At 69.0% G+C, this 55,005-nt stretch carries 60 protein-coding genes and 1 tRNA gene (2 of these 61 only partly in view); 26 read left to right on the top strand and 35 right to left on the bottom strand.

Going from position 1 to position 55,005, the window contains the following annotated elements; genetic code table 11:
- A protein-coding gene (locus QU603_RS05815; protein ID WP_308493545.1) for a hypothetical protein crosses the window boundary here: on the bottom strand, positions 1-104 show its beginning. The gene continues 214 nt to the left of window position 1, outside the view; 104 of the gene's 318 nt are visible here — the first part of the coding sequence; it begins with the start codon at positions 102-104; the stop codon falls past the left edge of the window.
- A 64-nt stretch (positions 105-168) separates the two neighbouring features.
- Here QU603_RS05815 and QU603_RS05810 point away from each other — a divergent pair, with 64 nt between their 5' ends.
- Positions 169-564 (top strand): DUF4307 domain-containing protein, encoded by a 396-nt coding sequence (locus QU603_RS05810; protein WP_308493544.1) that lies wholly within the window; start codon positions 169-171, stop codon positions 562-564.
- A gap of 85 nt (positions 565-649) precedes the next feature.
- Positions 650-1,141 carry a transcription elongation factor GreA gene (gene greA, locus QU603_RS05805; protein WP_308493543.1) on the top strand — a complete coding sequence of 164 codons (492 nt, stop codon included), beginning with the start codon at positions 650-652 and terminating at the stop codon, positions 1,139-1,141.
- Between the two features lie 35 nt (positions 1,142-1,176).
- On the opposite strand, the gene ilvA is transcribed toward greA, so the two are convergent.
- From ilvA to QU603_RS05770, 7 genes are all read right to left on the bottom strand, one after another.
- Entirely contained in the window at positions 1,177-2,403 is a 1,227-nt protein-coding gene (gene ilvA / locus QU603_RS05800) for a threonine ammonia-lyase (RefSeq protein ID WP_308493542.1), read from the bottom strand.
- On the bottom strand, positions 2,400-3,587 hold the full coding sequence (locus tag QU603_RS05795; RefSeq protein WP_308493541.1) for an AI-2E family transporter: 1,188 nt from the start codon (positions 3,585-3,587) through the stop codon (positions 2,400-2,402). Before QU603_RS05795 ends, ilvA begins: the two co-directional genes overlap by 4 nt.
- Positions 3,588-3,640: 53 nt before the next feature.
- Positions 3,641-4,537 (bottom strand): M48 family metallopeptidase, encoded by an 897-nt coding sequence (locus tag QU603_RS05790; protein ID WP_308493540.1) that lies wholly within the window; start codon positions 4,535-4,537, stop codon positions 3,641-3,643.
- 25 nt (positions 4,538-4,562) lie between these two features.
- Positions 4,563-5,129 carry a LemA family protein gene (locus QU603_RS05785; protein ID WP_308493539.1) on the bottom strand — a complete coding sequence of 189 codons (567 nt, stop codon included), beginning with the start codon at positions 5,127-5,129 and terminating at the stop codon, positions 4,563-4,565.
- Between the two features lie 80 nt (positions 5,130-5,209).
- On the bottom strand, positions 5,210-6,523 hold the full coding sequence (locus tag QU603_RS05780; protein ID WP_308493538.1) for a D-arabinono-1,4-lactone oxidase: 1,314 nt from the start codon (positions 6,521-6,523) through the stop codon (positions 5,210-5,212).
- Entirely contained in the window at positions 6,520-7,758 is a 1,239-nt protein-coding gene (locus tag QU603_RS05775; RefSeq protein WP_308493537.1) for an alanine racemase, read from the bottom strand. Before QU603_RS05775 ends, QU603_RS05780 begins: the two co-directional genes overlap by 4 nt.
- A gap of 78 nt (positions 7,759-7,836) precedes the next feature.
- Positions 7,837-8,433 carry a TetR/AcrR family transcriptional regulator gene (locus tag QU603_RS05770; RefSeq protein WP_308493536.1) on the bottom strand — a complete coding sequence of 199 codons (597 nt, stop codon included), beginning with the start codon at positions 8,431-8,433 and terminating at the stop codon, positions 7,837-7,839.
- Positions 8,434-8,506: 73 nt separating this feature from the next.
- Between QU603_RS05770 and QU603_RS05765 the strand changes: the two genes are divergently transcribed.
- Positions 8,507-9,262, top strand: coding sequence for an MBL fold metallo-hydrolase (locus tag QU603_RS05765; protein ID WP_308493535.1), 756 nt, complete (start codon positions 8,507-8,509; stop codon positions 9,260-9,262).
- A 2-nt stretch (positions 9,263-9,264) separates the two neighbouring features.
- Here QU603_RS05765 and QU603_RS05760 read toward each other — a convergent pair whose 3' ends face one another.
- From QU603_RS05760 to QU603_RS05750, 3 genes are all read right to left on the bottom strand, one after another.
- Positions 9,265-9,873, bottom strand: coding sequence for a mismatch-specific DNA-glycosylase (locus QU603_RS05760; RefSeq protein WP_308493534.1), 609 nt, complete (start codon positions 9,871-9,873; stop codon positions 9,265-9,267).
- A gap of 4 nt (positions 9,874-9,877) precedes the next feature.
- A complete protein-coding gene (locus tag QU603_RS05755) occupies positions 9,878-10,042 on the bottom strand; it encodes a hypothetical protein (protein WP_308493533.1) in 165 nt (54 codons plus the stop codon).
- Between the two features lie 104 nt (positions 10,043-10,146).
- On the bottom strand, positions 10,147-11,058 hold the full coding sequence (locus QU603_RS05750; RefSeq protein WP_308493532.1) for an NAD-dependent epimerase/dehydratase family protein: 912 nt from the start codon (positions 11,056-11,058) through the stop codon (positions 10,147-10,149).
- Positions 11,059-11,266: 208 nt separating this feature from the next.
- On the opposite strand from QU603_RS05750, the gene QU603_RS05745 reads away from it, so the two are divergent.
- Genes QU603_RS05745 through QU603_RS05715 form a run of 7 tightly spaced genes read left to right on the top strand, consistent with a single transcriptional unit; the run spans position 11,267 to position 18,678 of the window.
- Complete coding sequence (locus QU603_RS05745) at positions 11,267-11,734, top strand: hypothetical protein (RefSeq protein ID WP_308493531.1); 468 nt, start codon at positions 11,267-11,269, stop codon at positions 11,732-11,734.
- The gene (locus tag QU603_RS05740; protein ID WP_308493530.1) at positions 11,731-12,387 is read left to right on the top strand and encodes a gluconate 2-dehydrogenase subunit 3 family protein; all 657 of its coding nucleotides are present in this window, start codon (positions 11,731-11,733) and stop codon (positions 12,385-12,387) included. Before QU603_RS05745 ends, QU603_RS05740 begins: the two co-directional genes overlap by 4 nt.
- A complete protein-coding gene (locus QU603_RS05735) occupies positions 12,384-14,024 on the top strand; it encodes a GMC family oxidoreductase (protein WP_308493529.1) in 1,641 nt (546 codons plus the stop codon). The genes QU603_RS05740 and QU603_RS05735 overlap by 4 nt, the downstream gene beginning before the upstream one ends.
- A gap of 13 nt (positions 14,025-14,037) precedes the next feature.
- On the top strand, positions 14,038-15,864 hold the full coding sequence (locus QU603_RS05730) for a thiamine pyrophosphate-requiring protein (protein WP_308493528.1): 1,827 nt from the start codon (positions 14,038-14,040) through the stop codon (positions 15,862-15,864).
- A gap of 25 nt (positions 15,865-15,889) precedes the next feature.
- Positions 15,890-17,326 (top strand): sugar porter family MFS transporter, encoded by a 1,437-nt coding sequence (locus tag QU603_RS05725; RefSeq protein ID WP_308493527.1) that lies wholly within the window; start codon positions 15,890-15,892, stop codon positions 17,324-17,326.
- Positions 17,298-18,401 carry an enolase C-terminal domain-like protein gene (locus tag QU603_RS05720; RefSeq protein ID WP_308493526.1) on the top strand — a complete coding sequence of 368 codons (1,104 nt, stop codon included), beginning with the start codon at positions 17,298-17,300 and terminating at the stop codon, positions 18,399-18,401. Before QU603_RS05725 ends, QU603_RS05720 begins: the two co-directional genes overlap by 29 nt.
- 16 nt (positions 18,402-18,417) lie before the next feature.
- Entirely contained in the window at positions 18,418-18,678 is a 261-nt protein-coding gene (locus QU603_RS05715; RefSeq protein WP_308493525.1) for a hypothetical protein, read from the top strand.
- Here the strand turns inward: QU603_RS05715 and QU603_RS05710 are convergent.
- Positions 18,672-18,941, bottom strand: coding sequence for a DUF7218 family protein (locus tag QU603_RS05710; protein WP_308493524.1), 270 nt, complete (start codon positions 18,939-18,941; stop codon positions 18,672-18,674). The genes QU603_RS05715 and QU603_RS05710 overlap by 7 nt on opposite strands.
- A gap of 125 nt (positions 18,942-19,066) precedes the next feature.
- Positions 19,067-19,387 carry a hypothetical protein gene (locus QU603_RS05705; RefSeq protein ID WP_308493523.1) on the bottom strand — a complete coding sequence of 107 codons (321 nt, stop codon included), beginning with the start codon at positions 19,385-19,387 and terminating at the stop codon, positions 19,067-19,069.
- A gap of 222 nt (positions 19,388-19,609) precedes the next feature.
- Here QU603_RS05705 and QU603_RS05700 point away from each other — a divergent pair, with 222 nt between their 5' ends.
- Both QU603_RS05700 and QU603_RS05695 read left to right on the top strand, forming a co-directional pair.
- A complete protein-coding gene (locus QU603_RS05700; RefSeq protein WP_308493522.1) occupies positions 19,610-19,783 on the top strand; it encodes a CsbD family protein in 174 nt (57 codons plus the stop codon).
- Between the two features lie 54 nt (positions 19,784-19,837).
- The gene (locus QU603_RS05695) at positions 19,838-20,416 is read left to right on the top strand and encodes a Dps family protein (protein ID WP_308493521.1); all 579 of its coding nucleotides are present in this window, start codon (positions 19,838-19,840) and stop codon (positions 20,414-20,416) included.
- Between the two features lie 21 nt (positions 20,417-20,437).
- Here the strand turns inward: QU603_RS05695 and QU603_RS05690 are convergent, their stop codons facing one another.
- Positions 20,438-20,905 (bottom strand): FHA domain-containing protein, encoded by a 468-nt coding sequence (locus QU603_RS05690; protein ID WP_308493520.1) that lies wholly within the window; start codon positions 20,903-20,905, stop codon positions 20,438-20,440.
- Between the two features lie 280 nt (positions 20,906-21,185).
- On the opposite strand from QU603_RS05690, the gene QU603_RS05685 reads away from it, so the two are divergent.
- From QU603_RS05685 to QU603_RS05670, 4 genes are all read left to right on the top strand, one after another.
- Entirely contained in the window at positions 21,186-21,461 is a 276-nt protein-coding gene (locus QU603_RS05685) for a hypothetical protein (protein ID WP_308493519.1), read from the top strand.
- A 6-nt stretch (positions 21,462-21,467) separates the two neighbouring features.
- A complete protein-coding gene (locus QU603_RS05680) occupies positions 21,468-22,436 on the top strand; it encodes a DNA topoisomerase IB (RefSeq protein WP_308493518.1) in 969 nt (322 codons plus the stop codon).
- Between the two features lie 31 nt (positions 22,437-22,467).
- The gene (locus QU603_RS05675) at positions 22,468-23,118 is read left to right on the top strand and encodes a response regulator transcription factor (protein ID WP_308493517.1); all 651 of its coding nucleotides are present in this window, start codon (positions 22,468-22,470) and stop codon (positions 23,116-23,118) included.
- A gap of 132 nt (positions 23,119-23,250) precedes the next feature.
- On the top strand, positions 23,251-23,544 hold the full coding sequence (locus tag QU603_RS05670) for a hypothetical protein (RefSeq protein WP_308493516.1): 294 nt from the start codon (positions 23,251-23,253) through the stop codon (positions 23,542-23,544).
- Positions 23,545-23,559: 15 nt separating this feature from the next.
- On the opposite strand, the gene QU603_RS05665 is transcribed toward QU603_RS05670, so the two are convergent.
- Complete coding sequence (locus QU603_RS05665; protein WP_370655334.1) at positions 23,560-24,450, bottom strand: SDR family oxidoreductase; 891 nt, start codon at positions 24,448-24,450, stop codon at positions 23,560-23,562.
- Positions 24,451-24,810: 360 nt separating this feature from the next.
- Between QU603_RS05665 and QU603_RS05660 the strand changes: the two genes are divergently transcribed.
- The gene (locus tag QU603_RS05660; protein ID WP_308493515.1) at positions 24,811-24,975 is read left to right on the top strand and encodes a hypothetical protein; all 165 of its coding nucleotides are present in this window, start codon (positions 24,811-24,813) and stop codon (positions 24,973-24,975) included.
- A gap of 81 nt (positions 24,976-25,056) precedes the next feature.
- Here the strand turns inward: QU603_RS05660 and QU603_RS05655 are convergent, their stop codons facing one another.
- On the bottom strand, positions 25,057-25,593 hold the full coding sequence (locus tag QU603_RS05655; protein ID WP_308493514.1) for a DUF6328 family protein: 537 nt from the start codon (positions 25,591-25,593) through the stop codon (positions 25,057-25,059).
- Between the two features lie 62 nt (positions 25,594-25,655).
- A complete protein-coding gene (locus tag QU603_RS05650) occupies positions 25,656-26,003 on the bottom strand; it encodes a DUF7882 family protein (protein WP_308493955.1) in 348 nt (115 codons plus the stop codon).
- 203 nt (positions 26,004-26,206) lie between these two features.
- Between QU603_RS05650 and QU603_RS05645 the strand changes: the two genes are divergently transcribed.
- The 3 genes from QU603_RS05645 (at position 26,207) to QU603_RS05635 (ending at position 28,187) form a co-directional block, all read left to right on the top strand.
- Positions 26,207-26,560, top strand: a complete 354-nt coding sequence (locus QU603_RS05645; RefSeq protein WP_308493513.1) for a DUF7882 family protein — start codon at positions 26,207-26,209, stop codon at positions 26,558-26,560.
- Positions 26,561-26,740: 180 nt separating this feature from the next.
- Positions 26,741-27,061, top strand: coding sequence for a DUF7882 family protein (locus QU603_RS05640; RefSeq protein WP_441295472.1), 321 nt, complete (start codon positions 26,741-26,743; stop codon positions 27,059-27,061).
- A 388-nt stretch (positions 27,062-27,449) separates the two neighbouring features.
- Positions 27,450-28,187 (top strand): hypothetical protein, encoded by a 738-nt coding sequence (locus QU603_RS05635; protein WP_308493511.1) that lies wholly within the window; start codon positions 27,450-27,452, stop codon positions 28,185-28,187.
- A gap of 82 nt (positions 28,188-28,269) precedes the next feature.
- On the opposite strand, the gene QU603_RS05630 is transcribed toward QU603_RS05635, so the two are convergent.
- From QU603_RS05630 to QU603_RS05595, 8 genes are all read right to left on the bottom strand, one after another.
- Positions 28,270-28,345: transfer RNA gene (locus tag QU603_RS05630), tRNA-Leu, on the bottom strand.
- A gap of 80 nt (positions 28,346-28,425) precedes the next feature.
- Positions 28,426-29,952 (bottom strand): NAD(P)/FAD-dependent oxidoreductase, encoded by a 1,527-nt coding sequence (locus tag QU603_RS05625; RefSeq protein ID WP_308493954.1) that lies wholly within the window; start codon positions 29,950-29,952, stop codon positions 28,426-28,428.
- 47 nt (positions 29,953-29,999) lie between these two features.
- Complete coding sequence (locus QU603_RS05620) at positions 30,000-31,274, bottom strand: S8 family serine peptidase (protein ID WP_308493510.1); 1,275 nt, start codon at positions 31,272-31,274, stop codon at positions 30,000-30,002.
- Positions 31,271-31,831 (bottom strand): DUF501 domain-containing protein, encoded by a 561-nt coding sequence (locus QU603_RS05615; protein ID WP_308493509.1) that lies wholly within the window; start codon positions 31,829-31,831, stop codon positions 31,271-31,273. Before QU603_RS05615 ends, QU603_RS05620 begins: the two co-directional genes overlap by 4 nt.
- Before the next feature lie 105 nt (positions 31,832-31,936).
- Positions 31,937-32,419: a septum formation initiator family protein gene (locus QU603_RS05610; protein ID WP_308493508.1), complete on the bottom strand. Its 483-nt coding sequence runs from the start codon at positions 32,417-32,419 to the stop codon at positions 31,937-31,939.
- 32 nt (positions 32,420-32,451) lie between these two features.
- A complete protein-coding gene (gene eno / locus QU603_RS05605; protein WP_308493507.1) occupies positions 32,452-33,732 on the bottom strand; it encodes a phosphopyruvate hydratase in 1,281 nt (426 codons plus the stop codon).
- A gap of 150 nt (positions 33,733-33,882) precedes the next feature.
- Positions 33,883-34,935, bottom strand: a complete 1,053-nt coding sequence (locus QU603_RS05600) for a DUF1648 domain-containing protein (RefSeq protein ID WP_308493506.1) — start codon at positions 34,933-34,935, stop codon at positions 33,883-33,885.
- Complete coding sequence (locus QU603_RS05595; protein WP_308493505.1) at positions 34,932-35,282, bottom strand: GntR family transcriptional regulator; 351 nt, start codon at positions 35,280-35,282, stop codon at positions 34,932-34,934. Before QU603_RS05595 ends, QU603_RS05600 begins: the two co-directional genes overlap by 4 nt.
- A 96-nt stretch (positions 35,283-35,378) precedes the next feature.
- On the opposite strand from QU603_RS05595, the gene QU603_RS05590 reads away from it, so the two are divergent.
- Positions 35,379-35,882: a DUF4442 domain-containing protein gene (locus tag QU603_RS05590; RefSeq protein ID WP_308493504.1), complete on the top strand. Its 504-nt coding sequence runs from the start codon at positions 35,379-35,381 to the stop codon at positions 35,880-35,882.
- 9 nt (positions 35,883-35,891) lie between these two features.
- Positions 35,892-36,401, top strand: a complete 510-nt coding sequence (locus QU603_RS05585; RefSeq protein ID WP_308493503.1) for a VOC family protein — start codon at positions 35,892-35,894, stop codon at positions 36,399-36,401.
- A 38-nt stretch (positions 36,402-36,439) separates the two neighbouring features.
- On the opposite strand, the gene QU603_RS05580 is transcribed toward QU603_RS05585, so the two are convergent.
- From QU603_RS05580 to QU603_RS05565, 4 genes are all read right to left on the bottom strand, one after another.
- Complete coding sequence (locus tag QU603_RS05580; RefSeq protein ID WP_308493953.1) at positions 36,440-37,711, bottom strand: histidine--tRNA ligase; 1,272 nt, start codon at positions 37,709-37,711, stop codon at positions 36,440-36,442.
- Between the two features lie 87 nt (positions 37,712-37,798).
- Positions 37,799-38,476, bottom strand: a complete 678-nt coding sequence (locus QU603_RS05575) for a MazG nucleotide pyrophosphohydrolase domain-containing protein (RefSeq protein WP_308493502.1) — start codon at positions 38,474-38,476, stop codon at positions 37,799-37,801.
- The gene (locus QU603_RS05570) at positions 38,473-39,282 is read right to left on the bottom strand and encodes an alpha/beta fold hydrolase (RefSeq protein WP_308493501.1); all 810 of its coding nucleotides are present in this window, start codon (positions 39,280-39,282) and stop codon (positions 38,473-38,475) included. The genes QU603_RS05575 and QU603_RS05570 overlap by 4 nt, the downstream gene beginning before the upstream one ends.
- Positions 39,279-40,478 (bottom strand): Na+/H+ antiporter NhaA, encoded by a 1,200-nt coding sequence (locus QU603_RS05565; protein WP_308493500.1) that lies wholly within the window; start codon positions 40,476-40,478, stop codon positions 39,279-39,281. Before QU603_RS05565 ends, QU603_RS05570 begins: the two co-directional genes overlap by 4 nt.
- 154 nt (positions 40,479-40,632) lie before the next feature.
- Between QU603_RS05565 and QU603_RS05560 the strand changes: the two genes are divergently transcribed.
- Positions 40,633-43,308 (top strand): phosphoenolpyruvate carboxylase, encoded by a 2,676-nt coding sequence (locus tag QU603_RS05560; protein WP_308493499.1) that lies wholly within the window; start codon positions 40,633-40,635, stop codon positions 43,306-43,308.
- 3 nt (positions 43,309-43,311) lie between these two features.
- Here QU603_RS05560 and QU603_RS05555 read toward each other — a convergent pair whose 3' ends face one another.
- Positions 43,312-43,917 carry a gamma carbonic anhydrase family protein gene (locus QU603_RS05555; RefSeq protein ID WP_308493498.1) on the bottom strand — a complete coding sequence of 202 codons (606 nt, stop codon included), beginning with the start codon at positions 43,915-43,917 and terminating at the stop codon, positions 43,312-43,314.
- Positions 43,918-44,096: 179 nt separating this feature from the next.
- Here QU603_RS05555 and gdhA point away from each other — a divergent pair, with 179 nt between their 5' ends.
- Entirely contained in the window at positions 44,097-45,455 is a 1,359-nt protein-coding gene (gdhA, locus tag QU603_RS05550; protein ID WP_308493497.1) for an NADP-specific glutamate dehydrogenase, read from the top strand.
- 31 nt (positions 45,456-45,486) lie between these two features.
- Here the strand turns inward: gdhA and QU603_RS05545 are convergent, their stop codons facing one another.
- The 5 genes from QU603_RS05545 to QU603_RS05525 form a co-directional block, all read right to left on the bottom strand.
- Positions 45,487-47,979: a bifunctional lysylphosphatidylglycerol flippase/synthetase MprF gene (locus QU603_RS05545; protein ID WP_308493496.1), complete on the bottom strand. Its 2,493-nt coding sequence runs from the start codon at positions 47,977-47,979 to the stop codon at positions 45,487-45,489.
- An 8-nt stretch (positions 47,980-47,987) separates the two neighbouring features.
- Positions 47,988-49,304 (bottom strand): alpha/beta hydrolase, encoded by a 1,317-nt coding sequence (locus QU603_RS05540; RefSeq protein WP_308493495.1) that lies wholly within the window; start codon positions 49,302-49,304, stop codon positions 47,988-47,990.
- Between the two features lie 165 nt (positions 49,305-49,469).
- Complete coding sequence (gene mfd, locus QU603_RS05535; protein ID WP_308493494.1) at positions 49,470-53,096, bottom strand: transcription-repair coupling factor; 3,627 nt, start codon at positions 53,094-53,096, stop codon at positions 49,470-49,472.
- Between the two features lie 23 nt (positions 53,097-53,119).
- A complete protein-coding gene (pth, locus tag QU603_RS05530) occupies positions 53,120-53,704 on the bottom strand; it encodes an aminoacyl-tRNA hydrolase (protein ID WP_308493493.1) in 585 nt (194 codons plus the stop codon).
- A gap of 70 nt (positions 53,705-53,774) precedes the next feature.
- Positions 53,775-54,392 (bottom strand): 50S ribosomal protein L25/general stress protein Ctc, encoded by a 618-nt coding sequence (locus QU603_RS05525; RefSeq protein WP_308493492.1) that lies wholly within the window; start codon positions 54,390-54,392, stop codon positions 53,775-53,777.
- A gap of 213 nt (positions 54,393-54,605) precedes the next feature.
- On the opposite strand from QU603_RS05525, the gene QU603_RS05520 reads away from it, so the two are divergent.
- Both QU603_RS05520 and gnd read left to right on the top strand, forming a co-directional pair.
- Complete coding sequence (locus tag QU603_RS05520; RefSeq protein ID WP_308493491.1) at positions 54,606-54,728, top strand: hypothetical protein; 123 nt, start codon at positions 54,606-54,608, stop codon at positions 54,726-54,728.
- A 110-nt stretch (positions 54,729-54,838) separates the two neighbouring features.
- A protein-coding gene (gene gnd, locus QU603_RS05515) for an NADP-dependent phosphogluconate dehydrogenase (RefSeq protein WP_370655333.1) crosses the window boundary here: on the top strand, positions 54,839-55,005 show its 5' end (the start). 1,315 nt of this gene lie beyond the right edge of the window; the window shows 167 of its 1,482 coding nt (coding positions 1-167); its start codon is at positions 54,839-54,841; its stop codon lies beyond the right edge, outside the window.

Here is a 55,005-nt window from a genome sequence, read left to right as displayed (position 1 = left end):
GGATTGACGATGTCGGCAGGCGGTGCGGTCGGGGTGGGGGTGGGTGTCGCCTCGAGGAGCGCTCTCCCGGCCAGCACCGCGCCGGCGGCGATCGCAGCGTGCATTTTTCCTCATTCCGCGCGAAGCGCATAGCCTGGAATCCCAGCCTATTCCCCCGACGGAGTCACGATGACAACGCAGCAGATGCTCGATGAGCGTTACGGTCGCAATCGATCCGTGCGCCGGCGTGCATGGACGTGGGGAGTCATCGGCACGGTGGCCGTCGTCGCCGTGGGCCTGCTGGTGTGGGGAACGATCGCGAACACGATCAACGCGGCCGACGCGACCGCCACCGCCTACCACGTCCAGGATGCGCGCGCGGTGACCATCGACTTCCAGGTGAGCGCACCGGTCGGCTCGAAGGCCGTGTGCGTTCTCGAAGCCGACGACGCCGAACACGGGATCGTCGGCTGGCAGGTCGTCGAGCTGCCCGCATCCACCAGTCACACGCATGGATACAGCAGGACCATCCCGACCGTCGCCGAGGCGACCACTGGTTTGGTGAACACGTGCTGGGTGTCATAGGGTTTCGGCAGAGACAGACGCCCTGGCCAGGTGCCGGGGCGTTTTGCCATATCCCGCGCAGATCCCCAACAGAAGGAGAGACGACGTGTCTGAAGATGCTCCCGTGACGTTCCTCACGCAGGAGGCCTATGACCGTCTCACCGCTGAGCTGGAAGAGCTCTCGACCACCGGTCGAGAGGACATAGCGAAGCGCATCGAGGCGGCTCGCGAAGAGGGCGATCTCAAAGAGAACGGCGGCTACCACGCCGCGAAAGACGAACAGGGCAAGCAGGAGGCGCGCATCCGCACCCTGCAGGGCCTTCTCAAGCACGCCGTGGTCGGCCAGGCGCCCGAGAGCAACGGCATCGTGGAGTCGGGCACCGTCGTCACGGCGATCGTCGCCGGCGGTGAAGAGGTGTTCCTGCTGGGCAGCCGCGAGATCGCCGCAGACAGCGACCTGGACGTCTACAGCGAGGCGTCCCCGCTGGGCACGGCGATCATGGGCCTGAAAGAGGGCGCGAAGACCAGCTACACGGCTCCGAACGGGCGCGACATCGCCGTCGAGGTCGTGAAGGTCGAGACCTATTCCGGGCAGTGACCGGCCGTCGGTGAGGGCTGATCCGCTCCCGCGGGTCAGTCTTCGACCACTGCGGGGTCGAATCCGGCCGCGCGCAGCGTCTCGATGACGCGCGCGCGGTGCTCGGTCCCCCGGGTCTCCACGCTCAGCTGCAGCACGACCTCGCTGATCTGCATGCCCTGCCCGTGCCGGGTGTGCAGCGCCTCGACGACGTTCGCTCCGGCCTGGGCGAGCAGTTCGGCCACCTGGGCGAGCTGACCGGGACGGTCGGGAAGCGGAATGCGCAGGGACATGTAACGACCGGATGCCGCGAGCCCGTGCGCGACCACACGCTGCAGCAGCAGCGGGTCGATGTTGCCGCCGGACAGCACGACGGCGGTCGTTCCGCCCGCGGTGATCTTGCCTGCCAGGATCGCGGCGACTCCGACCGCTCCGGCCGGTTCGACGACCTGCTTCGCGCGTTCCAGCAGCACCAGCAGGGCACGCGCGATGTCGTCTTCGGTGACGGTGACGACCTCGTCCACCACGTCGCGGATGATCTCGAACGGGATGTCGCCGGGTCGGGCGACGGCGATGCCGTCGGCGATGGTGGGCGTGGTGGGCACCTGGATCGGGTGGCCTGCGCGCAGCGATTCGGGATAGGCGGCCGAGTTCTCCGCCTGCACGCCGATGACCCGCACCGTACGGCCCTCCGCGGCCGCGCGCGCCTTCACCGCCGCGCCGACGCCGGCGATCAGGCCCCCGCCGCCGATACCCATGATCACGGTGTCGAGGTCGGGCAGTGCGTCCCACAGCTCCAGGCCCAGCGTGCCCTGGCCGATGATCACGTCACGGTGGTCGAACGGGGGGATGAGCACGGCACCGGTGCGCTCGGCGAACTCTTCGGCCAATCGCAGCGGCGTCTCGACCGTCGCACCTTCGAGCACGACGTCTGCGCCGTACCCGCGGGTGGCCAGAAGCTTGGGCACCGGCACGCCCAGCGGCATGAAGATCGTAGCGGGAATGCCGAGCTGCTGCGCGGCCAGGGCCACACCCTGCGCGTGGTTGCCCGCCGAGGCGGCGACCACTCCCCTGGCCCGCTCGCTCTCGCTCAACCGGGACAGACGGTAGCTGGCGCCGCGGATCTTGAACGACCCCGTGCGCTGCAGGTTCTCCAGCTTCAGGTAGACCGGCACACCCGTCAGTTCCGACAGATACAGCGACTGGTCGATGGGCGTGCGCAGAGCGATGCCCTGCAGCGTGGCCGCCGCGTCTTCGAAGTCGGCGAGTGTGGGAGCGGTCATGCGCGGCCCTTCCTGGTGCGTGGCACCGTGTTCCAGATCAGATCGGCGTCGACGACGGCGTCGGCATCCTGCCATCCGCGGCGGCTCAGATAGACCGCCACGACGTTGACGAACGCTGCCACCGGCACCGCGAACAGCGCGCCCTGGATGCCGGCGATCATCGCACCGCCGGCGACGACCAGCACGACGGCGAGTGGGTGCACCTTCACCGCTGCCCCCATCAGCAGCGGCTGCAGGATGTGACCTTCGAGCTGCTGCACGCCCAGAACGATCACCAGCATCCACAGCGCGATCCACCAGCCGTTGTAGACGAGTGCGAGGAAGACCGCAACTGCCCCGGTCACGACCGCGCCGACGATCGGGACGAATGATCCGAGGAAGACCAGCACCCCGACCGGAGCGGCCAGGGGAACGCCGAGCAGGAACGCGCCCAGGCCGATGCCCACCGCGTCGATCGTGGCCACCAGAAGCTGTGTGCGCGCGTAGTTGACGATGGTGGTCCAGCCGGCCCGGCCCGCCCCATCGACGGCCGGGCGCGCTGACCGCGGGAACAGGCGTGTGGTCCAGCGCCAGATGCCCGCCCCGTCGGCGAGCAGGCACAGCAGGATGAACAGGCTCAGCACCGCGCCGGTGCCGATGTGGCCGACCGTCGTGCCGATGGCCAGTGCGCCGTTCCACAGCAGATCGGCCTGCTGCTGCAGCATCGCCCACGCGTTGGCCAGAAGTGCATCGATCTGCGCCTCGGTGACCTGCAGCGGGCCGTGGATGAGGCTGTCGCGCAGCCCATCGACGGCGTGCACCGTGCGGTCTCGCACCGAGCTCCACTGCTGCGTGACCTGCCAGACCGCCAGCCACAGCAGTCCCGTGACGACCGCGACCGCACCGATGACCGCGATGACGATGGCGGCCCACCGTGGCACGCGCCGGCGCAGCATCCACGCGAAGACGGGCCACAGCAGCGCAGTGATCAGAATGGCCACCATCAGCGGGATGACGAGCATCTTCAGCTGGACGATCAGCCAGATGCCGAGCCCGACCGCGGCGGCGATCACCAGGAAGCGCCACGAGAACGCCGTGGCCACGCGCAGTCCCCGCGGAACGGCCGTTCCGATCTCGGTGTCGACGGTGCGGTGGGCCAAGACGTCACGCACCCACGAGCGGGGCTTGCCGTCGGTCTCTGCCACGTGCCCAGTCTAGGGCGCGGGCTGCGCGCACCCTGACCGTGAGACACGGCCGATCAGAACGTCCCGCCGATCTTGTGCAGGCGCTCGATGCGGTCGGGAATCGGCGGGTGGGTCGAGAACAGCCGTTCCAGTGCGTTGGGGCGCAGCGGGTCGGCGATCCACAGGTGCGCCATCGACGTGTTCGCCCGCTGCAGCGGCTGCGCGCGCTCCCCGATCTTGGCCAGTGCCGAGGCGAGGCCGTCGGGGTCGCGCGTGGTCAGCGCGCTGGTCGCATCGGCGAGGTATTCCCGCTGCCGGGAGATGGCGGCCTGCACGACACCGGCCAGCAGCGGTGCGACGATCGCGGCGACGATGCCGAAGATCAAGAAGATGATCTGCGCTTGGCCGCCGCCGTTGCTGTTGGAGCGACGCCCGCCGCCGAAGAAGGTGAGTCGCAGCATGATGTCGGCGAGGAGGCCGACGGCCACGACCAGCCCGAATACGATCATCGACACACGGATGTCGTAGTTGCGGATGTGGCCCAGCTCGTGGGCCAGGACGCCTTCGAGCTCACGATCGGTCATCGTCTCGAACAGGCCGGTGGTCACCGTGATCGCCGCGTGCTCGGGGTCACGGCCTGTCGCGAAGGCGTTCGGGGACGGGTCCTCGACGACGTACAGCGCGGGCATCTGCGTGCCGGTCGTGATGCACAGATTCTCCACCAGTCGGTAGTACCGCGGCGCACTGGTCTGATCCACGGCGAACGCTCCGGACAGTGCCAGGGCCTGACGATCGGCGAAGAAGTACTGCACCGTCGCATAGCCACCGGCGAAGATCAGGATGAACGCCGTGATCCACCAGTTGTTCGACGCGAGCCAGCCGGCCAGAAGGCCCAGCGCCCCGAGGATCAGGACGAACAGGATGAGAATGAACCACGTGTTGCGCTTGTTGCGCGCAATGGCGGAGTACACCTAACGCCCCGTCACCCGGCTCGCATCAGAATTGGACGCGGGGTGGTTCTGCGATCGCGGCTCCGTCGACCACCTCGAAGAACTCGCGCTCGTTGAATCCGAGATTGCGGGCGAACAGGTTGTTCGGGAAGACCTTGACCTTCGTGTTCAACTCGCGCACACCGCCGTTGTAGAAGCGACGGGATGCCTGGATCTTGTCTTCGGTGTCGACGATCTGCTGCTGCAGCTGCAGGAAGTTCTGACTCGCCTGCAGCTGCGGATATGCCTCGGCGACGGCGAACAGAGACTTCAGCGCCTGCTGCATGTGGCCTTCGGCCACGCCTGCCTCGGCCGGCCCCCCGGCGCCCAGCGTCTCGGCACGGGCCTGGGTGACGTTCTCGAAGACCGCCTTCTCGTGTGCGGCGTACCCCTTGACCGTCTCGATGAGGTTCGGCAGCAGGTCGGCGCGCCGCTTGAGCTGCACCGTGATGTCGCTCCAGGCCTCATCCACGCGCACGTTCAACTGCACGAGCGAGTTGTACGTAGCCCACAGATAGATCCCGATGATCAAGATCAGCGCGACCACGACGATGACAGGGATCAGCCATTCCATTGAGCAGTCTCCGTTCGATTGTCCCCATCCTAACCGCCGCCCCTCGGGCGATCCGAGGCGGGAGGTGGTTCTCTCAGCGCTTACTCACCGAGCACACGCTGCAGGTAGGCATTGCCGAACCGGCGCTCAGGATCGAGCCGATCGCGCAGCGCAACGAAGTCGTCGAATCGCGGATACCGCTCGCGCAGGGCTGCGGCATCCAGCGTGTGCAGCTTTCCCCAGTGCGGACGGCCGCCGAACCCCAGCATGATCTCTTCGACCGCGGCGAAGTACTCAGCGGGATCTTCACGCCAGTACCGGTGGACGGCGATGTAGCCGGTCGCACGGCCGTGCGCGGTCGAGAGCCACAGGTCGTCTGCGGCGGCGAAGCGCACCTCCACGGGGAACGAGATCCGCCAGCCGCGGTCGGAGATCAGCGCGCGCAGCGCATCGAAGGCGGGTCGCACGTTCGCTTCCGGCAGCGCGTATTCCATCTCCCGGAAGCGCACGCCCCGGTCCTGCGTGAACACGCGGTACGACCAGTCGGTGTACTCGCGGTTGCCGGTCAGTCGCACCGCCAGCCGAGAGAACGGCGGGATGAGCGCAGGTGCGGCGGTGCCGGCGGCGCACACCGCACGGTAGACGCCGTTGGACAGCAGCTCTTCGTCGATCCAGCGGCCCACTGCCGGAAGCGGATGGCGCGGTGCGTCACCGGGCATGCGGGTGTTGGTCTTGGTCAGACCGACATCGGTGTGCGGAAACCAGTAGAACTCGAAGTGGTCGGCTTGCGCGGCCCGTTCGGGCAGCCGATCCAGGGTCGCTTCCAGCGGCCCTGGCTGGTCGACGGCGTGCATGATGAACGCGGGCACGCATTGCAGCGTCACCTCGACGAGCACACCCAGGGCGCCCAGTCCCAGTGCCACGGCGGGCAGCAGGTCGGCGTCGTGCTCTTCATCCACGGTGAGCAGCTCGCCGTCGGCGGTGACCAGCACCGCACCGGTGACCTGGGTGGCGATGCTGCCGAAACGCGCACCGGTGCCGTGCGTGCCGGTCGAGATGGCACCGGCGATCGTCTGCCGGTCGATGTCGCCCAGGTTCTGCATGGCGAGGCCGTAGGGGCGCAGAAGGGCGGGGATGCGATGCAGCGGCGTGCCCGCCCGCAGAGTGACACGCCCCCGCTCGCGGTCTACCCGCACCACGCCGGTGAGCTCGCGCAGGTCGAGCATGATGTCGGGCGCCACGGCGATACCGGTGAAGCTGTGCCCTGATCCCACGGCCTTCACCGCCAGACCGCGACGGGCCGCGGCCTGAACGGCGCGGCGCACCGCTTCGTTGCCCGCGGGGTACTCGATGCGCTTGGGTCGCACCCGTTCAGACCTGCCCCAGTTGCGCCATTCGCCGCCCGGCCGTGTCACAGGAACGCCTTTCCTTCGCCGCGATACGTCGACACCTCGCCGACGACGCGGCCCGCTTCGACCAGCCGATACCCATTGACGCGCTCCGCGAGTTCGCCGCTCTTGGCATGCCGGAACCAGACCCGGTCCCCCACTTTCAGTGCGCGGGCGCTCTCGCCCTGCAGCGGTGTCTGCACCTCGCCGGCACCCTCGCGACCGAGTGTGTGCAGGCCCTCGGGCCACACCGGCAGCGGCTGCCGTGAAGCCACGGGCGGTCCGGAGGCGATCCATCCTCCGCCCAAGACCGTGGCGATGTCGGCCGCAGGCTTGCGGACCACTTCCAGGGCGAACGCGGCCGCCGGCGCCGGCTCGAACACGCGGTACCGATCGAACAGGTGCCCGGCCAACAGCCCGCTGCCGGCGGTGACCTCGGTGACGGAGGGGTCGGATGCTGTGAGCTCGATCGATCCGGTGCCGCCGCCGTTGACGAACTCGAGGGGGGCGATCGCACGCAGCGCGTCCACGATCGCGGCGCGGCGGGCGAGCAGCTCGTGCCCGGAGCGCCGCTGCATCCAGCGGATCACGGTGTCTCCCGCACCGTCGTGATCGGGCTGGCCGGCGATCTGCGCCTCGTACATCATGAGACCGACCAGGGCGAAGCCGTCGCGGGCCGCGATGGCGCGCCCGAGAGCCGCCACCTCGGCCACATCGTGCACCGGGGAGCGCCGCACGCCCACGTGCCCGAGCCCGGGTGCACGCCAGGACGCGTCGGCGTCGATGCACACGCGGATCACGGGGCGGCGACCGGGTGCGGCGATGCCATCGACCAGGTCGAGCTGGTCGACACTGTCGACCATGAGCGTGATGCGGGCGGCGGCACCCGCGTCGGCGACCAGCTGCGCCAGTGCCGCGCGATCGGCGGTCGGATACCCGACGACGAGGTCGTCATGACCGTTCTGGGCCAGCCACAGCGCCTCGGGAAGGGTGAAGGCGAGGATGCCGTGGTAGCCCGCAATCGCAAGCGTCGCATCCACGATCTCGCGCACGCGCACTGATTTGCTCGCCACGCGGATCGGCACACCACCCGCGCGCACCGCCATGTCGAGGGCGTTGTATCGCAGGGCGCCCAGGTGCACGGCGCCGACGGGTCCGGACACGTCGGCAACGGCATCCGTCATCGACTGCCAGAATGCAGCCGGGTGCATCCACGGGCGTTCTGCGGCAGCCTGCTGGGGGGCGAGCAGGTCGAGGCTCATCGGTTCGGGCTCCTTCGCGTCGACTCGCCTTCAGCCTACGCGAACCCCGCACCCCGGCCGTGCACGATCAGCGGGACCTCACCCCCGCACAGTGCCGAGCGCGAGGGTTTGCGCGAAGGCGCTGCGAGTGGCCTCCACCAGGCTCCTCGGGTCGGTCGTGGTGCCTCTGGCGGCCTGGAAGCATGCGACGGCGAGCTGAGCGGAGAGCACGGACACGGCATCGTCCCAGCCGCGGACTGTCAGCAGGTCGCCCAGCCGGCCGGCGATGACCTGCAGCTTGGCAGCGTCCCGCTCTCGCAGCCCCGCGTGGGCCTTCACGAGTTGCACGTGCCGGCGGAACCCGTCGGCGTTCGCGATCATCTGGGCGGTGATACGCAGGATGACCGGCTCCAACGCGCGCAGCGCGTCGGCGAGGCTGTGCGGATCCGACCCGGGCCCGACGACGTCTTCCGCCGCGACCAGCGCGAGGACCTCGTGCTCGCGGGCGAACACGACTTCTTGCTTGTCGCCGAAGTGACGGAAGAACGAGGTGCGCCCGACCTCTGCGCGTTCCGCGATGTCGCTGACGGAAACCTGGTCGAATCCACGGCTCGCGAACAACTCGTCAGCGGCCTCGATGATCCGCTGACGCGCGCGCCGCTGCTTGCGCTCGATCAGTGAGACACCCTCAGTCATGCACTTATGGTAACGCCGTTCCGGGCGGACTTGCGTTCCGCTTGGTACTGCGTACCATTAGGCTATGACAACGATGAGCGAGCCTTTGACCGTCACCCGTATTGCGCACAGCTGTCACTTGATCCAGATCGGCGAGAAGACGATCCTGACCGACCCGTGGTTCTCGGAGAAGATGTTCTATCACCCCGGAGAGCCCGTCGCGCTTCGTCCCGAGACGCTCCCCCACCTCGATGCGGTCGTCATCAGCCACGAGCACTACGACCACTGCGACCTGCGGGCCTTCCGTCGCTATCGTGACCACGACGTTCCGATGGTCGTCGCCGGGCCTGTCGTCGCCAAAGCGCGCAAGGCCGGCTTCACCGACGTCACACCGCTCGAACCCTGGCAGACCGCGAAGATCGGGGACATCACCGTCCACGCCGCCCCCGGACTGCACGGCGTCTATGAGGTCACCTACGTCATCCAGGCGGGCGGCCGCAGCGTCTACTTCGCAGGCGACACGCTGCTCACGCCTGAGCTGCTGACCCTCGGCAAGCGACACGGAACGTTCGACCTCGCGCTCCTGCCGGTCAACGGTCTCACCATCCGAATGGCGGGCAACAAGCAGGTGGTGATGAACGCCGACGATGCCGCGGAGCTCGCCGCCGCGCTTCGCCCGAGACTCGTCGTCCCACAGCACTACGCATTCACCGGCGGCGCAGTCGGCGACCGCCTGATCCTCCGCAGCGACAAGGACCCCGGCCTGTTCGTGAAGGCGGTCGAACGACTCGCCCCCGCCGTTGCGGTGAGAGTCATCGACACCGGCAGCCCCCTCGTCGTCGCCCCCTGACCCTACGGCCCCTCATCCAGCAGGAATGCCTCGGACGTCGGCGGGTACGGTTCGATCCCCGCGCGCACGGCGACCTCGCGGTACGCGGTCGCCAGGTCTGCCAGCGACGCGTGCGCGTTCAGCCCGCTGGGGTTGGGCACGACCCACACCTCGGCACCGTCCCAGTCCTGCGGCTGCCTGCCCACGACAGCGTGAGGTGCCCCGAACGCCACGCGATACGCGCTGATCCCGAGGAATGCGACCACGCGAGGGCGGATGCCGGCAATCCGTCCGCGGAAAGCCGCCCCCGCCGTGCGCAGCTCGTCACGGGTCAGTTCGGCGGCACGGCCCGTCGCGCCCTCCACGATGCAGGTGATGCCGATGCCGCGATCCTCGAGCTGTGCGAGGTCATCGGGATCGAACCCGGCCGACGCATCGATGACATGGTCGATGATGCCGGCCCGGTACAGCGCCGGATAGAACCGGTTGCCGCGGCGGGCGAAATGGGCCTGGACGGCCACCGAGAGCAACCCCGGGTTGATGCCGACGATCAGCAGCCGAGTGGGATCGGGGGTCAGATCCGGCAGGGTCTGACCTGTGAATGCCCGCAGCTCGGCGTTGCTGAACGGCACTCGGTCAGGACCGGTTGCGACCGCTGAGCACGCGCAGCAAGAACGCGATCAGGGCGATCACACCGATGATGATCGCTACCCAGAGAAGCCACTGCAGGGCGGCATTGAGCCCGCTGACGATGGCGACGATGATCGCGATGACGATGATGATGACAAGTGCGATGTTCATGGAGGCTCCTGTTCTCCGTGGCACGTGCACTGCACGATGGCTTCATCGTTCCACAATCTCCGCCGCAACGACGGACCGACACTCTGAGGAGCGTCTCGTACTCCTCACCGTTCCTCTCCGCCCTCGAGCCACGCGAGGTAGCGCGCGACACCCTCCGCCAGATCACGGCGAGGCGCCCAGCCCACGTCGGTTCGGATGCGCTCGACGTCGAGCACCGCCGGCGAGGTCGCGTCGGCGCTTGCCCACTCCACGACGAGGTGGGCGCCGGGCCGGGCCGCCGCGACTGCGGCGAACATCTCGGCGTTCGTCGTGGCCCGCCCCGAGCCGACGTTGTAGACGCGATGGGCCAGCCGCGGGGAGAGGGCGAGGTCGACGATGGCGCGCGCGGCGTCGCCGACCTCGACCAGATCTATTCCGGCATCAGCGGTCATCGGCGCGGACAGCTCTGCGGCGCGATCACGCGCAGCGGCGTGCACGAGCGCAGGAAGCGCGAAGAAGCGCGAGGCCGGGTTGCCGAGCGGCCCGTAGACGGCGGGCAGTCGCACGGTCGCCGTGTCGACGTCATCGGCAACGGCGAGCAGCGACTCCATCGCCTTCTTGGCTGCGGGGATGGATGCCGGCACGCCGAGCGCGAGCGCGGCATCCTCAGGCCAGGGCGTCGCGGCCGGCGTCCCTGCGTATACGCCGATCGTGCTGGCGCAGACCACTCGGGCCCGCGTCTGGCCGGCGGTGCGAAGCGCGTGCGCGGTGCTGCGCACCGCCGACACGACGCCCTCGATCGGGTCACCTGCGGTGCTGCCTGCAGCAAGATGGATGATCGTCGACGCGCCGGTCGCGACCGTCCACATCTCGGGATCGGTGACGTCGCCGTCCACTGTGCGAAGGCCGCCTCGCCCCACGAGGAATGAGCACGGGCCGCGACCGCGGCGCACCGCGATCACCTGCTCGCCGCGGTCGAGCAGCTCACGCGTGACATGCGAGCCGATGAACCCCAGGCCGCCGGTGATGAAGATCATCGCTTGCCCTCCAGACCAGCCGTGTCTGCTCCATGGGAGCCACCCGAGGCGCGACGGCACCGGACCCCCGGCCGGTACCGTGATCGCACCATGCGCCGGACTACCGGTGTACACCCGAATCGCGGCATTGGCCACCCCCTTGTCGAACACTTCCGCCGGACGCATCCTCCAAGAACACCGTCGTGCCATCGAGGATTGCGAGGACCCCATGTTCGTACACCGTTCGGCCACTCCGGTGGAGGATGCCGTCTACGGCATCGATCGGATCGTGCGCGATGTGCGCACCGGCCGATTCGAACGGAGCCTGGCCGCTCTGACGGCGGCCGGAGCGCTCGTCACCGCCGCCGAGATCTTCTTCGAGCATGACAAGGCGAGCTTCGGGAACCGCTGGATGTGGGTGCCCGTGGTGCTCGGGCCGCTCGGTGCCGCCGCCGGGACCGCAGCAGTGTGCAGTCGTCGCGCCGCGAAGACGGTGCTTCCGATCGCTTCGGCGACGATCATCGCCAACGGCCTGCAAGGCGTGTGGCTGCACGCCCGAGGGATCAGGCAGAAGCCGGGGGGCTGGCGCAATTTCCGCTACAACATGGAGATGGGCCCGCCCCTGATGGCCCCGATGCTGGTCACTCTCGTCGGTGGCATGGGACTGCTGGCGGCGGTGCTGAGGCGGGAGAAGTGAGCGCGCTGTCGCTCCCGCCGAGCGATGGCGGCGGTCGCTTCCCCGGATTCGACGTCACCGCACAAGCCCGGCATTGGGATGACGCGACCCGCGCGATCGTGCAGGGCCGCCTGGGCCGACAGCCGGCGATGCGGTTCTTCACCGAGGCTGAGGAGGCGGCGGCGTTCGCGCTGTTCGATCAGCTGCTCGACCAACGCGACGAGCCGCGTGTCCCGGTCGTGCAGATGGTGGACGTGCGGCTGGCCGAGGACCAGACCGACGGGTGGCACTACCGCACGATGCCGCCCGACGCTCAGGCGTGGCGCGACTCGCTGGCCGGCCTGGATGCCGATGCGCGCGCTGCCCAGGACATGACGTTCGCCGAGTGCCGGTGGGCGCAGCAGCACGACATCCTGCAGCAGATCCAGGACCTCGGCACGGATCGCTGGCACGGAATGATCGCCGCCCAGGTGTGGAGCCTGTGGACGCGCTACGCCTGCACCGCGTTCTACTCGCACCCATGGGCGTGGAACGAGATCGGCTTCGACGGGCCGGCCTACCCGCGCGGATACAAGAACCTGGGTGTGGGCAAGCGGGAGTCGTTCGAGGTGGCGGACGTGCACCCGCGCCATGACCCGGTCGCCTCCCGGCGCACGCGGAAGGACGCGCCATGAGCACCGTGCGCACGCGGAACGAGTCGGCGTGGCTGCTGAGTCCGGATGGGTCCGCTCTGGCGCCGCGGCTGCGCGAGAGCATGCGCACCTTCGCCGACGAAGACGAGGTCGATCTCGTGGTCGTCGGCTGCGGCGCCGGTGGGGCGACCTTTCTGCAGCGGGTGGCGCGGACAGGGATGTCGGTGGTGGGCATGGACGCAGGTCCCTTCTGGAATCCCGAGACGGACTGGGTCAGCGATGAGGCGGGCTCGCATGACCTGTACTGGACCGAACCGCGCGAACTCGGCGGCGACGATCCCGTCCCGCTCGGCTCGAACAACTCCGGCCGCGGCGTCGGCGGGTCCATGGTCCATTACGCCGGCTACACGCCGCGGTTCCACCCCAGTGATTTCCGCACTCAGTCCGACGACGGCGTCGGCGCCGACTGGCCGATCGCCTACGCGGACCTGAAGCCGTTCTACGAGCAGATCGAGGGCGAGCTGCCGGTCTCAGGCGAGCACTGGCCGTGGGGCGACCCGCACTCCTACCCGTACAGTCCGCACCCGGTCTCCGGCAACGGCGAGGTGTTCCAGCGCGGTGCCGAGGCTGCGGGCATCAGCACCCGGGTCGGCCCGGTGGCCATCACCAGCGGGCGCTTCGGCAATCGGCCGCACTGCATCTACCGCGGCTTCTGCCTGCAGGGCTGCAAGGTCAACGCGAAGGCATCGCCGCTGATCACGCACATCCCCGATGCACTCGCGCACGGCGCCGAGGTGCGGCCCGACTCGATGGTCACGCGCGTCGAGATCGATCAGCGCACGGGCCGGGCCACCGGCGTGCACTACGTGCGCGGCGGCGTGCAGCGATTCCAGCGCGCCCGCACCGTCGTCCTGGCCGGCTATTCGATCGAGACCCCTCGGCTGCTGCTGAACTCGACCTCCCATCGCTTCCCCGATGGGCTGGGCAATGACTTCGACCAGGTCGGACGCTACCTCATGGTGCAGGGGGCGCCGCAGACGGCGGGTCGCTTCTCAGACGAGGTGAGGATGTGGAAGGGCCCGCCGCCCGAGGTCAGCACCGAACAGTTCTACGAGACCGATCCGACCAAGCCCTACAAGCGCGGCTTCTCGGTGCAGACGGTCTCGCCCTTGCCGATCACCTGGGCAGAGCACGTGGCGGCACAGGGCCATTGGGGCGCCACGCTGCGCGATTACATGAGCGACTATGTCCACTGGGCGTGTCTGGGCGCGCTGTGCGAGTTCCTGCCGCGCCCGCAGAACCGGGTGACGCTGGCCGAACAGAAGGACAGACACGGGATGCCGATCGCCCGGTTCGACTACACCCAGGGTGAGAACGACGGGGCCCTCGTCCGCGCCGCGACGGCGGTGATGGAGCACATCCTCACCGCCGCCGGGGCAGAAGAGGTCATCACGATCGACCGCTACGCCCACCTGGTCGGGGGCGCACGCATGGCCGCGACCGAGCACGACGGCGTCGTCGACGCCGACTGCCGCAGCTTCGCGGTGCCCAACCTGCTGATCGTCGACGGGAGCGTGCTGCCCACTCAAGGCAGCGCGAACCCGGCCTTGACGATCATGGCCAACGCCGCCCGTGCGGCGGCACGTTTCATCCACACGCCGGACGGCACAGAACGCTAGAGAAGGGACAGTCATGACAACTGTGAGCGACTTCGTGATCCAGCGGATCAGGCAGTGGGGGGTCAGCCGCGTCTTCGCGTTCCCCGGCGACGGCATCGGCGAGTTCGACGGCGCTCTGGGCGCGGCGCAGCGCTCCGGCGACGGGTTGCAGTACGTGCGTCCGACGCACGAGGAGATCTGTGCGCTGATGGCGACCGCCCACGCGAAGTTCACCGGTGAGGTCGGCGTCTGCATCGCAACCTCGAGCCCGGGCGCCTTCCATCTGCTCAACGGCCTCTACGACGCCCAGATGGACAACCAGCCGGTCGTCGCGATCATCGGCCAGCAGGGGCTGGATGCGCTGGGCACGTTCACTCAGCAGGAGAGCAATCTGGAGCGGATGCTGGCCGATGTCGCCGTCTATGTGCAGACCGTCGTCTCCCCCGCGCAGGCGCAGGCGGTGCTCGACACCGCCTTCCGCACCGCGCAGGTCCGGCTCGGTCCCGCCGTCGTCGTGCTGCCGCACGACGTGCAGGGCATGCAGATGCCCGAGCTGGCACCGCAGAACTGGGTGTCCCGATCCAGTGCCGTCGCCCCCTCGATTGCGATCACACCCCCCGAGACCGATATCCGGCAGGCGGCATCCATCATCAACGCCGGAAGCCGGGTGACCTTCCTGGTCGGACACGGGGCCGACGGCGCGACCGACGAGGTGCTCAAGGCCGCCCAGCTGTGCGGCGCGGGCATCATCACGACGCTCCGGGCCAAGGACGTCGTTCCGTCCGACGTCGCGTATCACTCGCAGCAGCTGGGTTTGCTCGGTTCGCTTCCCAGCGTGCATCAGATGAGCGGATGCGACACCCTCGTGCTGTTGGGTACGAACTACCCGTACGGCCAGTTCCTGCCGCCCACCGGGCAGGCGCGGGCCGTCCAGGTCGATCTCAAGCCGGAGCAGATGGGGCTGCGATACCCGACCGAGCTGAACCTGTGGGGCGACGTGAAGGCCACCCTGACGGCGCTCATCCCACACCTCGATGCCAAACGAGACCACAGCTGGCAGAGCAAGGTCGCCGACGAGATGGTCGAGTGGGAGAGCGAGATGGAGGCGCAGGCACTCGTCGGCTACGACGATGGGGTCAATCCGCGGCGGGTCTACCACGAGCTCAACAAGCGTCTTCCGCCCCAGGCGATCGTCACGGCCGACGCAGGATCGACCGCCGACTGGTACGGCCACCACATCCGCTTGCGCCGCGGCATGCGGGGTGATCTGTCCGGACGGCTTGCGAGCATGCTGGCCGCCATGCCGTACGCCACGGCGGCGAAGTTCGCGTACCCGGATCGATGTGTGATCTGCACGATCGGTGACGGCGCCTTTCAGATGCTGGGTCTGAACGAGCTGATCACGATCAAGAAGTACGCACAGGAGTGGGAGAACCCGCAGCTGATCATCATGGTGCTGCACAACGACGATCTCACGCAGGTGTCGTGGGAGATGCGCACCGAGGACGCCAACCCGGTGTGGCCCGAGTCGCAGGATGTCGAATCCGTCGACTACGCCGGATGGGCCCAGCTGCTGGGATTCACCGGCATCCAGGTCCGCACCGATGACGAAGTCGGAGCCGCCTGGGACGCGGCGTTCGCAAATCACGGCGTCACCCTCATCGACGCCTACACGAGCAAGAACGTGCCCCCGCTTCCACCGCACATCACCCTCCAGTTCGCCGAGAACACTGCCGAGGCGCTGCTGAAGGGCGACCCGGAAGAGCCGACGGTACTTGTCGACTCGGCGAAGGCCCTCGTCACGGAAGGCATCGAGCGGATCAAGGGCACGCTTCATCACGACAAGAAGCGGGACGACTGACGCCGCCCTGAGAAGGGAGCAGACCATGAGTGATTTCGTCAGTGGGATGCGCGCGAGCGGGAACGGCCTCCTGCTGCGCATCTCGATCATCGCCGCGATCGGCGGACTGCTGTTCGGCTTCGACACCGGCATCATCTCCGGCGCGCTGCTGTTCGTGAAGAAGGACCTGCATGCCAACTCCCTGGCGCAGGAATGGATCGTCTCGGTGCTGCTGCTGGGTGCCATCCTCGGGGCGATCCTGTCCGGTTACCTCGCCGACAAGCTGAGCCGCAAATGGACGAAGGTCATCTCCGGCTGCGTCTACGTGATCGGCGCGCTCGGATGCGCCTTCGCCGTCAGCATCCCCCTGCTGATCGCATTCCGGTTCATCCTCGGTCTGTCTGTGGGAACGGCATCCTTCGTGGCTCCGCTGTACATCGCCGAGGTCTCGCCGCCCCGTGTGCGCGGTGGGCTCGTCTCGTTCAACCAGCTGCTGATCACCCTGGGCATTCTGCTGGCATACCTGGTCAACTTCGCGTTCGCGAATGTGCCCGGAGGGTGGCGGTGGATGCTGGGAATCGGTGCGATTCCCGGCGCCGCACTGGCGATCGGCATGCTCACGGTGCCGCACACGCCGCGGTGGCTGATGGAGCAGGGCAGGGAGGACGAGGCGCGCGACGTGCTGGTCAAGCTCCGCGGCTCGGATCCCGAGGCGGACATCGACAAGGAGATCCACGGCATCCAGGAGGCGCAGCAGAAGGAGAGCTCGACGACGCTGCGCGATCTGCTGCGACCGAACATTCGACCGCTGCTCTGGATCGGCCTCGGCCTGGCCGTCTTCCAGCAGTTCGTCGGCATCAACACCGTCATCTACTACGCCCCCACGATCCTGGCCAAGACCGGTCTGACCGACAACGCCGCAATCACCCAGACCGTCTTCGTCGGGGTCACGAACGTCGTGTTCACCGTCGTCGCCGTTCTTCTGCTCGACAAGGTGGGACGACGGATGCTGCTGCTGATCGGCACCGCCGGTCTCACCGTCGCCATCGTCTTCCTGGGTGTCTTCTTCGCCTCCCCCGCGCTGCAGCGGGGCGCGAGCTACCTCGCGCTGGTGGCCCTGCTCGTCTACATCGCCTCGTTCGCGGTGGGCCTCGGGCCGGTGTTCTGGCTGATGATCTCCGAGATCTATCCCATGGGCATCCGCAGCAAGGCGATGTCGGTGGCCACGGTGGTCAACTGGGCGGCCAACTTCGTGGTCGCCGGGACGTTCCTGACCCTGATCTCGCTGATCAGCCGCCAGGGCACGTTCTTCCTCTTCGGCGGGCTCGGAGTCCTCGCGTTCCTGTTCTTCGCGTGGAAGGTGCCCGAGACCAAGGACAAGTCCCTGGAGCAGATCCAAGACGAGCTGGTCGGCTCGCGCGCCGGGGATTCACGGCACGAGGAAGCGGGGGGCGATGACGGATCCGCAGATCGATCATCTTGACGTGCAGGTGTACACCGTCCCGACCGATGAGCCCGAAGCAGACGGCACCATCGCCTGGGATTCCACGACGATGGTGCTCGTGCAGGCGCATTCCGGTCAGCTCGTCGGGACGGGGTGGACGTACGGCGCTGCGGAGTGCGCCGCGGTGATCCGCACGACGCTCGCGCCGCTCGTGATCGGGCGCAGCCCGCTGGAGACCGGCCGCTGCTTCCAGAGCATGGTCAGGGCCGTGCGCAACAGCGGTCGGCAGGGGGCGATCGGCTATGCGATCTCAGCCGTCGACACCGCGCTGTGGGATCTGAAGGCGCGCCTGCTCGACATCCCCCTGTACCGGCTGCTCGGCGCTGTGCGCGACACCGTCCCCGTGTACGGCAGCGGCGGTTTCACGACATACTCCGACCGGCGGCTGGCGCAGCAGCTGGGCGGCTGGGTGCACGACGACGGCATTCCGCGCGTCAAGATCAAGATCGGCCAGTCGTGGGGCACGGCGGTGCCCCACGACCTGGAGCGGATGCGGCAGGCCCGCAGCGTCATCGGTGCGGATGCGGAGCTGTACGTGGATGCGAACGGCGCATACACGCCGAAGCAGGCCATCCGGCTCGCGCGGGCCGCCGCCGACCTCGACGTGCGATGGTTCGAAGAGCCGGTGTCATCGGACGACCTGGACGGACTGCGGGAAGTCCGCGACACGGTCGATGCGGATGTCACGGCCGGCGAGTACGGGTTCGACCTGGTCTACTTCCGGCGTATGTGCGACGCACAGGCGGTGGACTGTCTGCAGATCGACGCGTCGCGCTGTGGCGGCATCACGGAATGGGTGCGCGCGGCAGCCGTGGCCGCGGCATCCGGTCTCGACGTGTCGGCGCATTGCAGCCCGCACCTGCACGCGCATGTGGCCGCGGCGACGCCGAACCTGCGTCACCTGGAGTGGTTCCACGATCACGTCCGGATCGAAACCCGATTCTTCGACGGCGCGCTGGATCCGCAGGGCGGGACGCTGACGCTGGACGCGGCAGCCCCCGGCACCGGTCTGACTCTGCGCGCCGGTGACGTCGCACCGTATCGGACCGGCTAGCGGGAAGGAGCCGCACGTGAGTTGGCAAAACGAGGTCGAGCGGCCCTGGATCGGCATGACGAACGAGTCGATGACCGATGTCGAACAGGCGCGCGCAGATCTCGCCGAGGACGTGATCGCGCTGAAGGCGAAGCTGCATCGCGCCGCCCGACTGCGTCACCGCCTCGTACCGGCCGTGGGCACAGTCCGCATCCGGCGGATCGCGATCGCCGCGGCGATGGCGATCGGTGCGGCGGTGCTCGTCCGCGCGCTCGGGCGCAGCCGAGCGCGTCAGTGATTGCGGAGCATCTCGATGAGCTGCGCCTTGGTTTTGCCCGAGTATCCGTGCAGCCCCAGTTCTTTCGCGCGCGCCCGCAGCTGCGCCACGGTGCGGTCCTCATAATCGGCGGCTTCACCGCCACGGCGACCGACTCGGCTGCGGCCTTGGGCTGCCGCCGCATTGGAGATGCGAGCCGCCTTGCTTTTGGAGGCGCCGTCGTCGCGCAGCTCTTCGTACAGCTCGGGGTCCTTCAGGCTCTTCGGTGTGGATGTGCGCGGCATGTTCTCTCTCCTTCGTCCGTGCGATTCTGTGTCATGCGCGTCGCCCACGCTAGGCTCGGCACCGCCCGGCGGATAGGGCGTTGACAACTCGCCGCAGATTCGTATCAGCCGCCGGCGCGGGGGTTTCACGCCGATAGCGCGCCCACCACGACGATCGACACCAGCGCGACAATGGCGATCGCGCCCATCAGGCACGCGAGCACAATGAGTCGTGCGCGTGTCGCCGCGACGACGACGCGGACGACCACCATCGCCAGATAGAGCGCGATCACGATCGCGACGGCCACCCAGCCGGCCGGGTTGCGCACGAGTGCCAAGGCGACCAGCACTCCAACCGACACCGCGGCCAGCACGGCGCCCCAGATCAGCCACCGACGTCCGGTGGAGGTGGTCAGGGCCGGTTGCGCGGTCACCCGCAGCGGATCTCCCGATCGCCGTTGCGCCATCACCGTACCTCCCCTTGGACCGGCTCACGATCATCAGCCTGCCGGGTCGGTGCAGCCATGCCAACCCCCTTGCGCGGGAGTGCAGCATGTCCTATGCCGCCCTGTCTCCCCGGTATCTCACGCGAGCGCAATAGTCAACCCGGTCGCGGTGCGGCACCCACGCGGCCCACGATGGACGCTCAATGCCAGACCGCAAGACCAGATCAGAAGGGAAACGAACCGATGAGTGCAGATGACAAGATCAAGGCCGCTGCCGAGAAGGGCGGCGGAAAGATCAAGGAGTCCGTCGGACATGTGTCCGACGACGAGAAGCTCGTCGCGGAAGGCAAGGCCGACCAGACCAAGGGCCACCTCCGCGACGCCGCTGAGAACGTCAAGGACGCATTCAAGAAGTAGCCGACCCGGTGCGGGGCAGGCCCCGCGGCCTGCCCCGCACCACCAGGAGGAATCATGAGCACCGACACGAAGAAAGCCAGTCCGAAGAAGACCAGGCCCAAGAAGTCGAAGGCCGACGAGACCGCGGCCCGCGAGATCGACGACCGGCTGACCGCAGAACAGAACGCGGAGTCCGGTTTCGCCGCATCGCAGAAGCTGAGCGGGCACCTGCAGGCCGTGCTGGTCGACCTGATCGAACTCGCACTGCAGGGCAAGCAGGCGCATTGGAACGTGGTGGGGCCGAATTTCCGCGACACCCATCTGCAGCTGGATGAGATCGTCGCCGACGCCCGCGTGTTCGCCGACATGATCGCCGAGCGGATGCGCTCGCTGCACGCGCTGCCTGATGGCCGCAGCGATGTCGTGTCGGCGACCACGACCCTGCCCACCATCGAGCAGGGGGAACTGGCGACGCCGGTCGTGATCGGGGCGATGACGAAGCGGCTCGACGCAGTCGCCCACACGTGCCGCCGGGTGCACGATGACGTGGACGCGGAGGATCCGACCACCGCCGACATCCTGCATACGATTCTCGAGCGGATCGAACAGCTCTCCTGGATGGTGAGCGCGGAGAACCGCGAACCACGAGGCTGAGGGGGAGGGTGCCGGGCGGCGTCAGTCAGATTCTGCGTCCGTCTCCGGCACCTCCGCCGAGTAGTCGGGGCGCTCGGGCTGGCTCCGCTGATGTTCGCCTTCGCCGCCCTCGCGTCCGCCGTATGGCCGGCCGTGGTCGGCGAACTCGTCGCGCATGTACACGAACGACCAGCTCCCCAGAGCGAACCGGGCGCCCGTGCGCAGCACCACGCCGTCCTGGCCGGTGACCGTGCCCATCGGTTCCGGACGCGCGCTGGTCTGAGCTGGCTCATGCGGAACGAAGACGTATTCGTCCATCTCATCGTGGACCACCTCACCGGCCACCGTGCCGATGCCGTCCAGTCGGATGTCGGCATCCGGCCCCGAGCCGATGCGCGTGACATCGTGCTGCAACGCCACCTCGGTACGGTCTCCGCCGCCGACGATGATCAGGCGCGGCCTCCCCTCGCCCCACCCGGCATGCGTCGTGGATATCTCTGGCTTGATCATGCTTCCTCCCGTCCAGCCGCGCCGGCCTCGACGCGTGCCTCCATGCTCGGCCCGGCACACCGGGCGCGACAGGGGCTTGACGAGGCCCGCGTCATCTGCCTCCTCCGAGCGACCTCCCGCGCGGTCTCGCACCGTTTAGCACCGCGCGCCCATCGAAGTCAACCCCGCACGCGTTCTCGGGAGTGGATGTCAGGATTCTGGTCGAGGGGCAAGGGTCCCGCGACCACTCGGGGGGGTGCGTCGCGGGACCGGCCCCCGCGGACGAAGCAGGTGCTTCAGAATGGGAGCGGATCTGATGGGTGAGTCATCGGGTGAACTGATCGGCGACATGAGCCAGGCCACCATTCGCGAGCTGCTGATCGCTCTCGAGCAGGTCGAGAAGGGGCGCGAGAGCGGGGACTGCTTCTCGCTCCGATCGCGCGAGCGCGCGCTGACGGCCGAACTTGCGCGGCGTCGCCAGAACATGGACGCCTGCCCGCGGCCGGCAGGCGCTCGGCCCGCGTCGCTCGCCGGCGCGTCGGAGAAGGGCACGCCGCTGTCGAGCTCGGTGGAGTGAGCCGTCGTGGCCAGGCTCGCGCGGGTCCGACCGCGCGTCGACACCGGCTATCGACGGGTACGTGCCGGATCGGGCTTCCGCTATCTCGACGAGAGCGGCCGCGATGCGGCCCGCGCAGACCGGCGGCGCATCCAGCAGCTGGTCATTCCGCCGGCATGGGACGACGTGTGGATCTCGGCGGCGCCGCTGGGCCACATCCAGGCGGTCGGCACCGACGAGGCCGGTCGTACGCAGTATCTGTATCACCCCCGCTGGCGTGCTGGCCGAGACCGCGGCAAGTTCGCTCGCGCGCTGGAGCTCGCCGAAGCGCTCCCCGGTGCCCGGGGTCGGGTCACCTCGGCGCTGCGCCGCGGCACGCTCGACCGTGATCATGCCTTGGCGGTCGCCTTCCGGCTGCTCGACGAGGCGGCGCCGCGCGTCGGCTCCGATCGGTATCTCGCGCGCCACGGCAGCCGAGGACTGACCACGTTGCGGCGACGCGATGCCGTGATCGCGGCGCCCACGGTGACACTGTCGTTTCCCGCCAAGAGCGGAAAGCGCGCCCTCCTCGAGATCGATGACGCCGAGCTCGCGGCCGCAATGGAGCCCCTTGCTGCCGGGCCGGGGCGCGCTCCCCTGCTGTGGTACCCGGTCGGGCGCCGACATGTCCGGCTCACGCCGACCGACGTGAACAGGCATATCCGTGAGATCACGGGGGGTGACTTCACCGCCAAGGACTTCCGCACGCTGCACGGCACGGTCCTCGCCGCGCGCGCCCTGGCCCGGATCGGCCTCGCGGACGACGCCCGCACGCGGAAGCACGCCGAGGCCGTCGCCGTGCGGGCGGTGGCGCAGTCTCTGGGCAACACACCGGCTGTCGCCCGCGGCAGCTACATCGCCCCAGGCGTGTTCACGGCCTATCGGGCCGGGCGCCTCCTCGAACTCGGGCTGCGTCCGGAGTCGGCGATCCGCCGCCTCCTGGCCGACGAGCGGTGAGGATGAGGGCGCGTGGGCTACAGTGACCACCGTGGGCCAGATCCGGATCGCGGTGGTCAACGACTATCAGGTCGTCGTTGAAGGCGTGGCTGCCATGCTGCGCAGCTACAGCGATGTCGTTCGAGTGGTCGAGCTCGATGCGAACGAGGATGTCGAGCAGACGGTGGACATCGCCCTCTACGACACGTTCGCCGCGTTCCCCGGTGATCACCGCGATGTTCGTCGTCTGGTCGAGAACGGCCACGCACGACGCGTGGCCGTATACACGTGGAACCTCGACGGCGACCTCATCCAGGCTTCACTCGACCATGGCGCCGATGCGTATCTGTCCAAAGCGCTGCCGGCTGCCAAACTGGTGGAAGCGCTGATCGCGGTGCACGCCGGGCGGCACCCGGACGATGGACGACCGCGCCGTTTCGCCGCACCGGTCGGCAACGACTGGCCGGGCCGCGAAGAAGGCATGACGCTGCGCGAGAGCGAGGTCCTCGCCCTCATCACGCAGGGACTCTCCAACGACGAGATCGCCGAACGGATGCATCTCTCGGTCAACTCGGTCAAGACGCACATCCGCACCTGCTATCGCCGGATCGGGGTCGGTGATCGGGCCAATGCGGTGCTCTGGGGGGTCGACCACGGCTTCCGCCCGGCGAAGGCGGGGGCCACCGCGCACGCACCGCGCTAGCACGGCACGCGCTGTCCTGCAATCCCCGTGCGTCGTGCGGGCGGCGGCCCGTATCGTTCTGCACGGAGACAAGATGAGCAGCGATACTGACAGCTCGACCGACAGGGACCACGACCGGCCGACGGTGACGCCATGAGGGATCTCGTCGTCGCGGGCGGGCGCTTCCAAACCACCAACGAGGTCGCGGACGCCGTCCTCCTCTATGAGCATGCGCTCCGTGGCGCGGGCACCTCCGACGTCGTGACGATACCGATCGCGGCCGGCGGACGTCTGCGCAGTTGTTCGGTCGTGCTCGGCGGGACGGATGTCGCGAGCGAGGATTCGCCCCCCGATGCGGATGTCCTGGCCGGAGCGTCCGAGGCCGCCGCGCGGATCAAGGCCCTGGCACGGCGGCTGTTGGGCGCGTCCGCGGAGGATATCCCCTGACGGGAGGCGCCCCCGTCACAGCGGTTTTCCCCCGGTGACCGGCAACACGGCCCCGGAGACATACGAGGCCTCTTCCGAGGCGAGGTAGACGTAGGCGCCCGCCACCTCCGCGGGCTGTCCGGCACGCCCCAGAGGCGTGTCCTGTCCGAATGCGTTCAGCTTCTCCTCGTCCCAGCCGGTCGCCGGAATGAGGGGCGTCCAGATCGGCCCCGGTGCCACCGCGTTCACCCGCACGCCTGCGGGGCCGAGCTCCTCGGCCAGGGCGCGGACGAACGCGACCTGCGCAGCCTTGGTCATGGCGTAGTCGATCAGGGTCGGCGACGGCTGGAACGCCTGGATCGACGCCGTCACGATGATCGACGCCCCGGCCTCCAGGCCCGGCACGGCCGCTCGCGCCGTGAACATGAGGCCGTAGAGATTGGTCCGCAGCACCCGATCGAATTCAGCCGTCTCCAGGGTCGCCAGGCCGGCCCGGTCCTTCTGATACCCGGCATTGAGCACCAGGATGTCGAGGCCGCCCAGTCCGGTTCGCGTGCGGTCGACGATCTGCGCGGCGAACGCCTCGTCCCGCACGTCGCCGGGCAGGCTGAGCCCCTCGCGTCCCGCGTCACGGATGAGGCGGACGGTCTCGTTCGCATCCCCTTGCTCCTCAGGCAGATGAGCGATCGCGACATCGGCCCCCTCACGGGCGAAGGCTATCGCGACCGCCCGGCCGATGCCGGAGTCGCCTCCGGTGACGAGCGCCTTGCGCCCCTGCAGCCGCCCATGGCCGCGGTAGCTGTGCTCACCATGATCGGGTCGGGGCCTTGTCTCCTCGAGTTGGCCGGGTTGATCCTGCTCCTGGCCGGGAAAGCCCTCCTCCCGATACTCGTCGCGCGGGTCACCGGCATTGTTCGGCATGCTCATGACTGTCCTTCCTCCCGTGGTCGCTTCGGCGTCACGCTACGCACGACACCGGCCCACGACGAGGCCCTTGACAAGAGGCGGCTCGCGCGGGCTCGCCATCCGCGAGGACGCGGACTGGTCCTCGCCTGGCCGCGCCGGTCTGAAGGCGGCAGAACTGCAGGAACTCGGACTGCCGGTTCGCGGCGACATCGACGGCGACGTCCGACGATGTCACGAAGTGGAGAAACGGACGAGGCGCGCCCAGGCACCCTGATAGCATGCTTGCCCTGGATGTTCAAGCGGGTGTGCGTCCGCCTGCTGGACTGGCAGATTGGGGTATCGGACGTCGGCACCACGGCTCGACGCAGAACAGGAGTCGCCATGAATATCGTGCTCGCCATCATCGTCATCGTCGCCATCATCGTGGCCATCTTCAGCGGGCTCAATGCCGCTCTGTCGTGGTTGCTGTGGGTGGCGATCATCGTCGGCGTCATCGCGCTGATCGCTTTCCTGTTCCGACTGGTCGGCGGACGCAACCGCGTGTGACGCGCATGATCCGCGGCGTCGTCGGTGGCCTGCCGGCTGCGCGGCGCCGCGGGTCGCAACGCGCAGCCGACCGGGCGCTCCTCAGCGCCCGGTCGTCTGCGTTGCCCGGCGCTCAAGGGCCGGCACGAGCCACAGCAGCATGGCCAGCACGACCAGCACGACCGCCCCGCAGACCCAGCCGAGCAGACTGCTGCCCCACACCACGTCTGTGATCAGCAGCACGATGCCCGAAGTGAGCAGCGCGGTCAGGCCGACGTTCACGCGCAGGAGCTTGTCGCCCGTGGCCACCAAGAGCGGCTTTCGGTGTCGGCGGAACAGACCCCGGTGCAAGGCGACGGCCGCCAGGCCGATCCCCGTCGCGAATGCGGCGAGAAACACGAGCACGATGTAGATCACCAGCTGCAGAGTTCCCAGCTCGGTGAAGCGCTGCTGAAACGGCAGTGTCAGCAGGAACCCTGCGATCAACTGTGTTCCGGTCTGAGTGACCCGGAGTTCTTGCAGCAGATCGGTCCAGTTCCGGTCCGCCCGTTCCGCCGTTGTCTCGTTCCGGTCACGGGGCTCGCCGCGCATGGCCTCGGTCGAATCCTCGGATCCGGCCGAGGCCGTCGTGTCGTCCATCTCGCCAGGATCGCACCGCATGCCCGAGCCGTCCACGGGCTTGTCTTCTCCGGCGGCAGCGGCTATTCCTGAGGCGATGGGGCGGCAGCGGCCGCGTCGTCCGGTGTGATGTGGATGTGCTCGGCGATCAGCTGGATCCCACCGGAGGTGTTGGCCGAGTTCGCCAGGTCGTGCAGGAACTCCCGGTTCAGTTCCGGCGGCTGCGGTGCATCGAACACGAACCGCAACGGTATCGACGGATGCAGCCACACGGTGGAGCGACCACGCGGCTCGCCGTCCGGGTGCTGCCATGACAGGGTGAAGCTCTCGCCCCGCCGCAGCTTGGTCGCGATGACGACCTTCAAGTGTGCAAGCGCACGGTCCTCGATGTGGATCGCTGTATCGGGACCGCCGTAGTACATCGTGCCCATGGTGCCGCTCCGGTTCATCAGGTCGCCTGGACGGTGAGCAATAGCTCCCCAGCCAAGTATGGGGCCATCTGCGCGCCCGACGGCGTTGCACCGTCACAGTGGTCTGCACGATATTGTGGGGCAGAGCGAGGCGGAACGAAGCGAATGCCCAGAACTGCGGCGCAATGCGGTGCGACGTCGTGAGACCGGAGGAGAGCTGGACCATGGGCCAATTCATCTACGAGGAGTCCGTCAAGACTGAGATCGAAGATCGTGCCCTCTTCCACCTGCAATTCGTGATCGTCGACAAGCTCCGCCGCAACGAGGCGTTTCCGTTCACCTGGTTCGATGATCCGTCTTACGGCCAAGGGCGCACGACGGTGTGGCTGAGCTCGCAGGCGAACATCGTGTTCAAGTACTACGGCAGTCGCCAGCCGGAACTGAACCGGGCGTGGCTGGAGGCGCTGGCCGTCGAGGCCAATTCCCTCTCCGGCCTTCGGCTCACTCGGGAACCGACCCCCGAGCCGCTCGCAGGGATGGCAGGGGGGGAGAAGCCGGTTCCCTCCGCGGCCGAATGAATCGTCCTCGCCCAGACCCCTTCCGGCGGGATCGAGTCGGCTGAGCCGCGTCCCCACAGTCCTGCGTCCCGGCAGTGAGTGAGCGGGTGGGCGGGGCCGCAGGCAGCGGGATTTCACCCCGAAGGGTGAGGCCGCCACAGCTACAGTGACCACTGTGGATGACATCCGAACCGCACGCAGATGGGGTACCTGAGCTATGAGGGCCGGGTCAAGATGGAGATCGATGACCGGCCCCTCGCCCATCTCCAGGTCGTGATCTCCGACAAGCTGCGCCGCGGCGAGCCCGTCACCTTCACTTGGTACGCGGAGCCGAGCGTGGGCGGCGGCCGCACGACGATATGGATCAATCAAAGCTCGTCCCTCGTGTTCAAATACCAGGGCAGCCGGCCGCCGAGCATCAACCGTGCCTGGCTCCAGCTGCTCGCCGAGGCGGCCAATGCGGTCGGCGGTCTGCGGCTGGTGCAGGAACCGGCCGATGTCGCGAGTGAATCCGTCGGTTGAGCACGCACGCTCGTATCGCCTATACGTCAACCGACGGCCGGGATCAATCCCCTTCTCTGCCGACCCCGCCCTCGCCGATGATTCCGACATGGGGTTGCTTCGTTCCGTCGGTCGGCCTGCATGCGCGCCCACGTCGGATGTGCCCATCCGGCGTCGCAGAGGCGCGAGCATCGCGGATGCGGTGATCGCGGGCGCGACCGACGGAACGAGAGCAGGGACGACAGGCCCAACGGCGATCGCGGTGTAGTCGCGGGCGCGCCCACGTGAGCACTCCTGACAGACGCGCCGGGGCTCGTCAAGCCCCTTACCGCCCACGCCCGTCCGCGGGATCGTGGTGTTGAGGACCCGGGGTCGCGCCTCGCTGCCTCGACACCAGGAGAGTGAGCACATGGCAGACCATGCGAAGACTTCAAGCAAAGACGCCGAGGAGGGCGGGGCCGGAGCGGGTGAGAGTCGGACCGCACGGCCCGAGCTCCGCTGGCCCGTGGTCGTCGGCGTGCTCATCGCGCTCGCCCTGTACACCTTCCTGCCGAGCGGTCTGTTTGCGGCACAGCGTTATGTCGTGGTGGCGATCGGGCTGCTCCTCCTGATCCCCTTGGTCGCGATCAATCCGCACCACTATGTGAAAGAGACGCGACTGTCCCGGCTCGGTGAGCTCGGGCTGGCGCTGGTGATCGTCGCCGCGAACCAGCTCACACTGGTGCTGCTGATCATGCAGCTGGTGCAGAAGTCCACGGAGGGCTCCGGACTGCTGCTAGCCGCGCTGCAGGTGTGGGTGACGAATGTCATCGGCTTCGCGCTGGTGTTCTGGTGCATCGACCGCGCGGGCCCGGTCGCCCGTACCATGGTGCCGCGCGCGGAGATGCCCGCGGCGGACTTCCGCTTTCCCCAGGACGAGGATGAGGACACCGTCGTCGAAGTCGCGAAGGGCTCATCGGCCAAGAGCGACTGGGTGCCTGCCTTCGTGGACTACCTCTACGTCTCGCTGAGCAACTCGATGGCGTTCAGCGCGACCGACACGATGCCGTTGTCGACGCGTGCGAAGGCGTTGATGGCCCTCGAGTCCTTCGCGGGCTTCGTTCTGCTGGCCGTCGTGATCGCGCAGGCGGTTTCGCAGATCGGCTAGGGTGCGCATGCCCCAGACGTGCGACCGTGAGCGCGATTCCGCCATACGCGCCGGGATCTGCCGCGTTCGGGACTGCATTCGATGGTGCCCCCACTGGGACTCGAACCCAGACTGAAGCGATTTTAAGTCGCCTGCCTCTGCCATTGGGCTATGGGGGCGCGCTGTCAGCGTAGCGGGTATGCGAGAGCCCGCGGGCGCTCCTGCTCAGCAGGAAGCGCCCGCGGGCTCTCGAAGTGGATCAGGCCGACGCCGATGCCTTCTTGGTGGCCGACTTGCGTGCCGGCGCCTTCTTGGCGGGCGCTTCGTCGTCGGCGACTGCGGCATCCTTCGCCACGCCGGCCTTCGCAGCCGGCGCGGTCTTGGCGGCCGCAGCGGCCTTCTGCGCCGGAGCGGTCTTGGCGGCCGGAGCGGCCTTGGCAGCCGGAACAGCCTCGATGGGCTGCGGCGGTCGTGGGCGCGCGGCGAACTGCTCGAACACCGCACGCGGTGTCTGCACTGCCTCGAGGCTCACGAAGTCGCGGCCGAGCCAGAGGTTGTTCCACCAGCCCCACAGCACGCGCCACTTGCGCTCCCACGACGGCATGGCCAGGCCGTGGTAGCCGCGGTGCGCGAGCCAGGCGACGAAGCCCTTCAGAGCGAGGTTGCCCGACTGGAACACACCGTTGTACAGACCGAGGCCCGCCACGGCACCGAGGTTCTTGTGGAAGTAGTCCTTGGGCAGTTCACCACGCAGCACGGCGACGAGGTTCTTCGCGAGAAGCTTGGCCTGACGCACGGCGTGCTGGGCGTTGGGAACGCAGTAGCCGCCCACGCCGCCACCGGTGAGGTCCGGAACGGCGGCGACATCGCCCGCCGACCATGCGCCCTCGACGAACTCGTCGGGCGTACCCACACGGAGGTCGGCACGGGTGCGGATGCGGCCACGCTCTTCGACGGGGAGGTCACCACCGCGCACGACGGTCGGGTTGGCCATCACACCAGCGGTCCAGATGATGAGGTCGCTGGAGAGCACCTCACCGGTCGACAATTCGACGTTGCCGTCCACGGCGCTGGTGACCTGCGTGTCGAGGTGCACATACGCACCGCGCTTGGCGAGGTTCTTCAGCACCCACTCGCTGGTCTTCAGCGACACCTCAGGCATGATGCGGCCCATCGCCTCGATGAGGTGGAAGTGGGTGTCTTCGAACGCGAGCTGCGGATATTCCTTCAGCAGCCCCGAGGCGAGCGAGCGCAGCTCGGCGAACGCCTCGATGCCGGCGAAGCCGCCGCCGACGACGATGACGGTCAGCAGGCGATCGCGCTCGGGGCCGGCAGGCATCGCGGCAGCACGGCCGAAGTTGCTGATCAGGCGGTCGCGCACGGCGACGGCTTCTTCGATCGTCTTCAGCCCGATCGCGTTGTCGGCGATGCCCGGGATCGGGAACGTGCGCGAGACGGCCCCGGCGGTCACGACGATCTGGTCGTACTCGTGCTGCCATGTCGAGCCGTCGGGCCCGGTGATGGTGGCGGTCTTGTGCGCGTGGTCGATGCCGGTCACCTTGGCACCGATCACGGTGGTGCGCTTGAGGTGGCGACGGTGGGCGACGACGGCGTGGCGCGGCTCGATGGAACCGGCGGCGACCTCGGGGAGGAACGGCTGGTACGTCATGTACGGCAGCGGATCGACCATCGTCACTTCGGCCTCGCCGCGCCGCAGGTGCTTTTCGAGCTTCCACGCGGTGTAGAAGCCGGCGTACCCACCGCCGACGATGAGGATCTTGGGCACAGTGGTCACGGCGGTGTTCACAGTGGGGAGAACTCCTAGAGATTTTTTCAACGGCGGGGCGTGCGAGTACCGCGCGCCGATCGGATGCGTCGGGCAGCAGCGGTGACGCCCAGTCCAACCAGTATAGCGGGCAGCGTGACGGCCATCAGCGGGAGGCTGCCATACAGCACCCGGTCGCGGGAGGGAAGGAATGCCGAGGACGGCTTGGTCACCTTGTCTGCACGCGGAAGCGGCGACACCTCGACCGGCTTGTCGGTGTGCACGGGCGCCGGCGCCACCTGCGCTCGCCGATACACCCGGATCCACTCCTTCAGGTCGTCCGCAGGACTGCCCGACACGAGCGGAACATTCGCCGACACGGCGGCGGCGGCATCCACGATCCCGTACCCGTAGAGGGGGCTGGGAACCGTTGTGACACCCGCCGGTTCACGTGCGGTCTTCAGGATCCGCTCGATGACGTTCTCCGCGTTCAGACTCGGATGCGCGGCCCGTACGAGTGCGGCGATCCCCGACACGATGGGGGCAGCCCCGCTGGTGCCGTCCCACGTCTGCACGGTGCCGTCCGCCGACACCCCGAGCAGGTCTTCACTGGGAGCGGCGACGCCGATCGTGATCCCTTGGGTGGATGCCTCGACGCTGGCACGTCCGGTCGGGTCGACGCCGGCGACGGTCAACACGCCCGGGATGGTGGCCGGGGCCCCGACGATGTCGGTCCCGCTCCCCCGGTTGCCCGCGGCGACCACGACCACCACGTCATGCTCGAACGCGTACAGGAACGCGTCATCCCAGCTCTCGTCCCAATCCAGCGTGTTCGTGGTGAACGACAGATTGATGACCTTCGCGCCGTGGTCGACGGCCCAGCGCATGGCCTTTGCAATCTGCTCGCTGAACGGCACCTGCGAACTCGCGCCGAACCCGACCGAGATCGCGAGGATGTCGGCCTTGGGCGCGACGCCGATCATGCCCTTGTCAGGTCCGGTGCCGCGCCCGGCGGCAAGCGAGGCGACCCAGCTGCCGTGGTTGCGGTCCAGCGTCCCGACAGGAGTGCGGCCGTCGGGGCTTCCCGCACCCGATACGTCGCTGCCGCCGACGACGGCGGGATCGAGTTCAGGTGCGTGGCCGACGCCGGTGTCGATCACCGCGATGCGCACGCCCGCGCCTTTGGTGGTCTTCCACGCCTGCTCGACATGATTCATCGTCAGCCAGTATTCGGCCGAGCGAACCGGGTCACCCGTCTGCTCGGGGTCGGGCACCACGGCCGCCGCAGTGCATGTGAGCAGGGCGAGCGCCCCGACCACCGCCGCGACCAGGAGTCGCTTCATTCTGCGGTGCTCCCCACGTGGTCGCCGTGGGCGTCGGCGACTGCCAGCAGCGGTCCAGGATTCGCACACACGCAGCGCAGCGGCGACCAGTCCGATCGTTCCAGGGCGGCGTCCCCGATGGGGTTCACCCCCGGACCGGCCGCCAGTGCGTGGCCGGCAAGGGCGTGCAGGCACTTGACGCGCTCGGGCATGCCGCCGGCCGAGATGCCGTCGATCTCGGGGACCTCGCCGTACTGCACGCGGTCCGCGAGGTAGGCCTCATGCGCACGTCGGTAGGCGGCGCGCACCTCGTCGTCGTCAAGACCGTCCTGCAACTCGCGCATCACGTGATCTGCCTCGAGCCGCGACATCGCGGCGGTCGCAGCGGGATGCGTCAGGTAGTAGAACGTGGGGAACGGCGTGCCATCGGGCAGTCGCGGAGCCGTTGCGACGACGGTCGGGTTGCCGCAGACGCACCGCGCTGCGATACCGACGACACCGCGTGCCGGGCGACCGAGCTGCTCGCGCAGCACGGCGAGGTCGGCGTCGGTCACAGGCGGGAACGGCGGGGTCGTCACGCGGTCAAGGGTATCGGGCACGTGCTGGGATGGCGCTGAGCCGGTTCGTGTGCCCACTGGTGCGCGGGGACCGCGCTGCCTACTTCTGCGCGGGGACCGCGCTGCCTACTTCTGCGCGGGGACCGCGCTGCGGGCGATGCCCGACTGCGTGACCGACCGCACGAGCTGCGACATCCAGTCGGTGTGCGTGGTCTGCACGGTAGCGCTCACCGGCGCCTGCGGGCGGGGAATGTCGGCGCTGGGCAGGTCGTCATCGACGAGGTACACGACCTCACCCGGCTTGCTGTAATACAGACGCGACCGCGCCTGGGTCATGATGTAGGCAGGATCGTTCCAGCGCTCACGCTGACGCTGCAGGTCGGCGACCTGGTCTTTCGTCACCTGCACCGACTGCTGCAGCGCCACGATCTGCTGACGCTGCGACACATAGGTGCCGACGGTCGGCACGAGCACGAACACGCCGAGCACCACCAACCCCAGCATGATCGCGGTGAATCCGGACAGACGGGATGCCGCGAGCCAGCCGCGCACGTCGACCCGGCGGACCTGCCGCGAAATGCCGGAAGGGGAAGCCGGTCCTCTGACCATGACTCCCCCTTCCGTCGGTTCTCGTGCGAGCGTCAGCCCTTGAAGCGCGGGAACGCGGCGCGGCCGATGAACTCCGCCGCATCGCCCAGCTCTTCCTCGATGCGCAGAAGCTGATTGTATTTCGCCACGCGCTCGCTGCGTGCGGGCGCGCCGCTCTTGATCTGACCCGAGTTCACCGCGACGACCAGGTCGGCGATCGTGGTGTCTTCCGTCTCGCCTGAGCGGTGCGAGAACATCGTCGTGTAGCCCGAGCGGTGAGCCAGCTCGACCGCATCGAGGGTCTCCGAGAGCGTGCCGATCTGGTTGACCTTGACCAGGAGCGAGTTGGCGACGCCCAGGTCGATGCCCTTGCCCAGGCGCGCGGGATTCGTGACGAACAGATCATCGCCGACCAGCTGGATCTTCTTGCCGAGCTTGTCGGTCAGCAGCCTCCAGTTGTCCCAGTCGTCTTCGGCCAGAGCGTCCTCGATCGTGACGATCGGGTATGCGTCGACCAGGCCAGCGTAATACTCGATGAGCTCGGGGCCCGACCACTGCTTCTTGTCGAGCGTGTAGACGCCGTCGGCGAAGAACTCGGTGGCTGCGGCGTCCAGTCCCAGCGCGATGTCACTGCCCGGCGTGAAGCCGGCCTTCTCGATCGCCTTGACCAGGAAGTCCAGACCCTCACGGTTGCTGGGCAGATCGGGCGCGAAACCGCCCTCGTCGCCGAGGCCCGTCGAGAACCCGGCGGCCTTGAGCTCGCCCTTCAGGACGTGGTACGTCTCGGCGCCCCAGCGCAGCGCCTCCGCGAAGCTCGATGCGCCGATCGGAGCAAGGAAGAACTCCTGCATGTCGATGCCGTTGTCGGCGTGCTCGCCCCCGTTGATGACGTTGAACAGCGGCACGGGCAGGACGTGCGCGTTGGGTCCGCCGAGGTAGCGGAACAGCGGCAGGTCGGCGCTGTCGGCGGCGGCCTTCGCGGCGGCCAGCGACACGCCCAGGATCGCGTTGGCACCGCAGCGCGACTTGTTCTCGGTGCCGTCGGTGTCGATCAGGATCTCGTCGATGACGCGCTGGTCTGCGGCATCCACCCCCTCCACGGCGGGGCCGAGCTCGTCGACGACCGCCGCGACGGCCTTGAGCACGCCCTTGCCGCTGTATCGGGTCGCGTCACCGTCACGCAGCTCGTACGCTTCGAACGCCCCGGTGGATGCACCGGAGGGGACGGCGGCGCGCTGGACGATGCCGTCATCGAGCAGCACCTCCACCTCGACGGTCGGGTTGCCGCGCGAATCCAGGATCTCGCGTGCGTTCACTGCCTCGATAAGTGCCACGAAGGACTCCTTGGGTTGTCAGAGGGGAATCTCGGAGCGTCGTCGGTCCGGTACGAGTCTAGCGAGCGGGCGGGCGAGGCCCAGAGCAGGTGACGGCGCAAGGCCCTGCGCCGATGGTCACCTCGCCCACGCCATCGCGCCCATCTCCGCTCATGCTTCTGCTCCTGCCCTGTCCCGATACGCCTGCAGCAGCGCCGCACCGACGTCCGCGCCGTCCACCGTCACCACCAGCGGCCGCTTGCCTCGCCGTTCCACCTGGATCGCCGGTCCGGTGCGCAGCACGATGCCACTGCGCCCGTCCAGACCGACGCGCCACCCGAATCCGCCGAACTCGCCGAAGGGATGGCATTCCACCGCGCGCACGCCCGTGATCTCTGCCAGAGGCACGTGCACGCGGGGCACGCCGAGCTGCGAACGCACGTTCAATCCATCGGGCCCCACCCGCACGCGGAATGACGCCGACGAGGCGAACGCCAGGCCGATCAGCACCAGAGTGAGCACGGGTATCCAGGCCCCCTCAGAGGCCTGCACGACCATCACGGCAGTGATTCCCACCACCACCACGATCACCAGCGAGATCAGCACCATCACCCGGCGCGACATCGACGCCGTGGCCATCCAGACGACGCGCTCCCCCGCCGACAGTGCAGCGACATGCGCGGGCTGCAGCGGTGCGCCCGGGGTGGGGTGCACGTGCGGCTGCACGAACCAGCCCACCGAGATCAGCACCGCCAGCGCCACGACCGCAGAGATCAGCACACCGGCGATGCCACCGACCTGGGCGGCGTCTTCCACCCCGCGCTGGATGGCGACCGACCCTGTGGTCGTGACCCCGCTGAAGCCCGAGAGGCCGAGCGCCACCCCGCCCAACAGCCGCGCTGCGCCGCCCCACTGGTGCCGCGCGCCGGCCAGGATCGCCACCGTGATCGCCAACGGAACGGCGAACCCGATCCCCACCGCCCACCAGATATAGACGATCGCGGGGCCGAACCCGTCGACGCCGCCCACGCCCCAGTGCACGGCTGCCGGATCCGGCAGCTGCGGCAGCCACGTCACGATGAGCGTCACCGCGACGGCGGTGAGCACCGCCGGCGCCACGACTCCCACCAGCAGCAGGCCTCGACGCGCGCGGCGCAGATCGCGCGCGGGCACGTCGGCGATATGGCGTTCGAACGCGTGCGGGGATGGATGGTCGGCGGTCATGGTGCCATCTCCTTGATCAACGCGGCGAGGGTGGCGGGGGTGATTCCGAGCCGGATGCCGCGGCCGACCAATGCGGCGATGTCGTCGGCGAACGCGGCCAGGGGCTCGGCTGCGGCCGACATGACCGCCCCGCGACCGCGCCGCAGGTCTATCAGCCCTTCGGAGCGCAGCTCCTGATAGGCGCGCAGGACTGTGTGCACGTTCACCTCGATCGCCGCGGCCACTTCACGCGCCGCGGGAAGGCGGTCGCCCGGCCTCAGCCGGCGCGCGAGCACATCGGCGCGCACCGAGGCGGCGATCTGCTCGAAGAGCGGCTGTGTGCTCTCGGCATCGATTCGGATCAGCATCGGACCTCCCGTGCTCTTATTCTAGGACAACTAGAATAATTGTGAAAGAGGTCCATTCGATGCGCCCGTCGTGCCGCCACGCGGCAGACTGTGCCCATGCGTGTCACACCACAGCGTCTGAAGATGGCCATGAGCCTGTGGATCCCGAACCTTTTCAGCGGCATCCGAGTGAAGCGATTCGCCGAGGACTGGACGAGCGCGACGGTCGAACTGCACGTGAACGTCTTCACCCGCAACTACGTGAAGACCGCGTTCGGCGGTGCCATGCAGGCCATGACCGACCCCTACTTCTTCATGCTCGTCATGCATCAGATCGGCCGAGACTACGTCGTGTGGGACACCCGCGCAGAGATCGAGTTCCTCCGGCCCGGGCGCGGCGTGCTCACCGCCCACTTTGAGGTCTCCCCCGCGAAGGTGCAGGAACTGCGCGAGCGCGCGCAGGACGGCGCCAAGGTGCTCGAATGGTTCTCCACCGACATCACCGACCGCAGCGGTGAGGTCGTCGCCCGGGTGCGGCGCGAGGTGTACGTGCGCGAGAAGAAGCGCGTGACGCAGGCCACGTCGCGAACATCCAAGCCCACCGGCCCGCGCAGGCCGTAACGTCGCGGTATGACCGCACAGAACATCACCGGCGTGACCGGTGCGCACACAACCGACGGCCGCCCGAACACCGCCACGAGCCTGACTCCGTTCCTCGTCCTCACGAACGCGCGGGCCGCCCTCGCCTTCTACCGCGATGTGTTCGGCGCCCGGATCGTCGATGTCACCGAGTTCGAGGGGATCGTCGTGCACGCCACCGTCGACTTCGGCGTCGGCCTGCTGCAGCTCGGTGAGCCCTCCCCCGATGACGGCCTGATCTCCGCCCCCGACGGTGACGAGGAGGGCGACTGCTATTCGATCGCTCTGTATGTGCCGAATGTGGATGCCGCCACCGGTCGTGCGATCGCGGGCGGCGCGACCGTCCGAGAGAGGCCGTCCACGTTCGTCTCGGGCGACCGGTTCGCCTCGATCCGCGACCCGTTCGGGGTGCGCTGGTCGCTGATGACCCGGGTGGAAGACCTCTCCGAGGAGGAAAGCGCCGCGCGGGTGGCCGAATGGGCGGCGCAGCAGCAGGCGTGAGTCGGTCGGCCCGGCCGCTCGGCCTGTGATCGCGACGCTCAGCCGAGCGACTTGAGCTCGAGGTCTTCCTGGCCGGCGGCGAGAGTGGCGAAGCTCGTGTAGCCGTCGGCGGTGGCGCGATCCAGCAGCGCCTTCAGGTTCTTGGTCCGAGTCTCCAGCCGCACGCGCGCGCCGCCGGCGACCAGACGCGCCTTGTGCGCTGCCAGTTCCGGCAGCGGCACGTCACGCTCGTGCACCAGTACGACGGCCGGGGCCGCGGCATCCTCATCCTCGGTCACCAGATCCACGATGCGCTCGAAACCGATCGAGAAGCCGACTGCGGGCACATCCTGTCCGAGGAATCTGCCGATCATGCCGTCGTAGCGGCCGCCCCCGCCCAGCGAGTACGACACGCTCGGGTGCGCGAGCTCGAAGATCGTGCCCGTGTAATAGCCCATGCCGCGCACGAGGAACGGGTCGAACACAAGCGGCACGTCGGCCGCTGCGCGCGCAGCCCCGACGGCCTCACCGATCGCGGCGAGGTGCGCGACGACGTCGTCGGGCGCACCCTCGGGCAGCGCCGCGCGAATCTGGCGCCCGCCGTACGGCACGTGCTCCCGCGTCTGCGGGCGCCGCAGGAACGCCTCGAACGCGTCCACCGCCGCAGGTGTCGCCCCGCGCTCGCGCAGCTCGGCGGCCACCCCCTCGACGCCGATCTTGTCGAGCTTGTCGATCGTGATCAGCACGCCGGGTCGCTCGTGGTCGGCGAAGCCGAAGGTGCCGAGCATCCAGTCCAGCGCGCGGCGGTCGTTGATGCGGATCGTGCCGCCGTGCAGACCCAGCGCATCGATCGTGTCGAGGGTGGCCACCGCCAGCTCGGCCTCCGCACGCGCCGAGGCATCGCCGATGATGTCGATGTCGCACTGCATGAACTGGCGGTAGCGGCCCTTCTGCGGACGCTCCGCGCGCCACACCGGTGCGATCTGAATCGACCGGAACACGCCCGGCAGTTCACCGCGGTGACTCGCGTAGAACCGCGACAGCGGCACGGTCAGGTCGTAGCGCAGGCCGAGATCGGTGAGCTGGGCGACGTTGTCGGCCGCTGACTCGGTGTCGCGGCCGATGCGCTCGATCGCCTCGCCCGACAGCCCGCGACGCAGCACGTTGTAGGCGAGCTTCTCGTTGTCACCGCCCACGCCGGCGTGCAGGCGCGCGTATTCCTCCATGACGGGGGTCTCGATCTCGTCGAACCCGTGCGCGCGGTAGCGGTCGCGGATGACGGCGAGCACACGCTCGCGGCGGGCCTTGTCGGCAGGGAGGAAATCGCGCATGCCGCGCGGCGGATTGACGGATGCCACGGAACCATCTTCTCAGGTCCGTCGTCCCGGGTCCGTCGCCCCAGGTCCGTCGGGGCGGCCTCACCCGGCCTCGGCCGCCCGCACGTCGGCCTCCAGCACGCGGAGTCGCTCGCGCAACGCCCGTTCAGCGTCCCAGCCGTTCTCACGTGCGATCCGGACCAGATCCAGCAGCGCGTCGCCGAGGCCCGCCTCCGTGGTGGGCGCGGCAGGTCGCTCCGACTCGCCGGCCGTGCGAGGCGCCTCGGGAAGGAGCGGCGCGCTGCGCCCGAGGAGCTTCTGGGCCAGTGCGAGCGACGGCATCCGTTCGCTCACCCCGTCCAGCACCGAGCGGCGCTGGCTCTTCTCGGCGGCTTTGGCGGCGTTCCAGAGCACGAGCACCTCTTCGGGCGTGGTGGCGGTCGCATCGCCGAACACGTGCGGGTGCCGGCGGATCATCTTCTCGGTCAGGACACGGGCGACGTCGTCGATGTCGAACGGGTCATCGGCGTCGCGTGAGGCGATCTCGGCGTGGAAGAGCACCTGCCACAGCAGATCGCCGAGTTCTTCGCGCATGTCGGCACGGGTGCCGTCTTCGACCGCGTCGATCAGCTCGGCGCTCTCTTCGACCAGATACGGCACGAGGTCCCGATGCGTGATCTGCTGCGTCCACACGCACCGGTCGCGCACTGCCCGCATGACGTCGGCCGCGGCGCGCAGGGGGTCGTCGGCGGCGCGGTGGGTCGCAGCGTCGTCGTTCATGCCGTCTCCGACAGGAACTCTGCGATCGTGCCACCCCAGCCGCGCACATCGGCGAGCGCCGCAGCCACCGCGAACCGGGAACCGGCGATCAGCTCGTGCAGCCGCTGCCCCGTCGAGACCGGATGTCCCGGATCGTCTGCCCAGCTGAGGATCTGCGTCGGCATCCTCAGCCGCACCAGGCGATCAGGATCGGGCAGATCGCTCAGCGCCGCCCCGCGCAGCACCATGGGCAGACGCGCCTCATCGATGCTGACCCGCGGCGGCAGGTCGAGCTCGCCGAGCGGACCCGCAACGGGCTGCATCGCGAAGAGACGCTCGATGGCCGCACGACCCCCCTGCTCGGCGGCCTCCGCGAGCGCGAGATACGTCTCAACCTGTGCGGCGCGCGTGTCCCACGCGGTCGGCGGCGCAGTGAGCACGATCGTGCGGAACCGGTCGGGCGCAGTGACGGCCGCGTGCAGGATCGCACCGGTGCCCATCGAACATCCGATGGCATCCACGGGGGCATTCGGGCTCAGCTGATCGATCAGGGCGAGCAGGTCTGCGCCGAGGCTCGCCCACGAGTACTGCTCCGGGTCGCCGCCGCCGCCGGAGTCCCCGTGACCGCGCCAGTCCAGGCGCACGAGGGTGCGCCCCGAGTCGACCACGGGGGCGAAATCCAGCACTCCGTCGTTCTCCATCGCCCAGCGGTCGCTGCTCAGCCCATGCCCCCAGACGGCGAGGGGGCCGGAGCCCTCGATCGTGTAGCGCAGCCGGACGCCGCGGAGGTCCGCCCAGGAATCGATCCGCTGGTGGTCACCGGTCATACAGGCCTCCTGAGGTGGACTCGTGCACGCCACGATACGACGAACCCGGAGAGCACGAGCGACGCAGTCGAGCCGGCGAGCACGCCGAGCACGGCCTCGTCGCGCAGCTCGGGCACCGAGGCGAACGCGAGATCGGCCAACAGCAGCGAGACCGTGAACCCGATGCCGCCCAAGGCACCGGCGGCGATGAGGTCGGGGAACGCCAGCCGGGCCGCAGCCGGCACGCGCAGCGCGCGCTGTGCGATCCAGGCCGTGCCGCAGATACCGACCAGCTTGCCGACCGGCAGGGCGACGAAGATCCCCCAGAACGCCGGCGAGAGCCCGCCCGCGCCCACGGCCGGGATCGTCACGAGCGCGGCCGACAGTGCGAACAGGGGCAGCACCAGGCCGTTCACCCATGGCTCGAGCAGGTGCCGCGTCCACATGCCCGGATATTGCGCGACGGCCAGACCGACCAGCACACCCGCGATGGTGGCATGCACCCCCGACGCCAGCACGGCAGCCCAGACGCACACGGCCAGCACGACGATCGACACACCGATCGCGCGCGTCCCGCGGCCGCCCAGCTGACGACTCAGGATGCCGATGCCCACCGTGAGAACAAGCGCGAGCAGCAGCATCCAGACATTCACATCCGTCGCGAAGAGCACCGCGATGAACACGATGCCGATGATGTCGTCGAGGATCGCGAGCGCCAGCAGGAACACCCGCAGAGCCGAGGGTAGGCCGCGTCCGAACACCGCCAGCACACCGAGCGCGAACGCGATGTCGGTCGCGGTGGGAACCGGCCAGCCGACCGCGACACCGCCGGGTGCGGCGATCACCAGATACAGCGCGATCGGCACGGCCACTCCACCGGCGGCGGCGATCGCCGGCAGCACGGCGCGTCGCGCCGAACGCAGCTCTCCCGAGGTCAGCTCGTATTGCAGTTCGACGGCGACAGTGAAGAAGAAGACCACGAGCAGGCCGTCGGCGATCCAGTGCCCCACGTCGAGGTCGAACGCGGTGCCGACGATCCCGAACGTGAAGTGCTGCACCGCGAAGGCCGCCTCCGCGGCGGGCGTGTTCGCCAGGAGGAGTCCCGCTGCCGCCGAGATCAGCAGCAGGATCGCAGGGAATCGTGCCGAACGCAGCAGACGACCGGACACGCTCGGTTCGGCATCGGCGGGCGGTGTGTCGGCAGGCGAACGGGTCATGGAACCTCCGGAGCGTGGGCTGAGTGCCCTGCAGCCGCACGGATGCGGGCAGGCATCGCCGACCAGACTTCCCGGCACACCGCATCCCATCGTACTGAGTCGGGCCGAAGTCACACAGCGAAAGACGCCGGCAGCACGCGGCTACCGTGGAAGCATGCGCGAACCCACCCCCACCGAAGCCCTCACCCTGGTCGGACGGCATGCGTCGGGCGATGCGATCCCCGAGCGCATGCACGCCGATGTCCGGCTGCTGGGCGAGCTGCTGGGCCAGGTGCTGCGCGAGAGCGGATCCGACGGGCTGTTCGACGATGTCGAGCGGCTGCGGGGTGCGACGATCCGTGCCCGCGTCGAGGGCACACCGGACGCATTCGCACAAGCCGAGCAGATCGCCGACGGGTTCTCGGTCACCCGCGCCGACGAGGTGGCACGGGCGTTCACGTGCTACTTCCACCTGGCCAACCTGGCCGAAGAGCACCAGAGGGTGCGTGCGCTGCGCGAGCGCGACGGCCGCCCGGATCGTGAGGATGCCGGTGACTCGCTCGCCGCCGCCTACCTCCGGCTGGCCGCCGAGGTCGGCGACGAGCAGGCGCGGGCACGGCTGAAGGATCTGCGCTTCCATCCGGTGTTCACCGCGCACCCCACCGAGGCGCGCCGCAAGGCCGTGGCCTCCAGCATCCGACGTCTGGCCGCCCTGCTGGACGCCCACGACGCGGCGATCCCCGAAGGCGCCGAACGGCGCCGTGCCCGTCGGCGCCTGCTCGAAGAAGTCGACACACTGTGGCGCACGGCTCCCCTGCGCCCGCACAAACCGGCACCCGTCGACGAGGTCAGCGCCGTGACCGCAGTGTTCGACGAGACGCTGTTCACCGCGGTGCCGCACGTGTACCGCCGCGCCGACGACGCCCTGCAGGGCGCGGACGCGGGGCGTGCCGCACCGGTCGTCCCGCCGTTCGTGCGCCTGGGGACATGGGTGGGTGGCGACCGCGACGGCAACCCGTTCGTCACGGCATCGGTCACCCGTCAGGCCGCAGCCATCGCATCCGAGCACGCCCTGCGCGCGCTGGAGGCGGCCACCGCGCGCATCGGACGCACCCTCACCCTCGATGCCGACGACACGCCCGCCTCCGACGCCGTCCGCGCGCTGTGGCGCCGCTACCGCGACGCCGACCAATCAGGCGCCGACGAGATCGCACAGCACTCCCCCGATGAACCGCACCGGCGGCTCGTGCTGCTGATCGCCCGCAAGCTCGCCGCCACCCGCACGCGCAACGCCGATCTCGCCTACGGCGACGCCGATGAACTTCTCGCCGACCTGCGCGCGGTGCAGGAGTCGCTGGCCGCGGCCGGTGCCGTGCGCGCGGCATACGGCCACCTGCAGCAGTTGATCTGGCAGGTGGAGTCCTACGGCTTCCACCTGGCCGAACTCGAGGTGCGCCAGCACTCCGCCGTGCACGCCAAGGCGCTGGCTGAGCTCGACGCCGGCGGCGAGCGCAGCGCGCAGACCGAGGAGGTGCTCGAGGTCTTCCGTGCGATCGCGCACATCCAGAGCCGGTACGGCATGCGGGCCGCCGGGCGGTACATCGTCTCGTTCACCCGCTCGGCCGCAGACCTCGCCGCCGTGCACCGGCTGGCCGAGTACGCGGCCGCCGACGGCGCACCCGCCCCGGTGCTGGACGTCATCCCGCTGTTCGAGACGTTCGCCGACCTGCAGGCGGCTCCCGAAGCACTGGCCGAGACCATCACCCTGCCGGCGTTCGCCGCGCGCCTGCGCGAGACGGGCAATCGGCTGGAGGTCATGCTCGGCTACTCCGATTCGTCGAAGGACGTCGGTCCGGTCGCCGCCACCCTCGCGCTGTACGAAGCGCAGGAGCGCATCGGCGCCTGGGCGCAGTCCGCCGGCATCACGCTCACTCTGTTCCACGGGCGCGGCGGGGCGCTCGGCCGCGGCGGCGGCCCCGCCAACAGCGCGATCCTGGCCCAGCCGCCGCACTCCGTCGACGGCCGGTTCAAGCTCACCGAGCAGGGCGAGGTGATCTTCGCCCGCTACGGCGAACCGGCCATCGCGATGCGCCACATCGACCAGGTGGCCGCCGCGACGCTGCTGGCGTGGGCGCCTTCGGTGCAGCAGCGCAACAGCCGCGCGGCCGAGCGATTCGCCGACATCGCCGAAGCGATGGATGCCTCATCCCGCGCACGGTTCTTCGAGCTCGTGCACGCCCCCGGCTTCGCCCCCTGGTTCGCCACGGTGACGCCGATGGAGGAGATCGGCCGTCTGGCCCTCGGTTCGCGCCCGGCGCGACGGGGACTGTCGGTCGAGTCGCTGGAAGACCTGCGGGCGATCCCGTGGGTGTTCTCGTGGGCGCAGGCGCGCATCAACCTCGCCGGCTGGTTCGGCCTGGGCACGGCGCTGCAGGCGGTGGGCGACCTGGCCAGGCTGCAGGACGCGTACGCCCACTGGCCGCTGCTGCACACGATGATCGACAATGTCGCGATGGGTCTGGCCAAGACCGACGACCGCATCGCAGAACGCTATCTGTCCCTCGGCGACCGCGACGACCTGGCAGCCCTCGTGCGCGACGAGCTGGCGCTGACCCGCGACTGGGTCACCCGCATCAAGGGGGTGGGCGACCTGCTGGCCGACAAGCCGATCCTGCAGCGCGCCGTGAACCTGCGCAGCCCGTACGTCGACGCGCTGTCGCTGCTGCAGCTGCGTGCCCTGCGCGCACTGCGCGCACAGGGTCCCGACGCGCCCGAACCCGATCCCGATCAGGAGCGCCTGCTGCTGCTGGCAGTCAGCGGGGTGGCTGCGGGCCTGCAGAACACCGGGTGAGGCTCACGCGCCCTCGACGGGGCGATCATCGGAGTGCCGCGCGAGAGAGCGGCCGTATCGCTCGGTCAGCTGCACCATGAGGTCGGGCGTCTCTCGGTCCAGCCCGAACACGTAGCCGGGAAAGTCCAGCTCCTGCTGCAGATCCCAGATGCGCTCATGCTCGCTGGGCGGCAGTACCTGCACGGGTTCGCCCACGGCGACCCACCCGATCGGCACGACGCTGTCTTCGGGCAGGTGCGTGCGCAGATGCACCACGGCGTTGATGCGCACGTCGCAGCGCGCGTCGATGTGGGCCCCGTTGAACACACGTGTACCGGTGGCCAAGAAGACCTCGTCCCCGATCGTGGCGCCCGAGATGCTCGCCATGGGCCCCACGAGAGTGTGGTCGCCGATGTGCACGGAATTCGATGCACTCGCACGGATCAGCGCGTTCTCCATCACGATCACGCTGCGACCCAGCGTGATCGGTCCGCCCTCGGCGGTGATCACCGCACCGTGCAGCACCTGGCAATCGGGCCCGATCGTGACGTCTCCGCTGATCACTGCCGTCGGCGCGATCTGCGCGGTCGGATCCACCCGCGGGCCGACTCCGAGATGTTCGAACAACATGTGTCACTTCCTTGTGCGTCACCTGCCGGAGCGTCGCCTCGCGGCGCGCAGACCCCGCCGGATGTTACGTCGATGGGCCCACCCGTCAGCGTAGCGCCGGTAATGTATGAACCCCCATGTGTGCGCGCACACCCCAGCGCGCGCCGGACAGTCTCTCCACCGGCCAGGAAGCCCTTCTCGTGACCTCATCCCTCGCTGTACTGCCTACATCCGTCCGCTCCGTGTATGACGACGTCGTCGCCAGGAACCCCCACGAACCGGAATTCCTGCAGGCGGTCCACGAGGTGCTGGACTCCATCGGCGCGGTCCTGGACGCCCACCCCGAATATGCCGACGCCGGCATCCTGGAGCGCATCGTCGAACCCGAGCGGCAGATCATGTTCCGCGTTCCGTGGGTCGACGACGACGGAATCCTGCGCGTGAACCGCGGCTACCGCATCCAGTTCAACTCTGCCCTGGGTCCCTACAAGGGCGGCCTGCGCTTCCACCCCTCGGTGAACTTGTCGATCATCAAGTTCCTGGGGTTCGAGCAGATCTTCAAGAATGCCCTGACCGGTCAGGGCATCGGCGGCGCCAAGGGCGGCAGCGACTTCGACCCGCACGGTCGCAGCGACGCCGAGGTGATGCGCTTCTGCCAGTCGTTCATGAGCGAGCTGTACCGGCACATCGGCGAGCACACCGACGTACCCGCCGGCGACATCGGCGTGGGCGGCCGCGAGATCGGCTACCTGTTCGGCCAGTACCGCAAGCTCACGAACCGCCACGAGTCGGGCGTGCTCACCGGCAAGGGCATCGGGTGGGGCGGCGCCGAGGTGCGCACCGAGGCCACAGGCTACGGTGCCGTGTTCTTCGTGCAGGAGATGCTGGCCGTCCACGGCGAGACCCTCGAGGGCAAGCGGGTGGGCGTGTCGGGATCGGGCAACGTCGCGATCTACGCGATCGACAAGGCCCGCCAACTGGGCGCGCTGCCGGTCACCGCCTCGGACTCCTCGGGTTATGTGATCGACGAGGCGGGCATCGACGTCGACCTGCTGCGCCAGATCAAAGAGGTCGAGCGGGCCCGCATCTCGGAGTACGCCGCGCGCCGCCCGGGCGTCCGCTTCATCGAAGGCGCTCGCCCGTGGGAGGTCGAGGTGGATGTCGCGATCCCGTCGGCCACGCAGAACGAGATCGACGCCACCGATGCGCAGGCGCTGGTTGCCGGCGGTGTGCGCGCCGTCGCCGAGGGCGCCAACATGCCCTCCACGCCGGAGGCCGTGGAGGTCTTCGAATCCGCGGGCGTTCTGTTCGGACCGGGCAAGGCCGTCAACGCCGGCGGTGTGGCCACGTCCGCGCTGGAGATGACCCAGAACGCGGGCCGGGAGCGGTGGAGCTTCGCCGACAGCGAGCACCGCCTGCGCGGCATCATGCGCGACGTGCACGCCGCCGCATTCACCGCCGCCCGCCGCTACGGCCACGAAGGAGACTATGTCGTGGGTGCCAACTGCGCCGGCTTCGAGCGGGTCGCGAACGCGATGCTCGCCCAGGGCATCATCTGACCCGACGGCCGCGTCCGCGTCCGCGTCCGCGTCAGGAGCGGCGGGCGGACAGCCCGCGCACGATCGCCAGCGCCTGCCGGGGCGATGCCGTCGGCAGGTAGGCGCGAAGGATCGCCGATGCCGCCGCCGGCAGGCTCGCGGCATCCTGATACGACATGTAGACGGTCTCGAGCTCGGGGTGGAACTTCTGCTTGAACTCGAACAGAGACCGAAATCCGTAGACCGGTTCGAGCACGTCGGCCAACCATCCCAGAATGCGGCTCAGCAGCGACGAGCGCGGGGGCAGCTGCCCTTCGGCGACCGGCCGGGTCACCAGCGGCGCGCCCGACAGACTCATCACGCCGACTCCGGCCTCGCGCATGCGCAGCGCCGCAGTGGCGATCACCGCGACCATGATCTCAGGCATCGCATCGTCTGCGCGCCGCATGAAATCCAATGTCCAGCCGGTGACCGTGCCGTCCCGCCACGAGGGCAGCCAGCTGGTCACCGCCTGCAGCTCACCGTCGGCACCGACCGCCAGCAGCAGTGCGACGTCGGGATCGCGCAGTTCGGCGATGCCGCCGAGCGTGAAACCGAGCTCGGGCAGCGCCTTCTCTGACACCCAGTGCTCACTGAGCACTTCGATCTGCGTCGCCCGCGACGTGGGCAGATCCTTCCATGTCGTCCAGATCATCTGCACGCCCAGCCGGTCGGCCTTGGCCAGCGCCTGCCGAACGCGCTTGCCTCGACCGCCTGCCAGCTCGAGCGCTGCCGGGTGGATGACCGTTTCCTCTCCGACCGACACATCGCGCCAGCCGCGGGCGCGCAGCGCGTCGCGGGTGGCAGTGTGGATACCGTAGAACACGGGGGTCCAGCCCTGTCGGTCGCAGAACGCCAGAAATCCGTCGAGCACGCCGGCCATCGCCCCGGGCGGGGCGACGGGATCGCTGATCACGAGCGCCACCCCGCGCACCAGCCGGTACGCGACAGCACCACTCTCGCCGATCCAATGCCGAGCCCCTTCCCAGGTGCCCATGAAGCTCATCGTCCCGCCGCCGATCGTGCGCAGCAGCTCGCGGAACCGCGCTTGCGACACGTCACTGTGCCCGATCGATCGCAGCAGCACGATCGCCGCGACGATCACGGCGAGCCAGAACGCCACACCCGCCCACTGGTCGGCCAAGACCACCACGCCATGACCGGGCACCCTGCCGTGCGCGATGCCGCGGGTGTACCCGGCCGGCAGCAGCACCACGATCAGGCCGAGGAAGATGTCGCGAACGGCCAGCGGCACGGGACCCACCGGGACGGCAGACCCACCAATCGTGATGAACGCCACGACCCACAGCGCGATCACCGCGACGAATGCGATGCCGACGGTGAGCCAGAAGCGTCGCACCGCATCGCGCGCGGCCGTGACCTCGAACCGGCGACGGGTCAGCGCGAGCAGGATGATGACGGCAAGCGGCACTCCCACCGCCAGCACCGCACTGAGCGCGAACCGTTCGCCCACGCGCTCGATCCCCTGCAGCGACGACAGGCTGAGCACGCCGACGGCGGCGGCTGTGGCCACCAACGTCACGGCATTGACGGCCAGCGCCATCGCCCATGCCGCGCGCCGGCCGGCGCGCAGCCCCCACGCCGCCACCAGGCTCAGTGCGACCGGAACCAGCGAGAGCAGCACCCGCCCAACCCCGTGCGCGATCATATGGATGTCGCCGGGCGCATCGCACGCGCTGCGGAAGTAGGTGGCGCACGCCTCGAACGCCTCACCGCCGTTGACTTGGGCGATGCCGGAGACGACCAGCGCGAGCGGGCCGACCAGCGTTCGATCCAGCAGCACGATCACCGGGCCGACGCCGGTGACGGCCACCACGGCCGCGACCAGCGTGCGCACCTCGCCGTAGGATGCGCGCCGCCAGCCGCGGGCGCGCGGGCGCGTGCGCGCCACCGGCATCCCCCGCCCCAGGGCCGCGCCCAGCGCGAGGCCCAGAAGCGCCGCGATCACCCGATAGAAGCTGTCCTGGTCGCCTCCGTACAGGGCGAAAGTGAGCACGACGGCGAAGCCGATGACGCGGATGCGGCGGCGGAACAGCACCGGTGCGAACGCGCTGCCGGTCATGAGCACCCCGAACACGCCGATCGCCGGATCCAGCGACAGCTCGGGGCGGGCCAGCAGCAGCAACGGCGTGCCCAGCCAGATCGTCAGCAGGTGCAGCGCGATGCCGCTGAGGATCGCCATCGCGCCGACGCCGAAGTACGCCAGCACGGTGCGCGCCGTGCCGATCAGCCGCTCGATGTAGGCCATCACGGTCAGGGCGACCGCGGCGCTGAGCAGTGCGTCCAGCAGCGAGCCGGGCACCAGCAGAGCCGTGACCGACGTCCACCACAGGTGCTCTTCGCCGGTGGTGACCGGCCCCGCGGCCACCCATCGCGTGGCATGCGTCCTCGGCAACGAGAAGATGAAGCCGGTGATCAGCACCGTGACGGCGACGGAGACGGAGAACGGGTTGCTCCGCAGATAGCGCAGGCCGCTGCGCACCATCGTCCGTCTCACACGCGCGGCGACAGACCGAGCACGGGATACAACTGGGTGAAGGCCTCGGCGAGTCCCCCGCTCAGGGCGGTGCCGACATGGGTTGCCCCGGCGACCTCCATCAGGGTCGTGGTGAATCCGGCGGCCTTCAGCATCTCGGCATTGCTGCGCGCATACCCCGAGAACTTGGCATCCAGCGACCCGCCCGTGAACAGCGCCACGTGACCGGCGAACTGCCCGGCGTTCTTCTTGACGAACACCGCAGGACGCTGCGACAGCTCGAGCTTCATGCTGCCGCGGAATGCCTCGCGCAGCGAGGTGGCCGGTTCTGAGGCACCGGGATACCGGTCGCCGGAGATGCTGATCAGATTCCCCCAGATCTTCGGATATTCGGTCGCCCATTTGAGCGAGCATGCGCCGCCATCCGAGTATCCCGCAATGGTCCAGTACCGCGGGTTGTCGATGATGTTCAGATGCGTGCGCGCGTAGCGCACGATGTCGGCGTTGACGTACTCGGACACGTTGCCGAACTTCGAGTAGGGCGAGCACGCAGGCTGCTGCATGGGCGTGCCCAGCTGGTCTGCGATGACGACGATCGGTGCCAGGCCATGGTGCGCGGCGGCCTGCTCATTCAGCGCCGCCTCGATGAACCGCGGGGTCGGGCTGCCCGGCTTGCCGTTCATCATGACCATGAACGGCAGGGCCGGAGCATTCGGCACCAGGGCTGCCGGCGGCAGATAGACCGTCGCGTCACGCGGCATGAACCCGCCCGTGGAGGCAATGCGCTGTGCGCCCGAGAGCGTGCCGACGCGGCCTGCCTTCGGCATGTTCGCCGGAGCCTTCCACGTCAGGTACAAGGGCTGGGCGCCGGTACCGGTGGCGGGGTGAGCCCGCGAAATCGGCAGGGCGCCCACCGACGGCAGCGTGCTCACCCCCAGCACATCGGCGATCGTCGGGGTCAGTCCGAACCCGCCGTTGATGCCCATCGCCGCCGACAGCGGAGCGATCACGATCAGCAGACCGGCGAGCACCTTGCGCCACACCGGCGTGCGCCAGAAGCTCGCGACCCCCAGCCCGATTCCGGCGCCGGCCAGCATCATCCACCAGGTGGTCCCCTTGGGCATCGGCACCCCGAAAGCGTCGGTCGCATCGGTGATCCACACGGCGATCACACCCACGATCGCACCGCCGGCAACGGCGGGAAGGGCGGTGATCGCCCACGTGCGCGTCCGATCGCGCACCAGCAGCACGACGCCGACGAGCGCTGTCAGCAACCACAGCGCCTCGGGCAGGGCGCCGCTCATGACATCGAGGTTCAGGAACCACCGAACCATCGGCATCCACCCTTCTGCACTGCGTCGCGCGGGACTGTGACGCGACGCCCTCGTGAGCGTACGAGTGCGAGCTTGCTGCCATCCCCGAGATGGCTATGCGCGCGCTTCCGGTGATCGAGGCGTCTGCTGAATGTCCGCACAGCGCCTGCCGGCCCGACGCGCAGTTCAGGATGCCGCGGCCGCGGCGCTCTCGGGTGCGGCGACCGGCAGCGGCCAGAGCTGATCGATGAGCTGCCTCGTCCAGGCGATCAGATCGGCATCCGACACGGAGTCGCCGCCCGCGGTCGGCAGCGGCACGACGACGGCCTCGCCGCTGGCGACGAGCTTCGCCCGAGGGTGCAGCCGCTGCAGGCGCACCCGCATCGAGTCCGGCAGCCGGGCCGGGGCCAGGCGAAGGTTCGGACCCATGGCCACGACATCCGACAGCCCCGCCTGCGCCGCGCGGCGCCGCAGCCGCGCGACGGCGACGAGTCCTTCAGCCTCGGCGGGCAGCTCCCCGTACCTGTCGCGCAGTTCGTCCACGACGGTGTCGATGGCCTCCTCGGCCGCCGCCACGCCGGCAGCGCCCGACAGCTTCTGGTACGCCTCCAGACGCAACCGCTCGCTGTCGATGTAGTCCTCGGGGATGCGCGCCTGCACCGGCAGTTCGAGCCGCAGCTCGGTCGGTCCCTCGTTCTCCTCGCCGCGGAACGTCGCAACGGCCTCGCCGACCATCCGCAGGTACAGATCGAATCCCACCCCGGCGATGTGACCGGCCTGTTCGGCGCCGAGCAGGTTTCCGGCGCCGCGCAGCTCGAGGTCCTTCAACGCCACCTGCATGCCGCTGCCGAGGTCGTTGTTGACCGCGATCGTCTCCAGTCGATCGGCGGCGGTCTCGCTCAGCGGCTTCTGCTCGTCGTACAGGAAGTACGCGTACGCGCGCTCGCGCCCACGACCCACACGGCCGCGCAGCTGGTGCAGCTGCGAGAGCCCGTACTTGTCGGCGCGGTCGATGATGATCGTGTTGGCGTTGGAGATGTCCATGCCGGTCTCGATGATCGTCGTGGACACCAGCACGTCCGCGCGACGCTCCCAGAAGTCGTCGACGACCCGCTCGAGCTGGTTCTCACCCATCTGACCGTGGGCGACCACGATGCGTGCCTCGGGCACGAGCTCGGCGAGGTGCGCGGCGACCCGCTGGATCGACTGCACGCGGTTGTGCACGTAGAACACCTGGCCCTCGCGCAGCAGTTCGCGACGGATGGCGGCGGCGATCTGCTTGTCATTGCGCGCGCCCACATACGACAGGATCGGATGCCGATCCTCGGGCGGGGTCTGCAGCGTCGACATCTCGCGGATCCCGGTGACGGCCATCTCCAGCGTGCGAGGAATCGGAGTGGCGCTCATCGCGAGGATGTCGACATTCGTCTTCAGCTTCTTCAGGGCGTCCTTGTGCTCGACACCGAACCGCTGCTCCTCATCGATGATCAGCAGGCCCAGGTCTTTGAAGATCACCTTCTCGGTGAGGATGCGGTGGGTGCCGATCACCATGTCGACCGTGCCGTCGGTGAGCCCGGCCAACGTATCGCGTGCCTGCTTGTCGGTCTGGAAGCGCGACAGCGGCCGGACCTTGACCGGAAAGCCCGCGAACCGCTCGGTGAACGTGTCGAGGTGCTGCTTGACCAGCAGGGTCGTCGGCACGAGCATCGCGACCTGCTTGCCGTCCTGGATCGCTTTGAACGCAGCCCGCACGGCCACCTCGGTCTTGCCGAATCCGACATCCCCCGACAGCAGCCGGTCCATCGGGATCGGCTTCTCCATGTCGGCCTTGATCTCGTCGACCGTCTGCAGCTGATCCGGCGTCTCAGCGAACGGGAACGCCTCTTCCAGCTCGCGCTGCCACGGGGTGTCGGGCCCGAACGCATAGCCTCGGGCGGCCATCCGCGCCGAGTACAGCTTCACGAGCTCGACGGCGATGTCGCGCACCGCACGGCGCGCCTTGCCCTTGGTATGGGCCCAGTCGCTCCCGCCCATCTTCGACAGCGTCGGTGCCTCGCCGCCGACGTAGCGCGAGAGAAGATCGAGCTGGTCGGTGGGGACATACAGCTTGTCGCCGGGGTGCCCGCGCTTGCTCGGTGCGTATTCGAGCACGAGGTACTCGCGCGTGCTCTTGACCGGGTGCCGACCGCCGCTGGAGACCTCGCGCTGCGTCAATTCGACGAAGCGGCCGATGCCGTGCGTGGTGTGCACGACGAAATCGCCCGCCTTCAGCTGCAGCGGGTCCACGACGTTGCGCCGCCGAGACGCGAGCTTCTTGACCGTCCGCGTGTCCGAGCCGACCGTACGCCCGTAGAACTCCGCCTCGGTGAAGACGGCGATACCCGCCTCGGGCGACTCGAACCCGCGCTCCAGGGCGGCCACCACCACGTGCGCCACGCCCGGTTCGGGCACCTCCAGTACTTCGTCGACGCGCCGTGCGGCGATCCCCCGCTCGGCCAGCACGTCGCGGGCACGGTCGGCCAGGCCGGGGCCCGACACCGTCACGACCACGCGCAGCCCGTCCGCCAGAAGCTGCCCGATCCGCTCGGTGGCGCCGTCGATGCTCCCTTGGAACGACCCGACGGCACGACCGGGCACGCGCACCGCGTCGGTTTCGGTGTCCGCGTCGGCGCCGAGAGCGGCCGCGCTGTCGGCGGCACCCGAATCGAACACGCTCAGCGTCCACCAGACGCCTCCGCGCACGCGGGCGACCTCGCGCAGTTCGGGCAGCGCCAGAAAGTCGCCGGCCCCGAGGTCGATCGGCGCCTCGCCGCCCGCGGTGGCCACGCTCCAGGCCGCGTCCAAGAACTCGCGGTTGGTCTCAGACAGCGTGAGCGCACGCGTCACTGCCCGCTCGGGGTCCAGGAGCGCGACCGCAGTGCCTTCCGGCAGGTAATCCACGAGGCTGACCAGGTCGTCCACGAGCGCCGGCGTGAGCGATTCCATCCCCTCGGCGGGGATTCCCTCGCTCATCTTCTCCAGCATGCCGCGCAGCCCCGGCGACCGCTCGGCCAGTGCCGCCGCACGCGCGCGCACCTCGGCGGTCAGCAGCAGTTCGCGGCTGGCGAGCAGTTCGACCTCGGCCACCTCGCCGGGAAGGCTGCGCTGATCGGCGACGGAGAACGCGCGGATCTGATCCACCTCGTCACCGAAGAACTCGATGCGGTACGGGTGGTCGGCGGTGGGCGGGAACACGTCGAGGATGCCGCCGCGCAGCGCGAACTCGCCACGACGGCTGACCATGTCCACGCGCAGATAGGCGCGCTCGACCAGCTGAGCGGCCACCGCGCCCAGATCGTGTCCGCGGCCGCCGGTTGCCAGGACGATCGGCCCTGCGTCGGCCAGACCCGCCGCCAACGGCTGCAGCGCTCCGCGCACGGACGCGGTGATCACCAGCGGAGGGCGCTGCCCGGGGTCGCTCTGGCTCCACTCGCGTGCACGCCGCAGCACCTCCAACCGACGCCCGACCGTCTCGGCACTGGGGCTGAGCCGCTCGTGGGGCAGCGTCTCCCACGCCGGAAAATGCAGAACCTGCGCACTGGGCAGCAGCGCGTCCAACGCCGGCCCGACGGCATCGGCCCGCCTGCCCGTGGGCGTGATCACCAGCAGGGCGGCGGCGTGGCCGGCAGCGCGGCGGCGTTCGATCAACGCCGCCAGCACGGGGGCGTCCATGCCTTCGACGAGGGAGAGATCGGTGTCGACGGATGCCGCGGCCAGCACGTCCCGCACGGTTTCGGCCTGCGCGAGGGCGCGCGCGATCCCGGGAACTGTCACTCGAAGAGTCTACCGGCGCTCGCTCATGCTCGCGGCGCGTGATGCTTCTGCTGCGCGGCCAGCAGGCCTTCGTCGATGAGCTGTTCGACCGCGTCGGCGGCATCGGACAGCAGCATCGGCAGGGCCTTGCGGTCGGCGGCGCTGAACGGATCCAGCACCCAGTCCGCCGCATCCTGGCGCCCCGGCGGGCGGCCGATGCCCACCCGCACACGGGAGAATTCAGGTGTGCCCAGCGCTTTGGCCACGTCGCGCACGCCGTTGTGGCCGCCGTGACCGCCGCCCATCTTCAGCTTGATCGTGTCGAACGGGATGTCGAGCTCGTCGTGGACGATCACCACATGCGCCGGGTCGATGCCGTAGAACTTCGCGAGGTTCGCGGTGGGTCCGCCCGACACGTTCATGAACGAGTTGAGCTTGGCCAGCACGACCTTGTCACCGCCGGGACGCACCCAAGTCTCGGCAACGCGCGCATTCGCCTTGTGCGCCTTGAAGCGCTCATGACGGCGATCGGCGAGTTCGTCGACCACCAGCTGGCCGATGTTGTGCCGTGTCAGCTCATACTGGGGGCCGGGATTGCCCAACCCCACCACCAACCACGTCGTGGTCATGCCCATCTCTCCCCGCATGCGTCGAGGGGGCGCGCTGTGCGCACCCCCTCGACGATGGAACGATCGCGGATCACTCCGCAGCGGCCTCCTCGGCCGGTGCCGCCTCGGCAGCCTCAGCGGCCTCCTCGGCTGCTTCTTCGTCTGCGCCGGAGGCCGGCACCGAGACGGCCACGATCAGCAGCTCGGGGTCGTCGGTGAGGGTCGCACCCTTGGGCAGCGCGATGTCGCCCGCGGTGATGTGCTCGCCCTCTTCGCGGCCCTCGACGCTGACCTCGATGCGCTCGGGGATGTGCGTCGCTTCGACCTCGAGGCGCAGCGTGGCGGTGTCGAGGTTGACCATGGTGCCGGGAGCGGACTCACCCACGACCAGAACCGGAACCTCGACCTGCAGCTTCTCGCCCTTCTTGACCAGAAGCAGGTCGATGTGCTCGATGATCTGGCGCACCGGGTCGCGCTGGATGTCTTTCACGAGCGTCAGCTGGTGCGTGCCGTCGAGGTCGAGCTCGAGCAGCGCGTTGGCGCGACGCACCAGCAGAGACACCTGGTGTCCCGGGAGGGCGACGTGCACCGGGTCGGTGCCGTGACCGTAGATGACGGCAGGGATCTGGCCGGCCGCGCGAAGGCGCCGCGCGAAGCCCTTGCCGAAGTTCTCGCGCCGCTCGGCGCGGACCTTGGTGTCGTCGGACATGTTCTTCTCCTTGACGAACCCGGCGGGCGGGTCCTGATGTATCGGGGTTTTGTTCAACTCGAACGCATGCGCGTGAGGAAAGCCGTCAGGGCCCGCATCACTGCGTCGATCACGGATGCCGAGCATCCCTCGCCGAAGTTGCGTCCCGAGTCTACCAGGGCGCCCGCTACGATGAAGACGACGCCTGCGCATCGACCCCCGGGAGGACCTCACATGGACGCACAGCTCGCTTCAGACCTCGTTCTGGGCTTCGTCGGCCTGGTCGTCTGCCTCGGAGTGATCGGCGCGGTGCTCTCATTCTGGTTCCTGGGCCGGCAGGCCTACCGCAAGCACTGATCCGGTCCGCGTCTGCAACACACGGGCCCGCGCTGCGAGGCACGCTCTAATCTGGAGGGACCCGGGTCCACCGACCCGATCCCGTCTCCCCCGATTCCCCGCCGTCCCCAATGCCTTGCCAAGGAGCGCCCGTGACCGTGCCCGCATCCCAGCCCACCGCGAACATCGGCGTCGTCGGATTGGCGGTGATGGGCTCGAACCTCGCCCGCAACCTCGCCAGCCGCGAGGGCAACACGGTGGCCGTGTACAACCGCAGCCGCTCGAAGACCGATGAACT

It is taken from the genome of Microbacterium terrisoli (genome assembly GCF_030866805.1).
Lineage (GTDB): Bacteria > Actinomycetota > Actinomycetes > Actinomycetales > Microbacteriaceae > Microbacterium > Microbacterium terrisoli.
Note: the sequence above shows the minus strand (reverse complement) of the source record. Positions and strands in the feature narration are given on the sequence as shown.

Bases quoted from the DNA above. Each gene is read 5' to 3' on its own strand.
- QU603_RS05710 (WP_308493524.1), bottom strand. From the start codon at position 18,941: ATGCCGCGCACATCCACACCGAAGAGCCTGAAGGACCCCGAGCTGTAC.
- QU603_RS05770 (WP_308493536.1), bottom strand. From the start codon at position 8,433: ATGACTGAGGGTGTCTCACTGATCGAGCGCAAGCAGCGGCGCGCGCGT.
- QU603_RS05695 (WP_308493521.1), top strand. From the start codon at position 19,838: ATGAGCACCGACACGAAGAAAGCCAGTCCGAAGAAGACCAGGCCCAAG.
- QU603_RS05660 (WP_308493515.1), top strand. From the start codon at position 24,811: ATGAATATCGTGCTCGCCATCATCGTCATCGTCGCCATCATCGTGGCC.
- QU603_RS05595 (WP_308493505.1), bottom strand. From the start codon at position 35,282: ATGCTGATCCGAATCGATGCCGAGAGCACACAGCCGCTCTTCGAGCAG.
- QU603_RS05785 (WP_308493539.1), bottom strand. From the start codon at position 5,129: ATGGAATGGCTGATCCCTGTCATCGTCGTGGTCGCGCTGATCTTGATC.
- QU603_RS05650 (WP_308493955.1), bottom strand. From the start codon at position 26,003: ATGGGCACGATGTACTACGGCGGTCCCGATACAGCGATCCACATCGAG.
- QU603_RS05755 (WP_308493533.1), bottom strand. From the start codon at position 10,042: ATGAACATCGCACTTGTCATCATCATCGTCATCGCGATCATCGTCGCC.
- QU603_RS05570 (WP_308493501.1), bottom strand. From the start codon at position 39,282: ATGACCGGTGACCACCAGCGGATCGATTCCTGGGCGGACCTCCGCGGC.
- QU603_RS05735 (WP_308493529.1), top strand. From the start codon at position 12,384: ATGAGCACCGTGCGCACGCGGAACGAGTCGGCGTGGCTGCTGAGTCCG.
- QU603_RS05685 (WP_308493519.1), top strand. From the start codon at position 21,186: ATGGGAGCGGATCTGATGGGTGAGTCATCGGGTGAACTGATCGGCGAC.
- QU603_RS05765 (WP_308493535.1), top strand. From the start codon at position 8,507: ATGAGCGAGCCTTTGACCGTCACCCGTATTGCGCACAGCTGTCACTTG.
- pth (WP_308493493.1), bottom strand. From the start codon at position 53,704: ATGACCACGACGTGGTTGGTGGTGGGGTTGGGCAATCCCGGCCCCCAG.
- QU603_RS05700 (WP_308493522.1), top strand. From the start codon at position 19,610: ATGAGTGCAGATGACAAGATCAAGGCCGCTGCCGAGAAGGGCGGCGGA.
- QU603_RS05745 (WP_308493531.1), top strand. From the start codon at position 11,267: ATGTTCGTACACCGTTCGGCCACTCCGGTGGAGGATGCCGTCTACGGC.
- QU603_RS05720 (WP_308493526.1), top strand. From the start codon at position 17,298: ATGACGGATCCGCAGATCGATCATCTTGACGTGCAGGTGTACACCGTC.
- QU603_RS05670 (WP_308493516.1), top strand. From the start codon at position 23,251: ATGAGGGATCTCGTCGTCGCGGGCGGGCGCTTCCAAACCACCAACGAG.
- QU603_RS05560 (WP_308493499.1), top strand. From the start codon at position 40,633: ATGCGCGAACCCACCCCCACCGAAGCCCTCACCCTGGTCGGACGGCAT.
- QU603_RS05555 (WP_308493498.1), bottom strand. From the start codon at position 43,917: ATGTTGTTCGAACATCTCGGAGTCGGCCCGCGGGTGGATCCGACCGCG.
- QU603_RS05540 (WP_308493495.1), bottom strand. From the start codon at position 49,304: ATGGTTCGGTGGTTCCTGAACCTCGATGTCATGAGCGGCGCCCTGCCC.
- QU603_RS05705 (WP_308493523.1), bottom strand. From the start codon at position 19,387: ATGGCGCAACGGCGATCGGGAGATCCGCTGCGGGTGACCGCGCAACCG.
- QU603_RS05730 (WP_308493528.1), top strand. From the start codon at position 14,038: ATGACAACTGTGAGCGACTTCGTGATCCAGCGGATCAGGCAGTGGGGG.
- QU603_RS05775 (WP_308493537.1), bottom strand. From the start codon at position 7,758: ATGAGCCTCGACCTGCTCGCCCCCCAGCAGGCTGCCGCAGAACGCCCG.
- QU603_RS05750 (WP_308493532.1), bottom strand. From the start codon at position 11,058: ATGATCTTCATCACCGGCGGCCTGGGGTTCATCGGCTCGCATGTCACG.
- QU603_RS05545 (WP_308493496.1), bottom strand. From the start codon at position 47,979: ATGGTGCGCAGCGGCCTGCGCTATCTGCGGAGCAACCCGTTCTCCGTC.
- QU603_RS05565 (WP_308493500.1), bottom strand. From the start codon at position 40,478: ATGACCCGTTCGCCTGCCGACACACCGCCCGCCGATGCCGAACCGAGC.
- QU603_RS05580 (WP_308493953.1), bottom strand. From the start codon at position 37,711: ATGCGCGATTTCCTCCCTGCCGACAAGGCCCGCCGCGAGCGTGTGCTC.
- QU603_RS05600 (WP_308493506.1), bottom strand. From the start codon at position 34,935: ATGACCGCCGACCATCCATCCCCGCACGCGTTCGAACGCCATATCGCC.
- QU603_RS05810 (WP_308493544.1), top strand. From the start codon at position 169: ATGACAACGCAGCAGATGCTCGATGAGCGTTACGGTCGCAATCGATCC.
- QU603_RS05635 (WP_308493511.1), top strand. From the start codon at position 27,450: ATGGCAGACCATGCGAAGACTTCAAGCAAAGACGCCGAGGAGGGCGGG.
- QU603_RS05585 (WP_308493503.1), top strand. From the start codon at position 35,892: ATGACCGCACAGAACATCACCGGCGTGACCGGTGCGCACACAACCGAC.
- QU603_RS05645 (WP_308493513.1), top strand. From the start codon at position 26,207: ATGGGCCAATTCATCTACGAGGAGTCCGTCAAGACTGAGATCGAAGAT.
- QU603_RS05590 (WP_308493504.1), top strand. From the start codon at position 35,379: ATGCGTGTCACACCACAGCGTCTGAAGATGGCCATGAGCCTGTGGATC.
- QU603_RS05725 (WP_308493527.1), top strand. From the start codon at position 15,890: ATGAGTGATTTCGTCAGTGGGATGCGCGCGAGCGGGAACGGCCTCCTG.
- QU603_RS05520 (WP_308493491.1), top strand. From the start codon at position 54,606: ATGGACGCACAGCTCGCTTCAGACCTCGTTCTGGGCTTCGTCGGCCTG.
- QU603_RS05575 (WP_308493502.1), bottom strand. From the start codon at position 38,476: ATGAACGACGACGCTGCGACCCACCGCGCCGCCGACGACCCCCTGCGC.
- QU603_RS05610 (WP_308493508.1), bottom strand. From the start codon at position 32,419: ATGGTCAGAGGACCGGCTTCCCCTTCCGGCATTTCGCGGCAGGTCCGC.
- QU603_RS05655 (WP_308493514.1), bottom strand. From the start codon at position 25,593: ATGGACGACACGACGGCCTCGGCCGGATCCGAGGATTCGACCGAGGCC.
- QU603_RS05690 (WP_308493520.1), bottom strand. From the start codon at position 20,905: ATGATCAAGCCAGAGATATCCACGACGCATGCCGGGTGGGGCGAGGGG.
- QU603_RS05665 (WP_370655334.1), bottom strand. From the start codon at position 24,450: ATGAGCATGCCGAACAATGCCGGTGACCCGCGCGACGAGTATCGGGAG.
- QU603_RS05525 (WP_308493492.1), bottom strand. From the start codon at position 54,392: ATGTCCGACGACACCAAGGTCCGCGCCGAGCGGCGCGAGAACTTCGGC.
- QU603_RS05620 (WP_308493510.1), bottom strand. From the start codon at position 31,274: ATGAAGCGACTCCTGGTCGCGGCGGTGGTCGGGGCGCTCGCCCTGCTC.
- QU603_RS05640 (WP_441295472.1), top strand. From the start codon at position 26,741: ATGGGGTACCTGAGCTATGAGGGCCGGGTCAAGATGGAGATCGATGAC.
- ilvA (WP_308493542.1), bottom strand. From the start codon at position 2,403: ATGACCGCTCCCACACTCGCCGACTTCGAAGACGCGGCGGCCACGCTG.